The 56,644-nt window shown below is 74.4% G+C and carries 53 protein-coding genes and 1 pseudogene (1 of these 54 cut by a window edge); 35 read left to right on the top strand and 19 right to left on the bottom strand.

The features are described 5' to 3' along the window. From ACW0Q9_RS01485 to ACW0Q9_RS01475, 3 genes are all read left to right on the top strand, one after another. A protein-coding gene (locus tag ACW0Q9_RS01485; protein WP_456177871.1) for an asparaginase domain-containing protein crosses the window boundary here: on the top strand, window positions 1-314 show its 3' portion. 664 nt of this gene lie to the left of the window's left edge; only the last 314 of its 978 coding nucleotides appear in the window; its start codon lies beyond the left edge, outside the window; it ends in the stop codon at window positions 312-314. Window positions 315-344: 30 nt separating this feature from the next. After that, the gene (locus ACW0Q9_RS01480; protein WP_088970449.1) at window positions 345-587 is read left to right on the top strand and encodes a DUF5522 domain-containing protein; all 243 of its coding nucleotides are present in this window, start codon (window positions 345-347) and stop codon (window positions 585-587) included. An 86-nt stretch (window positions 588-673) separates the two neighbouring features. Beyond that, window positions 674-1,222 carry a hypothetical protein gene (locus ACW0Q9_RS01475; RefSeq protein ID WP_456177868.1) on the top strand — a complete coding sequence of 183 codons (549 nt, stop codon included), beginning with the start codon at window positions 674-676 and terminating at the stop codon, window positions 1,220-1,222. A 28-nt stretch (window positions 1,223-1,250) separates the two neighbouring features. Here the strand turns inward: ACW0Q9_RS01475 and ACW0Q9_RS01470 are convergent, their stop codons facing one another. Then, complete coding sequence (locus ACW0Q9_RS01470; protein WP_456177866.1) at window positions 1,251-1,937, bottom strand: metal-dependent transcriptional regulator; 687 nt, start codon at window positions 1,935-1,937, stop codon at window positions 1,251-1,253. A 98-nt stretch (window positions 1,938-2,035) separates the two neighbouring features. On the opposite strand from ACW0Q9_RS01470, the gene ACW0Q9_RS01465 reads away from it, so the two are divergent. From ACW0Q9_RS01465 to ACW0Q9_RS01455, 3 genes are read left to right on the top strand one after another with little or no spacing between them, the layout of a single operon-like run. Then, complete coding sequence (locus ACW0Q9_RS01465; RefSeq protein ID WP_456177864.1) at window positions 2,036-2,893, top strand: sulfurtransferase; 858 nt, start codon at window positions 2,036-2,038, stop codon at window positions 2,891-2,893. Window positions 2,894-2,941: 48 nt separating this feature from the next. Further along, on the top strand, window positions 2,942-4,123 hold the full coding sequence (locus tag ACW0Q9_RS01460) for an acetoin utilization protein AcuC (protein WP_456177863.1): 1,182 nt from the start codon (window positions 2,942-2,944) through the stop codon (window positions 4,121-4,123). A 25-nt stretch (window positions 4,124-4,148) separates the two neighbouring features. Next, on the top strand, window positions 4,149-6,704 hold the full coding sequence (locus tag ACW0Q9_RS01455) for a bifunctional acetate--CoA ligase family protein/GNAT family N-acetyltransferase (protein WP_456177861.1): 2,556 nt from the start codon (window positions 4,149-4,151) through the stop codon (window positions 6,702-6,704). Between the two features lie 3 nt (window positions 6,705-6,707). Here ACW0Q9_RS01455 and ACW0Q9_RS01450 read toward each other — a convergent pair whose 3' ends face one another. Both ACW0Q9_RS01450 and sigB read right to left on the bottom strand, forming a co-directional pair. Continuing rightward, complete coding sequence (locus tag ACW0Q9_RS01450; RefSeq protein WP_456177860.1) at window positions 6,708-7,115, bottom strand: VOC family protein; 408 nt, start codon at window positions 7,113-7,115, stop codon at window positions 6,708-6,710. An 82-nt stretch (window positions 7,116-7,197) separates the two neighbouring features. Next, window positions 7,198-8,184 (bottom strand): RNA polymerase sigma factor SigB, encoded by a 987-nt coding sequence (gene sigB, locus ACW0Q9_RS01445; protein WP_456177858.1) that lies wholly within the window; start codon window positions 8,182-8,184, stop codon window positions 7,198-7,200. Window positions 8,185-8,409: 225 nt separating this feature from the next. Between sigB and ACW0Q9_RS01440 the strand changes: the two genes are divergently transcribed. Continuing rightward, entirely contained in the window at window positions 8,410-9,198 is a 789-nt protein-coding gene (locus tag ACW0Q9_RS01440) for a sporulation protein (protein WP_456177897.1), read from the top strand. 80 nt (window positions 9,199-9,278) lie between these two features. On the opposite strand, the gene dtd is transcribed toward ACW0Q9_RS01440, so the two are convergent. Both dtd and ACW0Q9_RS01430 read right to left on the bottom strand, forming a co-directional pair. Then, complete coding sequence (gene dtd, locus ACW0Q9_RS01435; RefSeq protein ID WP_456177857.1) at window positions 9,279-9,701, bottom strand: D-aminoacyl-tRNA deacylase; 423 nt, start codon at window positions 9,699-9,701, stop codon at window positions 9,279-9,281. Next, window positions 9,701-11,185, bottom strand: a complete 1,485-nt coding sequence (locus ACW0Q9_RS01430) for a DUF7782 domain-containing protein (RefSeq protein WP_456177856.1) — start codon at window positions 11,183-11,185, stop codon at window positions 9,701-9,703. Before ACW0Q9_RS01430 ends, dtd begins: the two co-directional genes overlap by 1 nt. 184 nt (window positions 11,186-11,369) lie before the next feature. Here ACW0Q9_RS01430 and ACW0Q9_RS01425 point away from each other — a divergent pair. The 4 genes and pseudogenes from ACW0Q9_RS01425 to ACW0Q9_RS01410 form a co-directional block, all read left to right on the top strand. Beyond that, window positions 11,370-12,584, top strand: a pseudogene (locus tag ACW0Q9_RS01425) (S8 family peptidase); the annotation flags it as partial. Window positions 12,585-12,676: 92 nt separating this feature from the next. Next, a complete protein-coding gene (locus ACW0Q9_RS01420) occupies window positions 12,677-13,261 on the top strand; it encodes an HhH-GPD-type base excision DNA repair protein (RefSeq protein WP_456177855.1) in 585 nt (194 codons plus the stop codon). Window positions 13,262-13,323: 62 nt separating this feature from the next. After that, the gene (locus ACW0Q9_RS01415; protein WP_456177853.1) at window positions 13,324-14,523 is read left to right on the top strand and encodes a low temperature requirement protein A; all 1,200 of its coding nucleotides are present in this window, start codon (window positions 13,324-13,326) and stop codon (window positions 14,521-14,523) included. Between the two features lie 72 nt (window positions 14,524-14,595). Beyond that, entirely contained in the window at window positions 14,596-15,828 is a 1,233-nt protein-coding gene (locus tag ACW0Q9_RS01410; protein ID WP_456177852.1) for a low temperature requirement protein A, read from the top strand. A gap of 3 nt (window positions 15,829-15,831) precedes the next feature. Here ACW0Q9_RS01410 and ACW0Q9_RS01405 read toward each other — a convergent pair whose 3' ends face one another. Both ACW0Q9_RS01405 and ACW0Q9_RS01400 read right to left on the bottom strand, forming a co-directional pair. Continuing rightward, on the bottom strand, window positions 15,832-16,143 hold the full coding sequence (locus tag ACW0Q9_RS01405) for a hypothetical protein (RefSeq protein ID WP_355344194.1): 312 nt from the start codon (window positions 16,141-16,143) through the stop codon (window positions 15,832-15,834). After that, entirely contained in the window at window positions 16,133-16,444 is a 312-nt protein-coding gene (locus ACW0Q9_RS01400; protein ID WP_456177851.1) for a hypothetical protein, read from the bottom strand. The genes ACW0Q9_RS01405 and ACW0Q9_RS01400 overlap by 11 nt, the downstream gene beginning before the upstream one ends. A 106-nt stretch (window positions 16,445-16,550) precedes the next feature. On the opposite strand from ACW0Q9_RS01400, the gene ACW0Q9_RS01395 reads away from it, so the two are divergent. After that, window positions 16,551-16,907 (top strand): DUF3099 domain-containing protein, encoded by a 357-nt coding sequence (locus ACW0Q9_RS01395; RefSeq protein ID WP_456177895.1) that lies wholly within the window; start codon window positions 16,551-16,553, stop codon window positions 16,905-16,907. Between the two features lie 36 nt (window positions 16,908-16,943). Here the strand turns inward: ACW0Q9_RS01395 and ACW0Q9_RS01390 are convergent, their stop codons facing one another. Both ACW0Q9_RS01390 and ACW0Q9_RS01385 read right to left on the bottom strand, forming a co-directional pair. Further along, complete coding sequence (locus ACW0Q9_RS01390) at window positions 16,944-17,840, bottom strand: carbohydrate kinase family protein (protein WP_456177849.1); 897 nt, start codon at window positions 17,838-17,840, stop codon at window positions 16,944-16,946. Then, window positions 17,837-18,772, bottom strand: coding sequence for a pseudouridine-5'-phosphate glycosidase (locus tag ACW0Q9_RS01385; protein ID WP_456177847.1), 936 nt, complete (start codon window positions 18,770-18,772; stop codon window positions 17,837-17,839). The genes ACW0Q9_RS01390 and ACW0Q9_RS01385 overlap by 4 nt, the downstream gene beginning before the upstream one ends. An 88-nt stretch (window positions 18,773-18,860) precedes the next feature. Here ACW0Q9_RS01385 and ACW0Q9_RS01380 point away from each other — a divergent pair, with 88 nt between their 5' ends. From ACW0Q9_RS01380 to ACW0Q9_RS01370, 3 genes are all read left to right on the top strand, one after another. Next, window positions 18,861-19,079 (top strand): DUF3039 domain-containing protein, encoded by a 219-nt coding sequence (locus ACW0Q9_RS01380; protein WP_030502976.1) that lies wholly within the window; start codon window positions 18,861-18,863, stop codon window positions 19,077-19,079. 40 nt (window positions 19,080-19,119) lie between these two features. Next, the gene (locus ACW0Q9_RS01375; protein WP_456177845.1) at window positions 19,120-19,761 is read left to right on the top strand and encodes a trimeric intracellular cation channel family protein; all 642 of its coding nucleotides are present in this window, start codon (window positions 19,120-19,122) and stop codon (window positions 19,759-19,761) included. Window positions 19,762-19,941: 180 nt separating this feature from the next. Next, a complete protein-coding gene (locus ACW0Q9_RS01370) occupies window positions 19,942-21,675 on the top strand; it encodes a DEAD/DEAH box helicase (protein ID WP_456177843.1) in 1,734 nt (577 codons plus the stop codon). Between the two features lie 163 nt (window positions 21,676-21,838). On the opposite strand, the gene ACW0Q9_RS01365 is transcribed toward ACW0Q9_RS01370, so the two are convergent. Together ACW0Q9_RS01365 and ACW0Q9_RS01360 are read right to left on the bottom strand one after the other, a co-directional pair. Next, on the bottom strand, window positions 21,839-22,072 hold the full coding sequence (locus tag ACW0Q9_RS01365) for a DUF7455 domain-containing protein (RefSeq protein ID WP_013284786.1): 234 nt from the start codon (window positions 22,070-22,072) through the stop codon (window positions 21,839-21,841). 245 nt (window positions 22,073-22,317) lie between these two features. Next, complete coding sequence (locus ACW0Q9_RS01360; RefSeq protein WP_357339564.1) at window positions 22,318-23,928, bottom strand: RNA polymerase sigma factor; 1,611 nt, start codon at window positions 23,926-23,928, stop codon at window positions 22,318-22,320. 286 nt (window positions 23,929-24,214) lie between these two features. Here ACW0Q9_RS01360 and ACW0Q9_RS01355 point away from each other — a divergent pair, with 286 nt between their 5' ends. Beyond that, complete coding sequence (locus ACW0Q9_RS01355; RefSeq protein WP_456177841.1) at window positions 24,215-25,036, top strand: inositol monophosphatase family protein; 822 nt, start codon at window positions 24,215-24,217, stop codon at window positions 25,034-25,036. A 79-nt stretch (window positions 25,037-25,115) separates the two neighbouring features. On the opposite strand, the gene ACW0Q9_RS01350 is transcribed toward ACW0Q9_RS01355, so the two are convergent. Then, window positions 25,116-25,628, bottom strand: coding sequence for a LytR C-terminal domain-containing protein (locus tag ACW0Q9_RS01350; RefSeq protein WP_456177893.1), 513 nt, complete (start codon window positions 25,626-25,628; stop codon window positions 25,116-25,118). Window positions 25,629-26,065: 437 nt separating this feature from the next. Here ACW0Q9_RS01350 and ACW0Q9_RS01345 point away from each other — a divergent pair, with 437 nt between their 5' ends. Further along, on the top strand, window positions 26,066-26,362 hold the full coding sequence (locus ACW0Q9_RS01345; RefSeq protein WP_091269374.1) for a DUF4193 domain-containing protein: 297 nt from the start codon (window positions 26,066-26,068) through the stop codon (window positions 26,360-26,362). A 211-nt stretch (window positions 26,363-26,573) separates the two neighbouring features. Next, window positions 26,574-27,365, top strand: a complete 792-nt coding sequence (locus tag ACW0Q9_RS01340) for a hypothetical protein (protein ID WP_456177891.1) — start codon at window positions 26,574-26,576, stop codon at window positions 27,363-27,365. A gap of 22 nt (window positions 27,366-27,387) precedes the next feature. On the opposite strand, the gene ACW0Q9_RS01335 is transcribed toward ACW0Q9_RS01340, so the two are convergent. Next, the gene (locus ACW0Q9_RS01335; RefSeq protein ID WP_456177839.1) at window positions 27,388-27,879 is read right to left on the bottom strand and encodes a DUF3093 domain-containing protein; all 492 of its coding nucleotides are present in this window, start codon (window positions 27,877-27,879) and stop codon (window positions 27,388-27,390) included. Window positions 27,880-27,965: 86 nt separating this feature from the next. Between ACW0Q9_RS01335 and dut the strand changes: the two genes are divergently transcribed. From dut to ACW0Q9_RS01315, 4 genes are all read left to right on the top strand, one after another. Continuing rightward, window positions 27,966-28,463 (top strand): dUTP diphosphatase, encoded by a 498-nt coding sequence (gene dut / locus ACW0Q9_RS01330; protein ID WP_355055779.1) that lies wholly within the window; start codon window positions 27,966-27,968, stop codon window positions 28,461-28,463. Window positions 28,464-28,488: 25 nt separating this feature from the next. Further along, window positions 28,489-29,151, top strand: a complete 663-nt coding sequence (locus ACW0Q9_RS01325; RefSeq protein ID WP_456177837.1) for a DUF3710 domain-containing protein — start codon at window positions 28,489-28,491, stop codon at window positions 29,149-29,151. 209 nt (window positions 29,152-29,360) lie between these two features. Further along, the gene (locus tag ACW0Q9_RS01320) at window positions 29,361-29,741 is read left to right on the top strand and encodes an OB-fold nucleic acid binding domain-containing protein (protein ID WP_456177835.1); all 381 of its coding nucleotides are present in this window, start codon (window positions 29,361-29,363) and stop codon (window positions 29,739-29,741) included. After that, a complete protein-coding gene (locus ACW0Q9_RS01315; RefSeq protein ID WP_456177833.1) occupies window positions 29,738-30,412 on the top strand; it encodes a DUF3159 domain-containing protein in 675 nt (224 codons plus the stop codon). Before ACW0Q9_RS01320 ends, ACW0Q9_RS01315 begins: the two co-directional genes overlap by 4 nt. Window positions 30,413-30,432: 20 nt before the next feature. On the opposite strand, the gene ACW0Q9_RS01310 is transcribed toward ACW0Q9_RS01315, so the two are convergent. Together ACW0Q9_RS01310 and ACW0Q9_RS01305 are read right to left on the bottom strand one after the other, a co-directional pair. Further along, entirely contained in the window at window positions 30,433-31,122 is a 690-nt protein-coding gene (locus ACW0Q9_RS01310) for a potassium channel family protein (protein ID WP_456177831.1), read from the bottom strand. A 1-nt stretch (window position 31,123) separates the two neighbouring features. Further along, the gene (locus ACW0Q9_RS01305) at window positions 31,124-31,789 is read right to left on the bottom strand and encodes a potassium channel family protein (RefSeq protein WP_456177829.1); all 666 of its coding nucleotides are present in this window, start codon (window positions 31,787-31,789) and stop codon (window positions 31,124-31,126) included. A gap of 158 nt (window positions 31,790-31,947) precedes the next feature. Here ACW0Q9_RS01305 and ACW0Q9_RS01300 point away from each other — a divergent pair, with 158 nt between their 5' ends. From ACW0Q9_RS01300 to ACW0Q9_RS01280, 5 genes are all read left to right on the top strand, one after another. Continuing rightward, a complete protein-coding gene (locus ACW0Q9_RS01300) occupies window positions 31,948-34,011 on the top strand; it encodes an APC family permease (protein WP_456177827.1) in 2,064 nt (687 codons plus the stop codon). Beyond that, on the top strand, window positions 34,008-35,246 hold the full coding sequence (locus ACW0Q9_RS01295; RefSeq protein ID WP_456177826.1) for a class I SAM-dependent RNA methyltransferase: 1,239 nt from the start codon (window positions 34,008-34,010) through the stop codon (window positions 35,244-35,246). The genes ACW0Q9_RS01300 and ACW0Q9_RS01295 overlap by 4 nt, the downstream gene beginning before the upstream one ends. Before the next feature lie 13 nt (window positions 35,247-35,259). Further along, window positions 35,260-36,420 (top strand): anhydro-N-acetylmuramic acid kinase, encoded by a 1,161-nt coding sequence (locus ACW0Q9_RS01290; protein WP_456177824.1) that lies wholly within the window; start codon window positions 35,260-35,262, stop codon window positions 36,418-36,420. A 70-nt stretch (window positions 36,421-36,490) separates the two neighbouring features. Then, window positions 36,491-38,437, top strand: coding sequence for a 1-deoxy-D-xylulose-5-phosphate synthase (gene dxs / locus ACW0Q9_RS01285; RefSeq protein WP_456177822.1), 1,947 nt, complete (start codon window positions 36,491-36,493; stop codon window positions 38,435-38,437). Between the two features lie 118 nt (window positions 38,438-38,555). Beyond that, window positions 38,556-39,182 (top strand): N-acetyltransferase family protein, encoded by a 627-nt coding sequence (locus ACW0Q9_RS01280; protein WP_456177820.1) that lies wholly within the window; start codon window positions 38,556-38,558, stop codon window positions 39,180-39,182. Between the two features lie 309 nt (window positions 39,183-39,491). On the opposite strand, the gene ACW0Q9_RS01275 is transcribed toward ACW0Q9_RS01280, so the two are convergent. Beyond that, a complete protein-coding gene (locus tag ACW0Q9_RS01275; protein ID WP_456177819.1) occupies window positions 39,492-40,676 on the bottom strand; it encodes a hypothetical protein in 1,185 nt (394 codons plus the stop codon). A 240-nt stretch (window positions 40,677-40,916) separates the two neighbouring features. Between ACW0Q9_RS01275 and ACW0Q9_RS01270 the strand changes: the two genes are divergently transcribed. After that, complete coding sequence (locus tag ACW0Q9_RS01270; RefSeq protein WP_456177817.1) at window positions 40,917-42,725, top strand: hypothetical protein; 1,809 nt, start codon at window positions 40,917-40,919, stop codon at window positions 42,723-42,725. Beyond that, window positions 42,683-44,470, top strand: a complete 1,788-nt coding sequence (locus ACW0Q9_RS01265; RefSeq protein WP_456177816.1) for a hypothetical protein — start codon at window positions 42,683-42,685, stop codon at window positions 44,468-44,470. Before ACW0Q9_RS01270 ends, ACW0Q9_RS01265 begins: the two co-directional genes overlap by 43 nt. Window positions 44,471-44,486: 16 nt before the next feature. Here the strand turns inward: ACW0Q9_RS01265 and ACW0Q9_RS01260 are convergent, their stop codons facing one another. Continuing rightward, complete coding sequence (locus ACW0Q9_RS01260; protein ID WP_456177889.1) at window positions 44,487-46,325, bottom strand: hypothetical protein; 1,839 nt, start codon at window positions 46,323-46,325, stop codon at window positions 44,487-44,489. A 95-nt stretch (window positions 46,326-46,420) separates the two neighbouring features. On the opposite strand from ACW0Q9_RS01260, the gene ACW0Q9_RS01255 reads away from it, so the two are divergent. Together ACW0Q9_RS01255 and ACW0Q9_RS01250 are read left to right on the top strand one after the other, a co-directional pair. After that, entirely contained in the window at window positions 46,421-47,692 is a 1,272-nt protein-coding gene (locus ACW0Q9_RS01255; protein WP_456177814.1) for an outer membrane protein assembly factor BamB family protein, read from the top strand. After that, window positions 47,689-48,978, top strand: a complete 1,290-nt coding sequence (locus tag ACW0Q9_RS01250) for an outer membrane protein assembly factor BamB family protein (RefSeq protein WP_456177813.1) — start codon at window positions 47,689-47,691, stop codon at window positions 48,976-48,978. The genes ACW0Q9_RS01255 and ACW0Q9_RS01250 overlap by 4 nt, the downstream gene beginning before the upstream one ends. 1 nt (window position 48,979) lies before the next feature. Here the strand turns inward: ACW0Q9_RS01250 and ACW0Q9_RS01245 are convergent, their stop codons facing one another. Next, complete coding sequence (locus ACW0Q9_RS01245) at window positions 48,980-50,224, bottom strand: peptidase C39 family protein (protein ID WP_456177812.1); 1,245 nt, start codon at window positions 50,222-50,224, stop codon at window positions 48,980-48,982. Window positions 50,225-50,383: 159 nt separating this feature from the next. Between ACW0Q9_RS01245 and ACW0Q9_RS01240 the strand changes: the two genes are divergently transcribed. The 4 genes from ACW0Q9_RS01240 to ACW0Q9_RS01225 all read left to right on the top strand — a co-directional run bounded on the left by ACW0Q9_RS01240 (window position 50,384) and on the right by ACW0Q9_RS01225 (window position 55,506). After that, window positions 50,384-51,052 carry a response regulator transcription factor gene (locus tag ACW0Q9_RS01240; RefSeq protein ID WP_456177810.1) on the top strand — a complete coding sequence of 223 codons (669 nt, stop codon included), beginning with the start codon at window positions 50,384-50,386 and terminating at the stop codon, window positions 51,050-51,052. 55 nt (window positions 51,053-51,107) lie between these two features. Continuing rightward, on the top strand, window positions 51,108-52,181 hold the full coding sequence (locus tag ACW0Q9_RS01235; RefSeq protein ID WP_456177808.1) for a sensor histidine kinase: 1,074 nt from the start codon (window positions 51,108-51,110) through the stop codon (window positions 52,179-52,181). A gap of 185 nt (window positions 52,182-52,366) precedes the next feature. Next, a complete protein-coding gene (locus ACW0Q9_RS01230) occupies window positions 52,367-54,907 on the top strand; it encodes a malectin domain-containing carbohydrate-binding protein (RefSeq protein ID WP_456177806.1) in 2,541 nt (846 codons plus the stop codon). 212 nt (window positions 54,908-55,119) lie between these two features. Then, window positions 55,120-55,506, top strand: a complete 387-nt coding sequence (locus ACW0Q9_RS01225; protein ID WP_355637158.1) for a VOC family protein — start codon at window positions 55,120-55,122, stop codon at window positions 55,504-55,506. Window positions 55,507-55,570: 64 nt separating this feature from the next. On the opposite strand, the gene ACW0Q9_RS01220 is transcribed toward ACW0Q9_RS01225, so the two are convergent. Next, window positions 55,571-56,467 (bottom strand): hypothetical protein, encoded by an 897-nt coding sequence (locus tag ACW0Q9_RS01220; RefSeq protein WP_456177804.1) that lies wholly within the window; start codon window positions 56,465-56,467, stop codon window positions 55,571-55,573. Window positions 56,468-56,644 lie beyond the last annotated feature (177 nt).

Below are 56,644 nucleotides of genomic sequence, written 5' to 3'. Positions count from 1 at the left end.
TCGACGCGCTCGCCCCCGGCCTGGACGGGCTGGTGGTGGCCGGCTTCGGGGTGGGGCACGTCCCGCCGGATCTCGCCCCGGCGCTGGGCGCGCTGGCCGCCCGGATGCCGGTGGTGCTCGCCTCGCGGACCGGGGCGGGTTCGGTGCTGCGGAACACCTACGGCGCGGTCGGTTCGGAGACCGACCTGCGGCGGCGCGGGCTGGTCTGCGGCGGGCTGCTCGACCCGTACAAGGCCAAGGTGCTGCTCCGCATGCTGCTGGCCGGGGGCGCGGACCGGGCGGCGGTCGCCGAGGCCTTCGCCCGCCACGGCTGAACCGGCGCGGTTGCTCCGTAGACTCGCCCGGTGACCGGAGAGCGACGACCCCTGGCGGACCGGCCGTTGACCGAGCCGCACCCGTCGCGGCTGTCGCCCGACCACCCGGACCGGGAGCGGATCCTGGCCGCGCACGCCGCCGCCCTGGCCGCCGGGGAGGCCGGCTACCTGGACCCGGCCACCGGGCTCTTCGTGCTCAGCGCCGGTTTCCTGGCCCGACGGGGCACGTGCTGCGGGCGAGGATGCCGGCACTGTCCGTATGTGGACGATTGAGGACTTCCGTCCCCGGCGAGCAGCCCGTACGGTGTCCGACGGACATCCGGCGGGCGGCCCCCGCCGACGACTGCGGAGGTCTCCACGTGCGCGCCCGGACCTGGCTGGCCGCTTCGGCCGTACTGCTGACCGCCGGCTGCGCCAAGGAGGCCCCGCCGGTGGCGGTGCCGGCGGCGGAACCGCGGGCGGTCGAGGTCGCCGCGGCCTCGTCGGGCGGGGCGTGCCGGCTGCTCGACTTCGCGGTGATCGCCAAGCACACCGGCGGAAGGTTCGACGTGGCCGCCGCCACGGACAAGGGCGACACCCACACGTGTGTGGTCCGCGCCGAGGGAGCCGTCCTGCCGGAGCTGACCCTCACGGTGACCGACACGTCGATCGACACGTCGAGCTTCACCCTGGACGTGCTGCCCCGGGGCGCGAAGAAGGTCACCAAGCTGGGGAAGATCGGCTACCGGCACACGCTGCCGAAGACCGCGAAGAACGGCCCGGCGGCGGAGGTGGGCTGGCTCGCCGGCGAGGGGCGGCTGGCCACGCTGCGGTGGACCAGCCCGCGCGGCACCGCCACGGCCGAGGCCGAGAAGGTGGCCGGCAAGCTGGTCAACCTCGCCAAGGTGATCGACACCCGGCAGCTCTGACCGGCCCGCGCGGGCGGGACCGGGCGGGTCAGCGGGCCGCGACGAACACCCGGGAGGCCACCTCACGGGGCAGCCGGACCCGGTCGCCGGAGCGGTCGATGGACACGCCGTCGCGCTCCTGGGCCACGGTCACCGTGGCGCCCGGGTCGACGCCCGCGGCGTGCAGCTGCCGGAGCACGTCGGCGTCGGTCTGCACGCTCTCGCAGATCCGCCGCACCACGACCGGCCCGGAGAGGCCGGGGAAGGCCAGGTTGCGCTCGCCCTCGGCGGTCTCGGCCGCCAGCGGGCCCGGGTCGCCCAGCTCCTCAAGGCCCGGGATCGGGTTGCCGTAGGGCGAGCGGGTCGGGCGGTTGAGCAGGTCGTAGACCCGCTTCTCGACCGCGTCGCTCATCACGTGCTCCCACCGGCAGGCCTCCTCGTGGGCCTCCTCGTAGGGCATCCCGATCACGTTGACCAGCAGCAGCTCGGCCAGCCGGTGCTTGCGCATGACCGAAACCGCCGAGTTGCGGCCCAGCTCGGTGAGCGTCAGGTGACGGTCGCCCTCGACGGTGAGCAGGCCGTCCCGCTCCATCCGGGCGACGGTCTGGCTGACCGTGGGGCCGCTCTGCTTCAGCCGCTCGGCGATCCGGGCACGGAGCGGCGGCACCCCCTCCTCCTCCAGCTCGAGGATGGTGCGCAGGTACATCTCGGTCGTGTCGACCAGGTCATGCTTCACGTCAGCGGCCTCCCGGCGTTCGATGCTACCCCGGACCCCCGACGATCTAGGGACGCCGAACCGGGAGGTCGCTGCCCGGATGGTGTTGACTGGACCGCATGTCCGGAACCGAAGACCTGCTGGTCGAGCCCGACCGGCTCGCCGCCGAGCTCGACCACGCCGACCCGCCGACCCTGCTCGACGTCCGCTGGCGGCTCGCCGGGCCGCCCGGCCGGGACGACTACCTGGCCGGTCACCTGCCCGGCGCCGTCTTCGTCGACCTGGACACCGAGCTCTGCGGCCGGCCCGGCGCCGCCGGCCGGCACCCGCTGCCCGACCCCGCCGCGCTCCAGGCCGCGCTGCGGGCCGCCGGCGTCCGCGCCGGTCACCCCGTGGTGGTGTACGACGGCGGCGACGGCATGTCGGCCGCCCGCGCCTGGTGGACCCTGCGCTGGGCCGGCCACCGGGCGGTCCGGGTGCTGCACGGCGGCTACCCGGCCTGGGTCGCGGCCGGCGGACCCGTCTCCACCGAGGCGCCCGCGCCCGCGCCCGGGGACGTGACGGTCACCCCGGGTGAGCTGCCGGTCCTGGACGCGGGGGAGGCCGCCCGGCTGGCCGCCGCCGACGCCGGAGTGCTGCTCGACGTGCGGGCCGCCCCGCGCTACCGGGGCGAGACCGAGCCGATCGACCCGGTCGCCGGGCACGTCCCGGGCGCGGTCAACCTGCCCGCTCCCGAGTACGTCGCCGAGGGACGTTTCCCCGCCGCCGAGGCGCTGCGCGAGCGGTTCGCCGCCGCCGGGGTGGCCGGGGGTGCGCCGGTCGGCGCGTACTGCGGCTCGGGGGTGACCGCCGCCCAGGCGGTGCTGGCGCTGCACCTGGCCGGCCGCCCGGACGCCGCCCTGTACGTCGGCTCGTGGAGCAACTGGGTGGCCGACCCGGACCGTCCGGTCGCCACCGGGGAGACGTCCGGCCGCTGAGCCGCGCGTGCGGTGGGGCCGCCCCGGCCCACGTGCGACGATGGCCCCATGGCCGACGACACGGTGGTGGTGTGGGACGAGGCCCTGCTCGGGTACGACATGGGCGACCACCCCCTCGACCCGGTCCGGGTCGAGTTGACCATGGCGCTGGCCCGGGAACTGGGGGTGCTGGACCGGCCCGGGGCCCGGCTGGTGAAGCCGGAGCCGGCCGACGACGCGCTGCTGACCCGGGTGCACGACCCGCGCTACCTGGACGCCGTGCGGGCCGCGCCCCGGGACCCGCTCTTCGCCGGCTTCGGCCTCGGCACCTCGGACAACCCGGTCTTCGACGGCATGCACGAGTCGAGCGCGCTGGTCGCCGGGGCGAGCGTGGCCGCGGCCGAGGCGGTCTGGCGCGGCGAGGCCCGCCGGGCCGTCAACGTGGCGGGTGGCCTGCACCACGCCATGCCGGCCCGGGCGGCCGGGTTCTGCGTCTACAACGACCCGGCGGTGGCCATCGCCCGCCTGCTCGACCTGGGCGCGGAGCGCATCGCGTACGTGGACGTGGACGTGCACCACGGCGACGGGGTGCAGGAGATCTTCTACCGGGACCCGCGGGTGCTCACGGTCAGCCTGCACGAGACCCCGCTGGCGCTCTTCCCCGGCACCGGGTTCCCCGACGAGACCGGCGGCCCGGGCGCGGAGGGGTCCGCGGTCAACGTGCCGCTGCCGCCGGGGGTCGGCGACCCGGGCTGGCAGCGCGCGTTCCACGCGATCGTGCCGTCGGTGCTGCGGGCGTTCCGGCCGCAGGTGCTGGTCACCCAGTGCGGGGCGGACGGGCACCGGCTCGACCCCCTGGCCGACCTGCGCCTCTCCGTCGACGGGCAGCGGGCCACCTACCAGGCGCTGCGCGCGCTCGCCGACGAGCTCTGCGACGGCCGCTGGGTCGCCTTCGGCGGCGGCGGGTACGCGCTGGTCGAGGTGGTGCCCCGGGCCTGGACGCACCTGCTCGCGGTGGCCACCGGGGAGCCTCTCGACCCGGCCACGCTCACCCCGCCGGGTTGGCGGGAACTGGCGGCGCGACGGCGGCCGGGGCACGAGATCCCGCTGCGGATGACCGACGACGTCGACCCGTCGTACCAGCCGTGGCAGCCGAGCGGCGAGCCGACCGCGGTGGACCGCGCCGTCGCGGCGACCCGCAAGGCGGTCTTCCCGCTGCTCGGGCTCGACCCGCACGACCCGCGCGACTGATCCGGTGGTGGGGGAGGACCGGCCGGTGACCACTGTCGAGCAACCGGTGGACGTGCTGCTCAGCGACGGCACGACCGTCCAGTTGCGGCGGATCCGTCCGGAGGACGCCGCGGCGATCGTGGCGATGCACTCGCGCTTCTCCGAGCGCACCCGCTACCTGCGCTACTTCTCGCCGTACCCGCGCATCCCGGAGCGCGACCTGCAGCGGTTCGTGAACGTCGACCACCGCGACCGGGAGGCGTTCGTGGTGCTGGCCGGCGACCGGATCGTCGCCGTCGGCCGGTACGAGCGGCTCGGCCCCGGCTCGCCCGAGGCCGAGGTGGCGTTCGTGGTGGAGGACGCGTACCAGGGCCGGGGCATCGGCTCGGTGCTGCTGGAGCACCTGGCCGACGCCGCCCGGCGCTACGGCATCGTGCACTTCGTCGCCGAGGTGCTCCCGGCCAACGGGGCGATGCTGCGGGTCTTCTCCGACTTCGGCTACCAGGTCCAGCGCCAGTACGCCGACGGCGTGGTGCACCTGAACTTCCCGATCGCCCCCACCGAGGCGACCCTGGAAGTGCAGCGCGGCCGCGAGCACCGCACCGAGGCCCGCTCGATCGCCCGGCTGCTCGCCCCGCGCGGCATCGCCGTCTACGGCGCCAGCACCACCGGTCAGGGCGTCGGCGCGGCCCTGCTCGGGCACCTGCGCGACGGCGGGTTCACCGGCGCGATCGTCCCCGTGCACCCGTCCGCGGCGACCGTGGCCGGGCTGCCCGCGTACCCGTCGGCGGCCGACGCCGGCCTCGACATCGACCTGGCCGTGGTGGCCGTCGCCCCCGCGGCGGTGACCGAGGTGGTCGCCGACGCCGCGAAGGCCGGCGCGCACGGGCTGGTGGTGGTCTCCGCCGGGTTCGCCGAGTCCGGCCCGGCCGGGGCGGCCGCCCAGCGCGCCCTGGTCCGCGCCGCCCACCTGGCCGGCATGCGGGTGGTCGGCCCGAACTGCCTCGGCGTGGCCAACACCGACAGCGCGGTACGCCTCAACGCCACCCTCGCCCCTTCGCTGCCCGCCCCCGGCCGGGTCGGCGTCTTCAGCCAGTCCGGCGCGTTCGGGGTGGCGCTGCTCGCCGAGGCGTCCCGGCGCGGGCTCGGCGTGTCCAGCTTCGTCTCCGCCGGCAACCGGGCCGACGTCTCCGGCAACGACCTGCTCCAGTACTGGCAGGACGATCCCGGCACCGACGTCATCACGCTCTACCTGGAGACCTTCGGCAACCCGCGGAAGTTCGCCCGGCTGGCCCGGCGGATCGGCCGGAGCAAGCCGGTGGTGGCGCTCGCCTCGCTGGCCCGCCCGCCGGGGGTCGGCGACGCGCCGGCCCTGGACGCCGCGGCGGTCAGCGCGCTCTTCGCCCAGTCCGGGGTGATCCGGGTGGACACCGTCGCCGAACTGCTCGACGTCGGCGTGCTCCTGGCCCACCAGCCGCTGCCGGCCGGCCGCCGGATCGCCGTGGTCGGCAACTCCTCGGCGCTGACCGGGCTGGCCGCCACCGCGTGCGCCGCCCAGGGCCTCACCGTGGCCGACGGCTACCCGCACGACGTCGGCCCCCGGGCCACCGCCGCCGAGTACGCCGCCGCACTCGCCGCCTCCGCCGCCGACGAGCGGGTGCACGCCGTGGTGGCGGTCTTCGCCCCGCCGCTGCCCGGCCAGCTCACCGACCCGGAGGCCGACTTCACCGCCGCCCTGCCCGACGCGCGGAGCACCGGCAAGCCGGTGGTGGCCACCTTCCTCGCCGGCCGGGTGCCCGCCGGGGTGCCGGCCTACCCGAGCGTGGAGGAGGCGGTCCGGGCCCTGGCCCGGGTCACCGCGTACGCCGACTGGCTGCGCCGCCCGCCCGGCGTGCTGCCCGAGCTGGACCGGGTCGACCGGGCGGCCGGGCAGGCCGCGCTGCGACCCGAGGGCACGGAAACGGCGGCCCTGCTGCGGGCGTACGGGATCGACGTGGTCGAGTCGGCGCCGGCAGGGTCGGCCGAGGAGGCGGTCGCGGCGGCCGGGCGGCTCGGCTGGCCGGTCGCGCTCAAGGCCGCCGCCCCGGGTCTGCGGCACCGCCTCGACCTGGGCGCGGTCCGGCTCGACCTGGCCGACGCCGCCGCGCTGCGCCGCGCGTACGCCGAGATGGCCCCGGTGTTCGGCGCGGACGTGCTGGTCCAGCCCATGGTCCCGCCCGGGGTGGCCTGCGTGGTGGAGCTGGTGGAGGACCCGGCGTTCGGGCCGGTCGTCGGCTTCGGCCTGGGCGGCGTGGCCACGGAACTGCTCGGCGACCGCGCCTGGCGGGCGGTGCCGCTGACCGACCGGGACGCCGCCGAGCTGGTCGACGAGCCCCGCGCCGCGCCGCTGCTGCGCGGTCACCGGGGCGCCGCGCCGGTGGACCGGGCCGCCCTGGTCGACCTGTTGCTGCGGGTCGGTCGGCTCGCCGACGAGCAGCCCCGGGTCCGGTCGCTCACCCTCAACCCGGTGCTGGCCCGGCCGGACGGCATCTCCGTGCTGCACGCCACCGTCCGCACCGGCGCCGAGACGCCCCGCCCGGACACCGGCCCGCGCCGGCTGTGAGGCTCAGGCCCGGCTGGAGATCTGCTGCACCGCCCAGGCGTTGCCGTCCGGATCGGTGAGGAAGACGAAGCCGACGTTGTCCAGCGGGTGTGGCACCGGGCGCGGGTTCTGCCCGATCACCTGGATCTCGCTGACCTCCACGCCCCGCTCGACCAGCTCGGCGCGGGCCTTCTCCAGGTCGGGCACGACCAGTTGCAGCCCCTTGAGCGAGCCCGCCGGCATCTCGGGCACGACGCCCCGGCCGAGGACGATCGAGCACCCGGAGCCCGGGGGTGTGAGTTGGACGATCCGACCGACGCCCCCCAGGTCGGTGTCGTGGTCGACGACGAAACCGAGCCGCTCGGCGTAGAACTCCTTGGCCCGGTCCACATCGGAGACCGGCACCACCACCACTTCCAGTGTCCAGTTCATCACCCCAGGGTGATGGTCGCGGGCCGCCGCTGCAAGCGCGACAGGCCCCGGCGAACCGCCGGGGCCTGTCGGATCGGGTGCGTCAGCAGGCGTACGCCTCGAGCCGGTTGGCCCGCTCCGGGTCGCGCAGCTTGAGCAGGGTCACCTTCTCGATCTGGCGGATCCGCTCCCGGGACAGCCCGAACTCGCGACCCACCTCGTCGAGGGTGCGCTGCCGGCCGTCGTCCAGCCCGAACCGCAGCCGGATCACCGCCTGCTCCCGCTGGGAGAGGGTGGCCAGCACGATGCGTACCTCGTTGCGCAGTTCCCCGTCGCCGGCGGCGTCGCCCGGGTCCGCGTTGGGGTCCACCGCGGCCACGAAGTCGCCCAGCGCGCTCTCGCCGTCCTCGCCGACCGTCTGGTCCAGGCTCACCGGCTCCCGGTCGTAGGAGATCAGCTCGATCACCTGGAACTCCGGGATGTCCAGCGCGGTGGCCACCTCGGCCACGGTGGGCTCCCGGCCCAGCGTGACCGACAGCTCGCGGCGGACCCGCACCATCCGGTTGACCTGCTCGACCATGTGCACCGGGATGCGGATGGTGCGGGCCTGGTCGGCCATGGCGCGGGTGATGGCCTGGCGGATCCACCAGGTGGCGTAGGTGGAGAACTTGTAGCCCTTGGTGTAGTCGAACTTCTCGACCGCGCGGATCAGGCCGAGATTGCCCTCCTGAATGAGGTCGAGGAAGGCCATGCCGCGACCCGTGTAGCGCTTGGCGATGCTGACCACCAGCCGCAGGTTCGCCTCCAGCAGGTGGTCCTTGGCGGCGCGGCCCTCGGCCGCGATCAGCGCCAGGTCCGCGTGCAGCTCGGCGGAGACCGGGGTGCAGGTGGCGAGCTTCTCCTCGGCGAAGAGGCCGGCCTCGATGCGCTTGCTCAGCTCGACCTCCTGCGCCGCCGTGAGCAGCTTCGTGCGGCCGATGCCGTTGAGGTACGCCCGGACCAGGTCCGTGGAGACGCCGCGCTCGTCGGTGGCGTCCAGGTCGGTCAGGGTGACGTCCATGTCCTGGTGCTCGATCATCTGCTGGGCCATCTCGATCTCTCCCCGTGTCCGTCGTGCCGTACCGGTTCCGTGCCGTCCGCCGGCGCGGTGGCCCCGGTGATGAACAGCTTGGCGGGCGGGGCGTGAAACCGGAGTGAGGCGATCGGGGACCCGACAGCAAACCCGGCGGAATGTCGGCTGTCGCTTGCCCGACCCGGTTACCGTGCCAGCGGCCGGCCACCCGGGCTCGGCGCGCACAGGCGATCGGAGGACGTGGTGGTCTTCAAGCGGCTCATGCAGGCGATGGGTGTGGGTGGACCGTCGGTGGAGACGGTGCTGGCCAACCCGAACTGCCGTCCCGGCGGCCAGTTGGAGGGCCGGGTCCACGTGGTCGGCGGGGAGCACCCGGTGGACGTGAGCTACGTCGCGCTCGGCCTGGTGACCCGTGTCGAGGTGGAGAGCGGCGATTCGGAGTACAACACCACGCAGGAGTTCGGCCGGGCCCAGGTGACCGGCGCGTTCCGGCTGGAGCCGGGGCAGCGCTACGACGTGCCGTTCCGCTTCCAGGTGCCCTGGGAGACGCCGCTCACCGACCTGTACGGCCAGCACCTGCACGGGATGACCATGGGGCTGCGGACCGAGCTGGAGGTGGCCCGGGCGGTCGACAAGGGTGACCTGGACGCGGTGGCGGTGCACCCGCTGCCCGCCCAGGAGCGGCTGCTGGAGGCGTTGCTGCGGCTGGGCTTCCGGTTCGCCCGGGCCGACGTCGAGCGGGGCCACATCTACGGCGTGCGGCAGAGCCTGCCGTTCTACCAGGAGATCGAGTTCCACCCGGCGCCCCAGTACGCGCGCGCCATGAACCAGCTCGAACTCACCTTCGTCACCGACCCGCAGCAGGTGCACGTGGTGCTGGAGCTGGACAAGCGCGGCGGCCTGTTCACCGAGGGCCGGGACGCCTTCGGCCGCTTCACGGTCGACCACGCCACGGCGGACCGCACCGACTGGACCGCCCAGCTCGACGGCTGGCTGCGCCAGTCCCTCTCCCGCCGCGGCCTCTTCTTCTGACGACCCCTCTCGTTGATCAAGAGGTTTGCGTCTCGGCAGGGCCGGTTCCCGACGCAAACCTCTTGATCAACAGGGCGGGGTCAGAGGTCCAGGAGGAGGGTGCGGGGGCCTACGTTGACGCTCTCGACAAGCATGTGGGTGCGGAAACGGCCGGTCTCGACCTTGGCGCCGCGGGCGCGGAGTGCCTCGACCACCGCCTCGACGAGGGGTTCGGCCTGTTCTGCCGGGGCCGCTGCGGTCCAGCTCGGTCTTCTGCCCTTGCGGGCGTCGCCGTAGAGGGTGAACTGGCTGACCACGAGGACGGGCGCGCCGGTGTCGGCGGCACTCTTCTCGTCGTCCAGGATGCGCAGTTCATGGATCTTGCGGGCCATCGTGGCGGCCACCTGCGGGGTGTCGGTGTGGGTCACGCCGACCAGCACCAGCAGCCCGTCGGCGATCTCGCCGACCACCTCGCCGTCGACCGTCACGGCGGCCCGGCCGACCGTCTGCACCACGGCCCGCATCAGTCCGCCACCGGCTCGACGAGGCCCCGCTCGACCAGGTGCGCCACGATGGGCCCGGCCGCCTCGGCCAGCTCGTCCGGGGCCACGTCGTGCGCGGCGGCGAGCAGGGCGAGCTGGTCGCGCAGCGGCAGCCGGCCGTCCGCGCCGCCGACCAGGGCGAGCACCAGCGGGTCGATCTCCTCCGACCAGCGCAGCCCGTGCGGCATGGCGAGGACCTGCCGGTCCACCGCCCAGCCCTCGTCGCCCATGGTGGCCTCCTGGCGCAGCTGGAGGCCGTCGGCAGCCCGGTAGCGGGCGGCGAGCAGCCCGTCGGTGTCCCGGGCGCGCAGCCAGTCCTGCCGGTCGAACCACTCGCCGATCCGGTCGCCCAGCGGCGGCTCGACCCGCTGGCGCAGGTCCTCGACCCGGATGATCGGCTCGTCGTGGCCGGCCCGCCGGAGCGAGACGATGCCGAAGCCGATCGCCTCCACCTTGTGCGCGTCGAACCAGTCCAGCCAGGCCGCCATCCGCTGCGGGTCGGCCGTCTCGCCGACGTCGGTGAGCCAGAGGTTGACGTACGCCATCGGGTCGGCCACCTCGCGCTGGATCACCCAGGCGTCCAGCCCGGTGCCGGCGAACCAGCCGGTCACCCGCTCGGCCCAGTCCTCGCCGGTGACGTGCACCCAGTTGGCCAGGTACTGCATGGTCCCGCCCTCGGTGAGCAGGTGGGGGGCCGCGGCGGCGAGTTCGGCGCCGATCGCGTCGCCGACCCGGCCGGAGTCGCGGTAGACGTGCGTGGTGGTGCCGGGCCCGACCACGAACGGCGGGTTGCTGACCACCAGGTCGAACCGCCGGCCGGCCACCGGGGCGACCAGGTCGCCGCGGAGCAGTTCCCAGTCCTGCCCGTTGAGGGCGGCGGTGGTGGCGGCGAAGCGGAGGGCCCGCTCGGAGACGTCGGTGGCGGTCACCCGGCGGGCGTGCGTGGACAGGTGCAGGGCCTGGACGCCCGAGCCGGTGCCCAGGTCCAGTGCGGTCTCCACCGGCCGGCGCACGGTCGCGCCGATCAGCGTCTGGGTGGCCCCGCCGATGCCGAGCACGTGCTCGGCGTGCAGCGGGCGGCCGGGCCGGGCGCTGGCCGGCACGTCGGCGAGCACCCACCAGTCGTCCCCGTACGGCTCCAGGTCGACGCCGGCGCGCAGCCCGTCGCCGTGCCGCTCGACGAGGCCCCCGGCCAGCGCCTCCGCCACGGTCAGCGGGGCGAGCGCGGCGGCCACCGCCGGCTCCGGCTCGGTCTGCTCACAGATGAAGACCCGGATCAGTGTGCCGAGCGGGTCGCGGTCCTCGGTGGCGCGCAGGGCGGCCCGGTAGTCGTTGCGGGCCACCCCGCCGGTGGCCTGCGGGCCGAGCCGGTCGGCGATGCCGTTGGCGGTGAAGCGCGCCCGGGTCAGCGCGGTGCGCAGCGCGTCGACCCCGGCGGGGGAGAGCAGCATGTCGTGACGGTCCACGTCGTCATCCTGCCTCCCGGGGGCGCGGGCCCGGCGGGCACCCGCGACATCCATACCACCAGCTCACTGTATCGGCCGTTATCTCTTTTATGTTCATCGATGCATGGCTAGCATCTGGCCCAACATCCGTCGATGGGCGTCCCGGTGGCCACGAGCCCGGGCACGCCCGGTAGGGAGCCAGACGATGTCCGACGTGTCCGTTCCCCGGCGGCGCGCGCTGCGCGCGCTCGCCGTCACGGCCGCCGCCGCGGCCCTCGCCGCCGCCGCGTCCACCCCCGCCCTCGCCGCGCCGACCGGTGACGTCCGCTACGCCTCCGCCCCCGACGCCATCAGCGGCAGCTACCTGGTGGTGCTGAAGAGCGACGCGGTCGGCGCCGCGAACACCCTCGCCGCCCGCACCGCCGTTCCGGACCGGGCCGCCGCCCTGGCCAGGCGCTACGGCGGCAGCGTCGGCACGGTGTGGAGCGCCGCGCTGACCGGCTACAGCGCGAAGCTGAGCCCCGCCCAGGCCCGCCGGCTGGCCGCCGACCCGGCCGTCGCCTACGTCGAGCAGGACCGGATCGTCACCGGTCAGGCCACCCAGACCAACCCGCCGTCCTGGGGCCTGGACCGGATCGACCAGCGCAACCTGCCGCTGAACGCCAGCTACACCTACCCGAACACGGCCTCGAACGTCCGGGCGTACATCATCGACACCGGCATCCGGACCACCCACACCGACTTCGGCGGCCGGGCCAGCTGGGGCACCAACACCGTCGACACCAACAACACCGACTGCAACGGCCACGGCACCCACGTGGCCGGCACCGTCGGTGGCACCCGGTACGGCGTGGCCAAGGGCGTCCGGCTGATCGCGGTGAAGGTGCTCAACTGCTCCGGCAGCGGCAGCACCACCGGCGTGGTGAGCGGCATCAACTGGGTCACCTCGAACGCGGTGAAGCCGGCGGTGGCGAACATGAGCCTCGGCGGCGGCGCCAGCAGCTCGATCGACAACGCGGTGACCAACTCGGTCAACTCCGGCGTCACGTACGCGGTCGCGGCCGGGAACTCCAGCGCCAACGCCTGCAACTACTCGCCGGCCCGCGCCGCGGCCGCGATCACCGTGGGCTCCACCACCAGCAGCGACGCGCGCTCGTCCTTCTCCAACTACGGCTCCTGCGTGGACATCTTCGCCCCCGGGTCGAGCATCGTCTCCGCGTACCGGACCAGCGACACCGCCAGCAGCACGCTGAGCGGCACCTCGATGGCCTCGCCGCACGTGGCCGGCGCGGCGGCGCTGGTGCTCGGCGCCAACCCCTCGTACAGCCCGGCGCAGGTGGCCAGCTACCTGACCACCAACGCCACCACGGGCAAGGTGACCAACCCCGGCTCCGGCTCGCCGAACCGGCTGCTCTTCGTCGTCAACTGACGATCGCGGCCGCGCGGCCCGGTGGACCCCACCCCTGTCCACCGGGCCGTGTCGCGCACACGGGCGGCGGCGGGCGCGGCAGGATGGAGGGCATGACGCTCTCGCTGCCCATCGACCCGCAGGCCAACGAGCTGCTGGCGCGCAGCCCGCTGGCGCTGCTCCTCGGCATGGTGCTGGACCAGCAGGTGCCGATGGAGAAGGCGTTCTCCTCCCCGTACGTGCTCGCCCAGCGGCTCGGCCACGAGCCGGACGCCCGGGAACTGGCCGAATACTCGCCGGAGGCCCTGGTCGAGATCTTCGCCCGGCCGCCGGCCCTGCACCGCTTCCCCAAGGCCATGGCGGCCCGGGTGCAGGAGGTGTGCCGGGCCCTGGTCGAGCGCTACGACGGCGATCCGGCCCGGCTCTGGTCGGAGGCGACCGACGGCCGGGACCTGCTGCGCCGGGTCGGCGACCTGCCCGGCTTCGGCCGGCAGAAGGCGCAGATCTTCGTCGCCCTGCTCGGCAAGCGGTTCGGGATCAGCCCGGACGGCTGGCGCGAGGCGGCCGGTGGCTACGGCGACGCGGACGCGTACCGCTCGGTGGCCGACGTGACCGATCCCGAGTCGCTGCGCCGGGTCCGCGAGTACAAGCAGCGGATGAAGGCGGAGGCGAAGGCCGCCAAGGGCTGACGCAACCGGCGTCCACCCTGGCTCGTTGTCATGATCGTCAAGGCGGCGACGACGGGCGGGTGATGACGGACGAGCGGGGGGCGGAACTCCTGCGCCGGGGCGCGGGGCCCTATCGCGCGACCTTCCTGGAGCTCTTCCTCGATGTCGTCTTCGTCTTCGCCTTCACCCGGGTCTCGCAACGCCTGATCAACGACGTGTCGACGGGCGGCGGGCGGCTCCCGCTGGAACTGGCGCAGACGCTGTTCCTGCTGCTCGCGCTCTGGATGGTCTGGTCGCTGACCGCCTGGGCCACCAGCCACTACGACCCGGAGCAGCCGCCCATCCAGGCGGTGATGGTCGGGTCGATGTTCGGCAGCCTGGTGATGGCCGTGTCGGTGCCGGACGCGTACGGGGCGCACGGGCTGAGCTTCGCCGCCGGCTACGTCTCCATCCAGCTCGGTCGCGCGGTCTACCTGACGGTGGCGCTGCGCCGGCACGTCCAGCGGCACCTGTCCAGCCGGATCATGGTCTGGTCGGCCGTCTCGGCGGTGCCCTGGCTCGTCGGTGGCCTGGTCGGGGAGGACGCGCGGCTGCTCTGCTGGGGGGTGGCCCTGGCGATCGACTACCTGGGCCTGGTCACCGGGTGGCCGGTGCCCCGGCTGGGCCGGGCGGCGGCCACGGCGTGGACGGTGACCGGGGAGCACCTGGCCGAGCGCTACCAGCAGTTCACGATCATCGCGCTCGGCGAGATGATCTTCGTGGCCGGCGTCGGGTTCAGCGGCACGGACTTCTCGCTGCTCCGCTGGATCGCCTTCATCGACGCCTTCGCCACCACCGTGCTGCTCTGGCGGATCTACTTCCACCGGGCCGGTTCGGTGCTGGCCGAGGCGGTGGCCGAGGCCCGCCAGCCGGCCCGGTTGGGGCGCTCGGCCACCTGGACCCACCTGACCATGATCGCCGGCATCGTCATCACGGCGGTCGGCTACGAGGTGGCCATCACCGAGCCCGGGGGGCACGCCGACGCGGTCGGGGTGGCGGCCATCGTCGGGGGCCCGGCCCTCTTCGTGGTCGGCCGGGCCCGCTTCGAGTACGAGGTGTTCGGCCGGGTCTCCCGGTCCCGCGTGGTGGGCCTGCTGCTCCTGATCCTCGGCGTGCCGCTGCTGGGCCGGCTGCCGCTGCTCGCCATCGCCGGCGGCGTCACGGTGGTGCTGACCGGGATGGCGGTGGCCGACGCGCTGCGGGCCCGGGGTCGCCCGCCGGAACGCCCCGCCTCGCCGATGTGACCCGGCGGGAACTCGCAACCGGGGCGGCGGCCCCGTCGTTGGGAGCCAGGACGGCGGACGGGGGGTGAGGCGGTGTACGAACGGGGCGCGGGGCTGCTGCGCCCGGCGGAGAGCGCCGCGCGGGCCACCTTCCTGGAACTCTTCTTCGACCTGGTCTTCGTCTTCGCGCTGACCCGGGTCTCCCTGCGGCTGATCGGCAGCCTGCCCGCCACCGGGTGGGCGCTGGGCGCCGCGGTGGGCCGCACGGTGCTGCTCTTCCTGGCGTTGTGGATGATCTGGACGATCACCGTCTGGGTGACCAGCCGGTACGAGCCCGAGCGGGCCGTCATCCAGGCCGTCGTGGTCGGCACCATGTTCGCCAGCCTGGTGATGGGGGTGGCGCTGCCGCGGGCCCTGGAGGAGCGGGCGCTGCCGTTCGCCCTCGCGTACGTGGCGGTGATGCTCGGCCGGCCCCTGGTCGTGGCCGCCGCGCTGCACGGCCATCCGCGGCGGCTGGTTCCGCTCCGCCTGGCCGCCTGGGCGGCGGCGACCGCGCCGCTCTGGCTGGGTGGCGCGCTGGGTCCGGACGAGCTGCGCCTCCCGCTCTGGGCCCTCGCGCTGATCGTGGACTACGGCGCCCTGTTCACCGGTTGGCCGCTGCCCCGGATCGGGTCCGCGCCGACGGTCGGCTGGCGGATCGCCGGCGAGCACCTGGCCGAGCGCTACCAGCAGATCTTCCTCATCGCGCTCGGCGAGTCGATCCTGGTCATCGGGGTGACCTACAGCGGCGAGAAGTTCTCCGGCGAGGGCGCGGGCGCCTTCGTGCTCGCCTTCGTCACCACCGCGCTGCTCTGGCGGATCTACTTCCACCGGGCCGGGCACCTGCTGGCCGAGGCGCTGCGGCTGGCGCGCGTGCCGGGCCGGCTGGGCACGTCGGCCACGATCACCCACCTGTTCATCGTGCTCGGCGTGCTCACCGCGGCGGTCGGCTACGAGGTGGTCATCGCCGAGCCGTTCCACCGCACCGACGAGGCCCTGCTGCTCTTCGTGGTGGGCGGCCCGTTGCTCTTCCTGGCCGCGCGGGCCCGCTTCGAGTACGAGATCTTCGGCCGGGTCTCGCGGTCCCGGATACTCGGCGCGGGCCTGCTGGTCCTGCTCGTGCCGCTGCTGGCGCACGGGCCCGCCGCGCGTGCCCTGGCCCTGGTGGCCGTCGCGCTGGCCGTGGTGGCGCTGGCCGACGCGCGGCGCAGCCGGGGTCGCCCGCCGGAGATGTCGGCCTCCCCGATCGGGCGGAAGGGGCCGGAGAGCGCCGGCCCGGAGGCGTGACGCTCAGGCGGCGGTGGGACGGGACAGCGCGGCCAGGGCCCGGCGCACGTCGGCCAGGGAGACGGTGGCCGAGTCGTCGAGGTCGGCCAGGCCGGCCTCGATCCACTGCCGCATGAGCGTGGTCACCCCGATGCCGCGCGTCTCGGCGGCCGCCCGGACCCGCTCGTACGTCTCCAGCGGGAGGCGCACCGAGCGGCTGACCATCGGCACGTCGGTGTCGGGGGTGGGCAGTTCCGCGGGCTGGGTCTCGTCGATCAGGTCGGCGAGCGCGTCTCCGCCGTCGTGGAACCGCTTGGTCGCCTCGTTACGGTGCATCGTGACCGCCTCCTCGTCGGCGTGACCTCCGCACCGCGTCGTCGTAGCGCTTGGCCTCGACGTCGCTCAGTTCGCGGGCGGAGAGGATGTCCCAGTCGTTGTCGGTGCCGTCGGCCTCGGCCAGCAGCACCGCGAGGCGTCGCCCCCGGTGGTCGGTCGCGTAGACCACCATGACGTCGTCCCCGAGGTGCCGGATGACCCGCCGCGTGCTGTGCAGGGCCTCCCAGACTTCCCCGGGCGTGACGTCGTAGACCCGCAGGTTGGCCAACGCCTCGTCGGTGAAGCTGAACCGGTCGCCCACGGGGCGAGCGTACCACGGGCGTAACACGGGCCGCCTTGTCACGATTTTCGCCGATCAACCGTCCGGGGTGACAGGATGGGGCGTAATCCCTTCGAGGAGGTCCGTGGTGAAGCGTCAGGCGTACCAGCCGATCCTGATCACCGACGCCTCGCGCAGCCAGGACGACCAGCTCACCAGCCGGCAGAAGCGCTATGTGCTGATGATGGGAATCCGGGTCGCGTGCCTGGTGATCGGTGCGGTCCTGGTCGGCGTCAAGGCACCGCTGCTCTGGCTCTGGCTGCCGCTCTGCGGTATCGGGATGGCGCTCATCCCCTGGCTGGCCGTGCTGCTGGCCAACGACCGCCCGCCGAAGGAGGAGCACCGCCTGGCCGGGAAGTTCCAGCCCCGCCACCGCGACGAGACCCCGCCCATGGCGCTCACCGCCGAGGAGCGCCCCCACAAGGTCATCGACGCCGAACCCTGACCGGCCCGGGCGGCGGCCGCCCGGACCGGTCCGCCGTCAGGGCTGGGGGCGGGCGCCCACCGTTGTCACCGCCAGGGCGCCCAGGTCGCCGGCGCGGGACAGGGCCGTGCGGGGGTCCGCGCCGGCCAGCCAGGCCGTGAGCAGGCCGGCCGCGAAGGCGTCCCCCGCCCCGGTCACGTCCACCACGGCCACCCCGGGCGCCGGTGCCGTCTCGACCAGCCCGGTCCGGTCCACCCAGACCGCGCCGGCCGCGCCCCGCTTCACCACCACCCGCCGGGCCACCGAGGTCAGCGCGCGGGCCTGCGCCGCCGGGTCCAGCCCACCGGCCAGCACCGTCGCCTCGTCCGTGTTGACCAGCAGCAGGTCGACGTCGCGTACCCAGGTCAGGAAGGCCGCGCCGACGCGCCGCAGCGGCGCCGCGGAGGCCGCGTCGACGCTGGTGGTCAGCCCGCGCTCGCGGGCGGCGGCCAGCGCGCGCAGGCCCGCGCCGCGCGACCCCACGTCCAGCAGGGTGTACGCGGACAGGTGCAGGTGCCCGGCGTCGGGCGCCGCCGCGACGGTCCGGTCGACGTGCCCGGCGGTCAGCCGCAGGTTCGCCCCCCGTTGGCTGACCATGGTGCGCTCCCCGTCGTGGGTGAGCACGATGACCGTGCCGGTGGGATAGCCCTCGTGGCGCTCCACCGCGCAGGTCACCCCGACCCGCTCCAGCTCGGCGACCCGCTCGCGGCCCGTCTCGTCGTCGCCGACCGCGGCGACCAGCGTGACGTCCGCCCCCTGGCCGGCGAGCCAGGCCGCGGTGTTGGCCGCCTGGCCGCCGCCGCTGAACCGGATCCCGGCCGCGGTGTCCGACCCGGTGGCGAGGGGCCCGGAGAGCACCGCGAGCACGTCGGTGATCACGTCGCCGACGACGACGATGGGGGGCACGGTGCTCATGCCGAGGGGGCGGTGCGGCGGGCCGCCGCGGCGACCGCGATCCGCGCCGCCAGGTCGGCGTTGCGCAGGATGATCCGGACGTTCACCGCGAGGCTGGCGCCCTCGGTGGCGGAGTGGAAGTGGGCCAGCAGGAACGGGGTCACCGCCTTGCCGGTCACCCCGTCGCGGGCCAGCATGGCCAGGCCCGTGTCGAGGGTGCGGTCGTGCAGCGCCGGGTCGAGCTGCTCGTCCACCGGCAGCGGGTTGGCCACGATCAGGCCGCCGTGGTGCACGCCCTGCTCCCGGCGGGCGGCAAGCACGTCGGCCGCCTGCTCCGGGGACTCCACCGACCAGTCCAGGTCGAAGCCGGCGTCGGTGAGGTAGAAGCCGGGGAAGCGGCGGGTGCGGTAGCCGACCACGCTCACCCCGAGGGTCTCCAGCCGCTCCAGGGTGGCGCCCACGTCGAGGATCGACTTGACCCCGGCGCAGACCACCGCGATCGGGGTGCGGGCCAGGGTGACCAGGTCGGCGGACTCGTCGAAGGTCTGTGCCGCCTCCCGGTGCACCCCGCCCAGGCCACCGGTGGCGAAGACGCCGATACCGGCCGCCGCGGCCACCGCGCTGGTCGCCGCCACCGTGGTGGCCCCGTCCGCGCCGGTGGCCGCCGCCACGGCGAGATCGCGCACCGAGAGCTTGCTCACCCCGTCGACCGTGGCGAGCCGGGTGAGCTGGGCGTCGTCCAGCCCCACGATCAGCTCACCGGCGACCATGCCGATGGTGGCCGGGACGGCCCCGGCGTCCCGGACCGCCTGCTCGATCTGGCGCGCGACGCGAAGATTGTCCGGTCGGGGCAGGCCGTGCGAGACGATGGTGCTCTCCAGGGCGACGACCGGACGCCCGTCGCGCAGGGCGTCGGCCACCTCGGTGCCGAGACTGATGTGAAAGTTGGTCACTTCGGCTACGGTACGGGCCGCTCCCGGCGCGGGCCCAGGTGGACCGGGCCGGATCGACCTGCAAAACTGGACCGTTGGAGGTGTAGTCGTGAGTACAGAGGTTCTCGAGCGTCCCGAGCTGAAGGACGCCGACACCGGCCCGGAGATGTTCCACTACGTCCGCAAGGAGAAGATCGCGGAGAGTGCCGTGATGGGCACGTTCGTGGTGGCGCTCTGTGGCGAGACCTTTCCGGTGACCAAGGCGGCCAAGCCCGGTTCCCCGGTCTGCCCCAAGTGCAAGGAGATCTACGACTCGTACGCCGAGTGATCCCGGGCGGCCGCCCCGGCCGCCCGCGTAACCTGCGGCGGTGACCACCTCCACCGCCCTGCTCCTCGCCGACCTCACCGGCGTGGCGGTCTTCGCCGCCTCCGGCGCCTCCGCGGCGGTGGCGAAACGGCTCGATCTCTTCGGGGTGGTCTTCGTCGGCGTCGTCGCCGCCCTCGGCGGCGGGATCTTCCGCGACCTGGTCATCGACGAGGTGCCGCCGCTGGCCTTCGCCGACTGGCGGTACGCGGTCACCGCGGCCGCCACCGCCGCCGCCATCTTCTGGCTGCACCCCCAGTTCGCCCGGCTGCGAACCACCGTCCTGGTGCTCGACGCGGCCGGCCTCGGCCTGTTCACCGTCACCGGCACGCTCAAGGCCCTCGACGCCCACGTGCCGGCCGTCGGCGCCTGCATGATCGGCATGCTCACGGCGATCGGCGGCGGGCTGGGCCGCGACCTGCTCACCGGCGAGATCCCGGTGGTGCTGCGCCGGGAGATCTACGCCGTGGCCGCGCTCGCCGGGTCGATCGCGGTGGCGCTGCTGTCGGCGTACGGGGCGGCGACCGCGGTGCCGCTGACCGCCGCGGCCGTCTTCGTCTTCGGGCTGCGCCTGGTGTCGCTGCGGCGGCGCTGGTCCGCCCCGGTGCCGACGCCGCGCGCCGGCGTCCGGGGACCGCAGGTCTGAGCCCTCCCGAGGCGGGGTGGGCGGATGTGACCAGCGTGGCGTCGAGTGGGGCGGAACGGGCCCGCTGGTTATGCTGAGTCGGCCTTCGCGGCACCGGATGCGCGAGGGCGTTTTCATGGGCGGCGGCACCCGTGGCCCTCGGCCGGGGTCCGCCGTCGTGCGGTCGGAGAGGAGCTACGCGTGGCACCGCGGTTGCCGGGGCTCGACACGTTCCCACCCCTGCGTGCCTGGCAACGCAAGGCGATGGTGGAGTACCTGCGCCGCCGCACCGAGGACTTCACGGCGGTCGCCACGCCCGGCGCCGGCAAGACCACCTTCGCGCTGCGGATCGCCGCCGAACTGCTGAACGACGGCACCGTCGAGGCGGTCACCGTGGTCGCCCCGACCGAGCACCTGAAGATCCAGTGGGCGGAGTCCGCCGCCCGGGTCGGCATCCAGCTCGACGCCGCGTTCCGCAACGCGGACCTGCACTCCGCCGCCGACTTCCACGGCGCCGTCGTCACGTACGCGCAGGTCGGCATGGCGCCGCAGGTGCACCGGCGGCGCACCATGACCCGACGCACCCTGGTCATCCTCGACGAGATCCACCACGCCGGCGACTCCCGCACCTGGGGCGACGGCGTCAAGGCGGCCTTCGAGCCCGCGGTACGCCGGCTGATGCTCACCGGCACCCCGTTCCGCTCCGACGACAACCCGATCCCGTTCGTCAGCTACGAGCGGGGCGGCGACGGGCTGCTCCGCTCCCGCGCCGACTCGGTCTACGGCTACTCCGACGCGCTGCGCGAGGGCGTGGTCCGGCCGGTGCTCTTCCTGGCGTACTCGGGGGAGACCCGCTGGCGCACCAACGCCGGCGAGGAGCTGGCCGCCCGGCTGGGCGAGCCGATGACCCAGGACCTCATCGCGCAGGCCTGGCGGACCGCGCTGGACCCGGCCGGCGACTGGATGCCGCAGGTGCTGCGGGCCGCCGACGCCCGGCTGACCGTGCTGCGCGACAACGGCATGCCCGACGCCGGTGGCCTGGTGATCGCCAGCGACCAGCAGGTGGCCCGCTCGTACGCCAAGCTGCTGGAGCAGGTGACCGGGGAGAAGGCCGCCGTGGTGCTCTCCGACGACCAGGGCGCCTCCGCGCGGATCGCGACGTTCGCGGCCTCCGAGCAGCGTTGGCTGGTCGCGGTCCGCATGGTGTCCGAGGGCGTCGACATCCCCCGGCTGGCCGTCGGCGTCTACGCGACCAGCGCCAGCACCCCGCTCTACTTCGCGCAGGCGATCGGCCGGTTCGTCCGGGCCCGCCGGCCCGGGGAGACCGCCTCGGTCTTCCTGCCCAGCGTGCCGCACCTGCTCGGGCTGGCCAGCGAGATGGAGGCCGAGCGGGACCACGTGCTCGGCAAGCCGAAGGACTCCGACGGCTTCGACGACGACCTGCTGGAGCGTGCCCAGCGGGACGACCAGGCCAGCGGCGAGCTGGAGAAGCGGTTCGCCGCACTCTCCGCCACCGCCGAGCTGGACCAGGTGATCTTCGACGGCGCCTCGTTCGGCACCGCCGCACAGGCCGGCACCCCGGAGGAGGAGGAATACCTCGGCCTGCCCGGGCTGCTCACCGCCGACCAGGTCTCGATGCTCCTCACCAAGCGGCAGGCCGAGCAGCTCGCCGCCCAGCGGCGCCGGGCCGCCCAGCGGACCGCTGAGCCGGCCGCTGCGGCCCCGGCGGCGGCCCCGCCCCCCATGAGCGCCGCCCAGCGCCGGGTGGCCCTCCGGCGGCAGCTGAACGCCCTGGTGGCCGCCCGGCACCACCGCACCGGCCAGCCGCACGGCAAGATCCACGCCGAGCTGCGCCGCCTCTGCGGCGGCCCCCCCAGCGCCCAGGCAACCATCGAACAGCTGGAAGAACGCATCGCCACGGTCCAGACCCTCTGACCGGTCTGGCCCTCGCCGGTTGATCAAGAGGTTTGCGTCAGGATCCGGCCGGATTCCGACGCAAACCTCTTGGTCAACTCTCGGGGGCGGGGTGCGCAAAAAGCCGGCCGGAGGTCCCTGGGGACCTCCGGCCGGCTTATGTCGAGTTGCGGATTCCTCGTACTCAGTTCGCCATCAGATCGGCGCCACGCCAGCTGAACTCCGGGTCCGACGCGTAGCGCACGGTGATCTTCACGAGATCCTCCGCGTACTTGTTCGCGTGGTGCCCACAGAACACCAGCTCGCTCCCACCCGCCAGAGTGATCCGGAGCTTGCCGGCAGCATTGCAGCGGTCGCACCGTTCATCGGCGGCCGGGGGGCTCACCGTCTCGGGCGGCGGCGTGAGGGTCGGGGTCATCGCCTTCCTCCTCTGGTCGTCACCGATGAACACTCTCTTCGGTTGCTCACCTATCGTGCAACACCCTTCTCGGGCCCTGCCTTCCCTGTGTGCCCGTCGGGGACGGAGGTCACACCTGGCGTGGAAGACAGTGTGCCGTGCACCAAGGGTGCCACGTCAACGATCACAAACGGGCAACCGTCAGGTCACCGGAGAGTGTTCTACGGCTGGTGATCAAACCGACACGGCTGGTTGACGCGTGACGGTCAGTCCAGGTAGTCGCGGAGCACCTGGGAACGCGAGGGGTGCCGCAACTTGGACATGGTCTTGGATTCGATCTGCCGGATGCGCTCCCGGGTCACGCCGTACACCTGGCCGATCTCGTCCAGGGTGCGCGGCTGGCCGTCGGTGAGGCCGAAGCGCAGGCGTACCACGCCCGCCTCGCGCTCGGACAGCGTCTGCAGGACCTGCTGGAGCTGGTCCTGGAGCAGCGAGAACGACACCGCGTCGACCGCGACGACCGCCTCGGAGTCCTCGATGAAGTCGCCGAGCTGGCTGTCGCCCTCGTCGCCGATGGTCTGGTCGAGCGAGATGGGCTCCCGGGCGTACTGCTGGATCTCCAGCACCTTCTCCGGTGTGATGTCCATCTCCTTCGCCAGCTCCTCCGGGGTGGGCTCGCGGCCCAGGTCCTGGAGCAGCTCGCGCTGGATCCGGCCGAGCTTGTTGATCACTTCGACCATGTGCACCGGGATGCGGATGGTGCGGGCCTGGTCGGCCATGGCGCGGGTGATGGCCTGGCGGATCCACCAGGTGGCGTAGGTGGAGAACTTGTAGCCCTTGGTGTAGTCGAACTTCTCGACCGCGCGGATCAGGCCGAGGTTGCCCTCCTGGATGAGGTCGAGGAAGGCCATGCCGCGACCGGTGTAGCGCTTGGCCAGCGAGACGACCAGCCGGAGGTTCGCCTCCAGCAGGTGGTTCTTGGCCCGCTCGCCGTCCCGGGAGATCCACATGAGGTCGCGCTGCATGTCGCGGGTGAGCTTCTCCTCGCCCTCGTCGGCGGCGCGCAGCCGCTCGGCGGCGTAGAGGCCGGCCTCGATCCGCTTGGCGAGCTCGACCTCCTGCTCGGCGTTGAGCAGCGGCACCTTGCCGATCTGCTTGAGGTAGGCCCGGACGGAGTCGGCGGAGGCGGTCAGCTCGGCGTCCCGGCGCGCCTGCTTGAGCGCCTCGGACTCCTCGTCGTCCCACTCGAAGTCGTTGTCGGTGGCGGAGCTGGCCGCGTCGGCCTCGGCGGCCTGGGTCAGCTCGGCCGGCTCCTCGACCACCACGTCCTCGATCTCGGCGGCGAGTTCCTCCGGATCGATCTCGCCCTCGGCGCCCTCGCCCTTCGGGGCGTCCTTGGCCGGCTTCGCGGCGGCGTTCTTGGCCGCCACGGTGGCCTTGGTGGCCCGCGTGGTCTTGGTGGCCTTCGCCGGGGCGGCGGCCTTGGCGGCCACCTCGGCGGTCGTCCCGGCGGCCTTGCGTGCCGTCGCCTTCCGCGGGGCGGGGGCCGGGGCCTCCTCGGCGGCCGGCGCCTGCTTCGGGGCGGGCGCGGCGGCCTTCTTGGTGGTCTTGGCGGTGGTGGCCCGGGAGGCCGGTGTGGCGGACCGGGCGGCGGCGACCCGGCGGCGGGTGCTCGCGGAGCCGTCGACGACCACCGTCACGCCCGCCTCGGAGAGCGCACGGAGGATCTTCTTGGCCTGGGCCGGGGTCACCTCAGCGGACTCGACGGTGCGCGCGAGCTGGGCCGACGTGAGCTGGCCGCCGGCGCTCTGCGCGTGGGCGATCAGGGTGTCGGTGAGCGAGCGAACGTCGGCGCCGGTCTGGCGGGGTTCTGTCACGAATGACCTTCCGGAGGCGAAGAGCGAGCACGGCCGGGTCGTCCGGCACAGCAGGGAACGCGGCGCCGGGCGATGTCGTTGAGGGACCCCCGTGTCCCGGGCCGACCGGTCGCTGGCGGTCCGTGGCGCGTGGGCAGGGTGAATTGTAACGCCGTCTGCGGCGATCATCCTGCGCCGCACGGCGGACCGGCCGTACGGACCACCGATTAGGCGCAGTTATGCACTTTGTAAGGATGATAACCGCGCGCGAACCGGCCGGTCCGGCTCGTGCCGGAAGGGGACGAACATGATCGCCTCGGCGCCCACGCCGCAGGAGCTGTTGAAGATCGCCGTCGAGGTGGCCCGCGACGCCGCCGCGACCGCGCACCGGATGCGCGCCGAGGGAGTCTCGGTGGCCGCGACCAAGAGCACGGTCACCGACGTGGTCACCGCCGCCGACCGGGCGGTGGAGCGGCAGGTCCTGGACGCCCTGCGGACGCTGCGGCCGGGCGACGCGGTGCTGGGCGAGGAGTACGGCGCGGGGGAGACCGGCCCGGCCGCCGAGAACGGGGTGCGCTGGATCGTCGACCCGATCGACGGCACCGTCAACTATCTCTACGGGTTGCCCTACTGCGCGGTCTCCCTGGCCGCGGAGGTGGCCGGCGAGGTGGTCGCCGGGGTGGTGCGCAACGTGGCCACCGGCGAGGAGTGGACCGCCACCGCGGGCGGCGGCGCCTGGCGGGACGGGCAGCGGCTGCGCTGCTCCGCCGAGACCGACCTGGGGCAGGCGCTGGTCGCCACCGGGTTCGGCTACGACGCCGGGCGCCGGGCGCACCAGGCCCGGGTGGTCGCCGAACTCATCCCACAGGTGCGGGACATCCGCCGGATGGGCGCCGCCGCGCTCGACCTCTGCCTGGCCGCCGAGGGCCGGGTGGACGCCTACTACGAGAAGGGCCTGGCCGCCTGGGACCTCGCGGCGGGCGGGCTGGTCGCCCGGGAGGCCGGGCTGCTGGTGACCGGGCTGTCGGGCCGGGAGCCCGGCCCGGACCTGGTGCTCGCCGCGCCGCCGGCGCTGCACGAGCCGCTGGACACGCGGCTCGCCGCCCTGGACGCCTCCGGCGGCCCGTGACCGGTCCCGCCGGCCGGATACGGAAAGAGTGGCCGCCCCCGGTCGGGGGCGGCCACTCTTCTCTTCGCGGAACCGACGGCTACTTGACCGGGCCCGGACAGGTGCCGGCCGGGGCCTCGGGCGAGCCGAGGTCGCCCAGGGACTGGTTGACCTCGGTCGTCGTGGCCAACTGCTGGAAGCCGTTGCCGAGGATCACGTCGACCGTGTCGTCCTTGCGCTTCAGATCCGGTTCGAGCTTCGCGGCGTTGAGGAAGTAGGCCCGCAGCAGGTGCGCGGAGCCGACGCCCTTGGGGCCGTAGCGCAGCACCGCCACGTTGTCCACGGTCTTGGGGGCGTTGCCCTCCTTCTTGACCTGGAACTTGCGGTTGCGGAAGTCGTCCGCGACGCCACCGGCCAGCCCGACCTCGTCGGTGCCGTTGTAGACGTTGATCTTGACGTCCTTCTGCTCCCGCAGGCGCACGTCGGCGATCGGCCAGCCCTCGGGGCAGTCCTCGGCGGTCCCCGCCGTGCCCTGGGTGTCGCGGACCAGCGCGACGACGACGAAGACCAGGGCGGTGACCGCCAGCAGTCCGACGACAACGAGTGCCCGCACTCGCGCAAAACTCATTCTGGGCGCTCCCCGGACGGTGATTGGGTGGCGGCGGCCGCCGGCGGTCGGTGCGCCCCGCCGGCCGTCGAGTACGCCGCTGAGGTTAACGCTTGTCCGGCCGTCGCGTGGAAACAGTCCGACATGCCGGCGCGCCACCGGGGGAACGGGTACTACTACCCCTATCTTCGTGTCGCCTGAGTCACATTGGGAACAACTTCGGGCGCAGGGGCGTACATCTCTGCCACGAGGGCGGTATACATGCCTCGCCCAAAGGGGGGGTAAGGTTCCGCGCTCGCTGGGGGAGTTCCTTCCTGGCGGACCCGGTCCCTGGCGGTCGGGTCGGGTGACCGACACATTTGGTGGCCGGCCAGCGGAACCGAAACAGCGTCGTCCGGCGTTACAACCGGAAGCGACCATATCGATATGGGAGAGTGAAACCGATGGCCACCGACTACGACGCCCCGCGTCGCGACGAGGTCGACCTCGGCGAGGACAGCCTGGAAGAGCTCAAGGCCCGGCGCGTCGACACACAGTCGGGCGCCGTGGACGTCGACGAGGCCGAGGTGGCCGAGAGCTTCGAGCTGCCCGGCGCCGACCTGGCCGACGAGGAGCTCACGGTCAAGGTGCTACCGATGCAGCAGGACGAGTTCCGGTGCGCCCGCTGCTTCCTGGTCCACCACCGCAGCCAGCTGGCGGTCGAGCGCAACGGCGAGCTGATCTGCCGCGAGTGCGTCTGACCCCGACGCGAGACACCGGCGGCGGCCTCCTCGACGGGGCCGCCGCTTATCGAGCTGCCGTGCGCGGGCGGCGGGAAGCTGCTTGACTCGTACCGGCGGCTGTCACGCCGCGGAGCAGGAGGGCGGACGGGTGAGCGAGCGCAGCGAGCGGGCCGGGGGGCCGGGCGCCGAGGGGACCGGCGCGGAGCGACCGACCCAGAAGAACGCGAACCTGCCCGGCGCGGGCGCCAACGGCGGGCGGCCGGAGCAGCCCGGCGCCGACGCCGAGCAGCTGGGGGCGACCGTCGCGGCGCTGACCGCGGACGACCTGCCGGTGGCCCGCCGCCGGCAGCTGCTCACCCGGCTGGTTGCCCTGACCCGCGCCCGCGGCATCGCCGACCTGTACAAGCCGAAGGCGGCGATCCGCTGGATGACGGACACGGTCGCCGAGGTCGCCCCGCGCGTGCCGATCCGCGACCTGGCCACGCTCCGGAAGCACTTTCCCGGCCTGGACGACGAGGCCCTCGCCGACCGGCTGATCCGCAACGCGGCCCGGACCACCGCCGGCGTCGGCGCGGCCGGCGGCGGGGTCGCCGCGGTCGAGTGGGCGGTCACGCCGACCCTGCTCTCCGCGCCGGTGCTGCTGGCCGCCGAGACGGTCGCCGTGGTGGCCGTCGAACTGAAGCTGATCGGCGAGCTGCACCAGGTCTACCGGGTGCAGCTGCCCCCCGGTGGCGCCCAGCGGGCCGTGGCCCTGGTGCACTCCTGGGCCACCCAGCGGGGGATCAACCCGATGATCCCGGGGGCCGGGGTGAGCGCGGTGCTCGGCACCGCCGCCCGCCGGGAGCTGCGGGACAGCCTGCTGCGCCGCTTCGGGCGCAACCTCACCACGCTCGGCCCGTTCCTGACCGGCGCCGCCGTGGCCGGCTACCTCAACCGCCGGTCCACCCACGCGCTGGCCGACCAGCTCCGCAAGGACCTTCGCCACCAGGCGCACGTGCTGTCCGGCGGCAAGCGGTCCTGACCCGACCGGGCGGTGGCGCGGATCAGGCGGCGTCGCGGGCGGCGATCAGGGCCGCGGCCAGCTCGACCGGGCGGCGGGAGCTGACCACCCAGAACGGGGTGGGGTCGTCGGGATCGTCCAGCACCACCTGCACCGCGCCGCCGACCCAGGGACGCTGCACCACGAAGGCGAGCGGGTCGGCGCCGACGCCGAGCACCTCGCGCCGGCCCGCGGCGTCCAGCGGCACGGCGTCCGCGACGTGGCGCACCGGCAGGTGGGCGTCGTCGACCCGCAGCTCGCCCGCGCCGACCGTGATCCGGATCCGGCCCAGCCACCAGAGCGTGGCCACCGTCGCCGGCAGCAGCAGCACGAACGGCAGCCAGGCCCGGACGCCGCTCGCGCCCATCCACAGCTCGGCGGCGAGCAGCCCGGCGACGGCCAGGCCGACCGGCCAGGCCCACCAGGGCAGCCCGAGGCGCTCCGAGTAGCCGGGCGGGGCGGTCACCGGGGCGGCCGGGGATGACGACTGACGCACACTGACGAGGGTACGGCGCGCGAGGGGCGGGTGAACCGGCAGGATGGCAGGGTCACCCCCGCAGGACCGGACGGAAGAGGATGACCGTGACAGACGTCGTACCCGTGCCCGTGCGGCAGCTCGACCCGGAGCTGCCGTTGCCGGCGTACGCCCATCCCGGCGACGCCGGCGCGGACCTGGTGGCCGCCGCGGACGTGGAGCTGCCGCCCGGCGGGCGCGCCCTGGTGCCGACCGGCGTGGCGATCGCGCTGCCCGAGGGGTACGTCGGGCTGGTGCACCCCCGATCGGGGCTGGCGGCCAGGCTCGGCGTGACGGTGCTCAACGCGCCCGGTACGGTCGACGCCGGCTACCGGGGTGAGATCCTGGTCAACCTGATCAATCATGATCGGGACACGCCGGCGAAGATCAGCCGGGGCGACCGGATCGCGCAGCTCGTGGTCCAGCGGGTCGCCCGGGCCGAGTTCCAGCCGGTCGTCGAGCTGCCCGCGTCCCGGCGCGGGACCGGCGGGCACGGCTCCACCGGCGGGCATGCCGGGCTGGTCCCGGCTCCGGCCGGCGGGCGGACGGAAGAGGTGGCAGGGTGAGTGCGAACAGCGGAGGGTGGGCGCAGTGATCTTCTCCCGTAAGCGGGCCGAGGGCGCGCGGCACGCGCGTGACGAGCGGGACACCGGGGTCCTCGACGCCGAGGAGACTCCGCCGCCGGCCCGCGGCCCCTACGACGTGAGCGAGGCGCCCGACGCGCCCCGGCTCGACCTGGGCAGCCTGCAGATCCCGGCGGTGCCGGAGGTCGAGGTGCGGGTGCAGGCCGACCCGCAGGGCGTGATCCAGCAGGTGGTGCTGGTGCACGGCCAGAACGCCCTCCAGCTCGGCGTCTTCGCCGCGCCCCGCTCCGAGGGCATCTGGGACGAGGTGCGCGAGGAGATCCGGCAGTCGCTGTTCAACGACGGCGCCGCCGCCCAGGAGGTCGAGGGGGAGTACGGCACCGAGCTGCGCGCCCGGGTCCGCACCCCGGACGGCATCACCGACCTGCGCTTCGTCGGCATCGACGGGCCGCGCTGGATGGTGCGCGGCGTCTACCAGGGCGACGCCGCCACCGATCCGGTCGCCGCGGGCCCCCTCGCGGCCTGCCTGGACGGCCTGGTCGTCGACCGCGGCCAGGAGGCCAAGCCGGTCCGCGAGCCGCTGCCGCTGCGGCTGCCCCGCGAGGTGGCCGAGCAGCAGGCCCAGCAGGAGGCCCAGCAGGAGGGCGCGCCGCAGCAGCGCGAGGCCTGAGCATCCGCGAACCGGGCCCGGTCGCCGTCGGCTCCACGCCGGCGGCGCCGGGCCCGCCGCGTGTCCGGTCCACGGCGGCGGTACGCCCGCCGACGCCGGTCCCGCCGCCGGGCCGGATCGGCGTACGCTGGCGGAGCGGTTCCGGCAATCCGGAGCCTGCCCAGGAGCCGGCGCGAGCCGGCCGGCGCGGAGAGGGTGACGCGGAGGTCATGACGACCGACGAGAGCCGGGTGTCGCTGCGGCGGCTCCTGCAGCGGCTCACCGCGAGCGAGGCCGAGATCGAGGCGGAGGAGCTGCTCCGGGAGAGCGCCGAGTGCGGCGGCGTGCCGGCCCGCCAGTGCATGCGCGGCCAGGTGGTCTCGGTGGCCGGGCGGCTGCGCACGGTGGTCTACACGCCCCGGACGAACCTGCCCACGCTGGAGGCCGACCTCTACGACGGCAGCGACGTGGTCACCCTGGTCTGGCTGGGCCGCCGGCACATCGCCGGCATCGAGCCGGGCCGGCACCTGACCGCCCGCGGCCGGGTGGCCGTACGGGACGACCGCAAGGTGATCTACAACCCGTACTACGAGCTGGAGTCGCCGAAGTGACGACCGGACAGCACACCGAGCCGGAACTCGGGCCGGAGGACGAGCGGCTGCCCAGCATCGCCGAGCAGATGGCCGACCAGCTCGGCGGCTGGCGGGGCCTGGTCGAGTCGAGCATCCCCGTGGTGGTCTTCGTGATCGCCAACGTGGTGGGCGACCTGCGTCCCGCGGTGATCGCCTCGGTGGCGGTGGCGCTGCTGATCGCCGGGCTGCGGCTGGCCCAGCGCCGGCCGGTGCGGCACGCGGTCAACGGCCTGTTCGGCATCGCCATCGGTGCGGCCATCGCCTGGCGCACGGGCGACGAACGCGACTTCTACCTTCCCGGCATCCTCTACGGCATCGGCTACGGCCTGGCCCTGCTGCTCTCGGCGGCGATCCGGCAGCCGCTGGTCGGCTGGATCTGGTCGGTGCTGGTGGCCAAGGGCCGCTCCGAGTGGCGGGACGACCCGAAGCTGGTGCGCACCTTCACCCAGCTCACCGTGCTCTGGGGCGTGGTGTGGCTGGCCAAGGTCGGCGTGCAGGCCGGGCTCTACCTGGCCCACCAGGACACCGCGCTGGGCGTGGCCCGGCTCGTCCTGGGCTACCCGCCGTACGCGCTGCTGCTGCTGATCACCGTCTGGGTGGTGCGCCGGGTGACCCGGGAGCCCGCGCCGACGCCGCTGCCGGGGGCCTGAGCCCCCGGGGCAGCCGTCGGTCAGGGCCGCTCGCGGTTGCGCCCGACGCTGTCCGGGCCGAGGATCACCGCCCGGACCTCGTCCTCCACCGCGGCCGTGCACACGAAGACCAGCTCGTCGCCGGCCTCGATCGGGTCGTCCGGGCTGGGCACCAGCACCCGCTTGCCGCGCAGGATCGCCACCAGCGCGGCGTCCCGGGGGATCGGCACCGCGTGGATCGGCTGCCCCACGTAGGGCGCGGTGGGCGGCAGGGTGATCTCGACCAGGTTCGCCTCGCCCTGGCGGAAGGTCATCAGCCGCACCAGGTCGCCGACCGTGACCGCCTCCTCGACCAGCGCGGCCATGACCCGCGGCTTGCTCACCGCGACGTCCACGCCCCACTGCTCGGTGAAGAGCCACTCGTTCTCCGCCCGGTTGACCCGGGCCACCACCCGGGGCACCGCGAACTCGGTCTTGGCCAGCAGCGACACCACCAGGTTGACCTTGTCGTCGCCGGTGGCGGCCACGACCACCTCGCAGCCGGCCAGGTTGGCCTCCTCCAGGCTGGCCAGCTCGCAGGCGTCGGCGAGCACCCAGTCGGCCGCCGGCACCCGGTCGGGGCGCAGCATCTTGGGCTGCCGCTCGATCAGCATCACCTGGTGGCCGTTGTCGATCAGCTCCTGGGCGATCGACCGGCCCACGTTGCCCGCGCCGGCGATGGCGATGCGCATCTCACTGCCCCCCTTCCGGCGGCGCCGCCGCCACCGAGGTGACCGAGGCGGTGATGTCGTCGGTCACCAGCATGAAGACCTGGTCGCCCTCCTGCACCACCGTGGAGGCGGTGGGCAGCGTGCCGATCCCGAACCGGATCAGGTAGGCCACCCGGGCGCCGGTGGACTCCTCGAGCTGCCGCAGCGACCGGCCGATCCAGTCCTTGTGCACCGGCACCTCGATGATCGAGACGGTGCTGGTCGGGTCGCGGAAGATCTCGACGTTGCCCTCGGGGACCAGGTGGCGCAGCATCCGGTCGGCGGTCCACCGCACGGTGGCCACGGTGGGGATGCCGAGGCGCTCGTAGACCTGCGCGCGGCGCTGGTCGTAGATCCGGGCGGCCACCCGGGACACACCGAAGGTCTCCCGGGCCAGCCGGGCCGAGATGATGTTGGAGTTGTCGCCGCTGGAGACCGCGGCGAAGGCGTCGGCGCGCTCGATGCCGGCCTCCCGCAGCACCTCGCCGTCGAAGCCGGCCCCGGTGACCGTGATGCCGGCGAAGTCGGGCCCGAGACGGCGGAACGCGTCCGCGTCCTGGTCGATCACCGCCACCGAGTGCCCCCGGGACTCCAGGCTGTGGGCCAGGGTCGACCCGACCCGGCCGCAGCCCATGATCACGACATGCACGGTGTCCGCTCCTCCCACGATGCCGCCCGCTGGCCCGTCGTCTGCGAGCCTGCCACGTCCCCGCTGCCGGCGGGGGACCGAACGGTACCGCGCGGGCGCGCGCCGGACGATCAGGCACCCCCACCGCCCGGCGCGGGGTGGTCGTACTCTTGGCGGTTGTGGCCAGACCCACCTCGCTTCTGAAGCGACTCCTCGTCGGTCGACCGTTCCGGTCCGACCGCCTCCAGCACACCCTCCTGCCGAAGCGCATCGCGCTGCCGGTCTTCGCCTCCGACGCGCTCTCCAGCGTCGCCTACGCCCCGGACGAGATCCTGCTGACGCTCTCCATCGCGGGCGCGTCGGCCTTCCTGTTCTCCCCGTGGATCGCGCTCGCGGTCGTCGTGGTGATGCTGACCGTGGTGGCCAGCTACCGGCAGAACGTGCACGCCTACCCCTCCGGCGGCGGCGACTACGAGGTGGCCACGGTCAACCTCGGGCCCCGGGCCGGGCTCGCGGTGGCCAGCGCGCTGCTTGTCGACTACGTGCTCACCGTGGCGGTGTCGGTCTCCTCGGGCGTGGCGAACCTCGGCTCGGTGGTGCCGTTCGTGGCCACCCACAAGGTGCTCATCGCGGTCAGCGCGGTCGTGCTGCTCACCGCCATGAACCTGCGCGGTCTGCGCGAGTCGGGCACCGCCTTCGCCATCCCCACCTACGGCTTCGTGATCGTCATCGGCGGCATGCTGCTGACCGGGCTGGTCCGGATCTTCGTGCTCGGCGACGACCTGCGGGCGCCCAGCGCCGGGCTGGAGATCCACGCCGAGCACAGCGTGACCGGCTTCGCGTTGATCTTCCTGCTGCTGCGCACCTTCTCCTCCGGCTGCGCCGCGCTCACCGGCGTCGAGGCGATCTCCAACGGCGTGCCCGCGTTCAAGACCCCGAAGTCGAAGAACGCGGCGACCACGCTGCTGCTGCTCGGCACCATCGCGGTCACCATGCTGGTCGGCATCATCTGGCTGGCCAAGCTGACCGGCCTCCAGTTCGTCGAGGACCCGTCGCAGATCGTCTCCGGGCCCGACGGGTACGTGCAGAAGACCGTCACCACCCAGCTCGGCCAGACCGTCTTCGGCGACGGTTCGGTGCTGCTCTACGTGGTCGCCGGGATGACCGCGCTGATCCTGTTCCTGGCCGCGAACACCGCCTTCAACGGCTTCCCCGTGCTCGGCTCGATCCTGGCCCAGGACCGCTACCTGCCCCGCCAGCTGCACACCCGGGGCGACCGGCTGGCCTTCTCCAACGGCATCGTCTTCCTGGCCGTCTTCGCGGTGGTGCTGATCATCGGCTTCCAGGCCGAGGTGACCCGGCTCATCCAGCTGTACATCGTCGGGGTGTTCGTCTCGTTCACCCTGTCGCAGGCCGGCATGATCCGGCACTGGAACCGGCACCTGCGCACCGAGCGCGACCCGGAGGCGCGCGCCCGGATGGTCCGCTCCCGGGCGATCAACGCGTTCGGCATGGCGATGACCGGCGTGGTGCTGGTCATCGTGCTGATCACCAAGTTCCTGCTGGGCGCCTGGATCGCGATCGCCGCCATGGCGGTGATCTACCTGCTCATGCTGGCCATCCGCCGGCACTACGACCGGATCGCCGCCGAGCTGGAGCCGACCGAGCAGCGGGCCGTGCTGCCGGCCCGCAACCACGCCATCGTGCTGGTCAGCAAGCTGCACCAGCCGACGCTGCGGGCCATCGCGTACGCCCGGGCGACCCGGCCCGACACGCTCACCGCGGTGACGGTCAACGTGGACGACAAGGACACCCGGGACCTCCAGGCCGAGTGGGAGCGGCGCGAGCTGCCGGTGCCGCTGACCGTCATCGACTCCCCGTACCGGGAGATCACCCGGCCGATCCTCAACTTCGTGGCCTCGACCCGCCGGGAGTCGCCCCGCGACGTGGTCACCGTCTTCATCCCCGAGTACGTGGTGGGCCGCTGGTGGGAGAACCTGTTGCACAACCAGAGCGCGCTGCGGCTCAAGGGGCGGCTGCTCTTCGAGCCGGGCGTGATGGTGACCAGCGTTCCCTGGCAGCTCGCCTCCACCGCCAGCAAGAACCTGGACCGGCTGGACGCCAACCTCACCCGCGGCCCGGCCCGCGGCCCCCGGGTGGCCCCGCGCAGCACCCTGCCGCCCAGCGTCCCGCCGGTGGTCTCCGCGCCGCCCGGCGAGAGCGGCTCGGGGGAGCGCCCGTGACCGCCCCGGCCCGCAGCGGGCTGGAGGAGGCCCAGCGGGTCGAGCTGACCGTGGACGCGGTCGCCCCGGGCGGGCACTGCGTGGCCCGGGTCGACGGCCAGGTGGTCTTCGTCCGGCACGCGCTACCCGGCGAGCGCGTGCTGGCCGAGGTGACCGAACTGCACCGGGGCTTCGCCCGGGCCGACGCCGTGGAGATCCTCACCGCGTCGCCGGACCGGGTCGAGCAGCCCTGCCCGTACGCGAAGCCGGGCCGGTGCGGCGGCTGCGACCTCCAGCACGTCACCCCGGCCGCCCAGCTCGACTGGAAGGCCGCCGTGGTGCGCGAGCAGCTCACCCGGCTGGGCGGGCTCACCGACGACCAGGTCGACGCCCTCGGCGTGCGGGTCGAGGCGCTGCCCGGCGGGTCGCTGGGCTGGCGCTCCCGGGTCCGCTACGCCGTCGACGCGGCCGGCCGGGCCGGCCTGCTCAAGCACCGCTCGCACGAGGTGGTGCCGATCGACCGCTGCCTGATCGCCCACCCGGCCATCCAGGACCTGCCGGTGCTGACCCCCAGCGGGGCCCGCTGGCCGGACGCCGACACGGTCGAGACGGTCGCCTCCACCGGCGGCGACGTCAGCGTGGTGGCCCTCGCCGAGGGGACGCCCACCCCGGTGAGCGGCCCGGCCGAGGTCCGCGAGGTGGCCGCCGGCCGCGACTGGACGCTCCCCGCGGCCGGCTTCTGGCAGGTGCACCCGGCCGCGGCGGACACCCTGGTCGGGGCGGTCCTCGACCTGCTCGACCCGCGGCCCGGCGAGACCGCCTGGGACCTCTACGGCGGCGCCGGGCTGTTCGCCGCGGCACTGGCCGGCCGGGTCGGTGACGCCCGGGTCACCCTGGTCGAGTCGAGCCAGGACGGGGTGGATGCGGCCCGGGCCAACCTGGCCGACCTGCCCCGCGTCGAGGTGGTCGCCGCCCGGGTGGAGACCGCCCTGGCCCGCCGCCGGGTCACCGGCCCGGTCGACCTCGTGGTGCTCGACCCGCCGCGCTCCGGCGCGGGCGCGCCGGTGGTGCGGGACATCGTCGCCGCCGGCCCGCGCGCGGTCGCGTACGTGGCGTGCGACCCGGCCGCCTTCGCCCGGGACGTGCGCACCTTCACCGGGGCGGGCTGGCGGCTCGCCGCGCTGCGCGGCTTCGACCTGTTCCCGATGACCCAGCACGTCGAGCTGGTCGGCCTGTTCCTGCCGCCGGGCCAGTGACTAGCCTGGCCCGATGAAGATCGTCGGGCTGATGTCGGGGACCTCCTACGACGGGGTGGACGTGGTGGCGGCCGAGTTCACCCGGGGCGGGGACACGCTGCGGCTGCGCCCGCTCGGGCACCGCAGCCTGGACTACCCCGACGACCTGCGGGCCGAGATCGGCGCGCTGCTGCCCCCGGCGGCCACCACCATCGAGGCGGTCTGCCGGCTGGACAACCGCCTCGGCGAGGTCTTCGCCGAGGCGGCGGCGCTCGGCGTCGAGCTGGCCGGCGGCGCGGCCGACGCGGTGGTCTCGCCCGGGCAGACCGTCTTCCACTGGGTCGAGGCGGGCCGGGTGCGGGGCACCCTCCAGCTCGGCGCGCCGGCCCGGGTGGCCGCCCGGGTCGGCGTACCCGTGTTGCACGACCTGCGGTCGGCGGACGTGGCGGCCGGCGGCCAGGGCGCGCCGCTGGTCCCGGCCTTCGACGCGCTGCTGCTCGACGCGGCCGCCGGCCCGCGCGCGGCGCTCAACCTGGGCGGGATCGCGAACCTCACCGTGGTCGCGCCCGGGGCGCCGGTCCTCGGGTACGACGTGGGCCCGGCGAACGCCCTCCTGGACGCGGCGGCCCGGCGCTTCCTGGACCGCCCCTGCGACCTGGACGGGGCGCGGGCGGCGGCCGGCCGGGTGCACGAGGGGCTGCTGGCGCTGCTGCTCGCCGAGCCCTACTACGCCGCGCCCCCGCCCAAGTCGACCGGCAAGGAGCTGTTCCACGGCGGCTACCTCGACGAGCGGCTGGCCGCCCTGGGCGAGCCGGTGGCCGCCGACGACGTGCTCGCGACCCTCACCGAGCTGACCGCCCGCACGGTCGCCGACGCCTGCGACCGGCACGGGGTGACCGAGGTCATCGCCGCTGGCGGGGGAGTCCGCAACCCCACCCTCCGGGCCCGGCTCGCCGCGCTCGGGGAGGGACGCTGGCGGCTGCGCACCACCGACGAGCTGGGAGTGCCGGCCCAGGCCAAGGAGGCGTACGCCTTCGCCCTGCTGGGCTGGCTCTCCTGGCACGGGATGCCCGGGGCCATCCCCTCGGTCACCGGGGCCTCCCGGGCCGCCGTGCTGGGCTCCTGGACCCCCTCCGGGCCCCCGTTCGCCGCGGCACCGGCGGATCCGCCCCGCCGGCTGGTCGTCACCCCCTGATCGGGGGTCTGACCTGGGAAGATCCACGGCCGGGCTGCGGGCTGTCGGGTGGCCGATAGACTCTTCGGTCATGAGTGTTGAAGAGGGCACGGCCAACCACGGTCGGCTGCTGGGCACCGTCCGCGGCCCGCAGGACGTGAAGCGGATGACGGCCGAGCAGCTGGACATCCTCGCCGCCGAGATCCGGGACTTCCTGATCGCCAAGGTCTCCCGCACCGGCGGGCACGTCGGCCCCAACCTGGGTGTGGTCGAGCTCACCCTGGCCATGCACCGGGTCTTCGACTCGCCCCGCGACCGGCTCCTGTTCGACACCGGCCACCAGGCCTACGTACACAAGATCGTCACCGGCCGGCAGGAGGGCTTCGACAAGCTCCGCCAGCGCGGTGGCCTCTCCGGCTACCCGAGCCAGGCGGAGAGCGAGCACGACCTCATCGAGAACTCGCACGCCTCCACCGCCCTCTCCTACGCCGACGGCCTCGCCAAGGCGTACGCCCTGCGCGGCGAGAAGCGCAGCGTCGTCGCCGTGGTCGGCGACGGCGCCCTGACCGGCGGCATGTGCTGGGAGGCGCTGAACAACATCGCCACCGCCGGCAACCCGCTCGTGATCGTGGTCAACGACAACGGCCGGTCCTACTCGCCGACCATCGGCGGCCTCGCCGACCACCTGTCGTCGCTGCGGCTCAACCCGAGCTACGAGAAGGTGCTCGACACCGTCAAGGACGCCCTCGGCTCGACCCCGCTGGTCGGCAGGCCGATGTACGAGGTGCTGCACGCGGTCAAGAAGGGCATCAAGGACGCGGTCGCCCCGCAGGCCATGTTCGAGGACCTCGGCATCAAGTACGTCGGCCCGGTCGACGGCCACGACATCACCGCCGTCGAGTCGGCGCTGCGCGCCGCCAAGAACTTCGGCGGCCCGGTGATCGTGCACGCCGTCACCCGCAAGGGCTACGGCTACCGCGCCGCCGAGGAGGACGAGGCGGACCGCCTGCACGGCCCGGGCGGTGCGTTCGACATCGAGACCGGCAAGCTGCTCGCCGCCCCGTCGGTGAAGTGGACCCACGTCTTCGCCGACGAGCTGACCACCATCGCCGACGAGCGCCCCGACGTGGTCGGCATCACCGCCGCCATGGCCGAGCCCACCGGCATCGCCACCCTGGCCCGCAAGTACCCGAACCGGGTCTACGACGTGGGCATCGCCGAGCAGCACGCCGCCACCTCGGCGGCCGGCCTGGCCATGGGTGGCCTGCACCCGGTCGTCGCCGTCTACGCCACCTTCCTCAACCGGGCCTTCGACCAGGTCCTGCTCGACGTGGCCATGCACAAGCTGCCGGTCACCTTCGTGCTCGACCGGGCCGGCATCACCGGCCCCGACGGGCCCAGCCACTACGGCATCTGGGACATGTCGGTGTTCGGCGTGGTGCCCGGCCTGCGGATCGCCGCGCCGCGCGACTCGGCCACCCTCCGCGAAGAGCTGCGCGAGGCGGTCGCCGTGGACGACGGCCCGACCATCCTGCGCTTCCCGACCGGCACCGTGGCCGCCGACCTGCCGGCCGTGCGCCGGGTCGGCCCGGTCGACGTGCTGGCCGAGTCGGCGCGCACCGACGTGCTGCTCGTCGCGGTCGGCTCCTTCGCCGGCCTGGGCATGGAGGTCGCCACCCGGGTCGCCGAGCAGGGGTACGGGGTGACCGTGGTCGACCCTCGGTGGGTGCGTCCGGTGCCGGCCGAGCTGGTCGAGCTGGCCGCCGGGCACCGGCTCGTGGTGACCGTCGAGGACGGGGTCCGGGTTGGTGGCGTGGGTTCCGCCCTCGCTCAGGCGATGCGGGACGCTGACGTTCGGGTGCCGGTGAAGGACCTGGGCGTGCCGGCGGACTGGCACCCGCACGGGACCCGGGCGCAGATCCTTGCCGACCTTGGGCTGACCGCGCAGGATGTGGCGCGGGACGTCACCGGGTGGATCTCGGGGCTGGACGCGGAGTCCGTCGACCCGGCCGCCGACGAGGCGACCGCGAAGAACTGACCTCAGCTACTTGGAACGGGCGGTCCTGTCAGGCGGGGCCGCCCGTTCGTCGTCGAGTGCTTCCACCCGTCCGGCAACGAGTAGGTGCAGGCATCTTCAACGCCGCTAATGTCGATGCATGAAGCGGTGGGAAGTGCGAGAAGCGACCCTTGCCGATTTGGACGGAATCGTCGACGTGCACACGCAGGCGCGCCTGGCCTATTACGGAGCCGGCGGACTGGCCTCCCGATCCGTGGTGAATCCGGCGTCGGCGCGGGAGCAGCGAGCCGGATGGACGGCGGCGATCGAGTCACCCCGGAAAAGGGTGGTCTGCGCTGCCGTCGAAGGCCGCATCGTGGGTATCGCCGCCATGGGTCCCCCGCTGTCGCCCACGGTGGACGCCGGCGCCGTAGGTCAGCTGTACCAGATTCACGTCGTCCCGGGCAGTTGGGGAGAGGGCATCGGCAGCAGCTTGCATGCGCACTTCGTGCGATACCTGGACGACGTCTGCGTGGCGACCGGTCTGCTGGAAGTGTGGGAGCGAAACGAACGTGCGCGCGCGTTCTACGCCCGGCACGGCTGGAAGCCGGACGGGGCATTCCGGGCAGGGCCCGACGACTCCAGATACCTCGGCATGCGGCTCCAATTGGACGGCAATCGAGCCAATGAGGTGTCGGCCACTCAGGACCACGTCAGCCAGCGCGCCACCCACGAGGGGCGCGACGGAGGAACCCTCTCATCTCCAGCAGCACCGTTCTGGCGGTGAGGGTGGTGGAGGAGGCACCTGCCAGGTGACGAGAAGTACCACTACAGCGACGGCTCCCACAGATGGATCCCGCCGGACCCGGACTACGACCAGGAGATCTGGAACGAGCAGGTCCGCCAACACAAGCAGTCCCACCTGAGAAACGAGCGCCCCAAAGTCCGCCTGCACCGCCTCGTCTAATGGCGGGGAAGATCTTGGAAGGAAACGGCCCCTATAGGGGCCATTTGGTACCAAGATCGCCAGCGGCGGCGAACCGAAGCCGCCACCCATCGGCGGACCAGAACCCCACCACCGCGACCACAGGCGGCCTCAGCGCCCGCCCACGGACCGGTACCAGGTCTTCTCCGTACCGGCCAGGCTGAACGTCTGCTTCCGGTCCGGCTGCGCCACCACCACCAGACCAGGCCGATCCACCAGCCGAGTAGTGCCCGGCGGCGCGGCGAACGACGCATCCCGCGTCCGCCAGCTCAGCACCGCCATAGGCTGCCCCGGCACCGGCAGGTAGTACGCCTGCAACGTCGTGGACCGGTCGGCAGGAGACACCACCGGCGCCCCACCGCCGGCCGGCCGGTAGACCACCGCAGTCATCGTCCCGGTAGCGCTCTCCCAGGTCAGCTGCTCCAACTCACCCGGCTCGCCGCCACCAAGAGCCACCGACCCCAGCGACCGCACCGCGATCTTCGCCATCGGCCACGACTCCGGCGCCGACCGGGGAGCCGCCCGGTCCCCGATCCGCCGCGGCACGCTCCCGAACGGCCCCCGCTCCCCGGCCAGCACGCACGTGTCCAGCCCGGTCAGCGCCCGCTTCCCGGACCCCGTCTCGTCCCGCACCAGCGGATACCGGGGCGCGGAGGTCGCCGTACCCAGGTCGAGGACGCGGTCCGCGGCCCGGCCGCGCGGCAGCGAGCGGGTGGGCCGCAGCGTCGCGGTCACCGCCACGGCCTGGCAGGCGGGCACGGCGACCGGCTCGGTGATGCCGTCGGCCGCCGGGAGCGCCTTGCCGTCGGGGCCGAGCAGCCGTTCCACCCGGGCGGAGGTGAGGTAGCGGCGGCCGGCGGGCTGCTGGACCGGCAGCACGTCGCTGTAGACCAGGTAGCCGGGGTCGGTGTACTCGGTGGCGTGGGACACCCGCCAGCGCTCCCCGTCGCGGTCGAGTTGCAGCAGCCAGGAGGCGGCCTCGCCGGGCACGTCGGCGGCGACCAGGGCGAGCGGCGACCCGGCGACCTCGCCGGAGTAGAGGATGCCGGAGGAGGACAGGTGTGCCCGGTCGTCGATCGGCGAGCGCCAGTCGCGGACGGCGGCGGTGATCCCGGCGGTCGCGGCGGCGTCGCGGGCCAGGTTGCCCCGCGCCGGCCAGACCTTCAGGGCGCCGTCCAGGCTGTCGTAGCCGACCGGCAGCGCCGCCGGCTGCTTCCCGGCGACCGGGCCGCAGCCGGTGAGCAGCAGCGCCAGCAGCGCGGTGGCCGTCGTGCCGCGTCGGCGGACTGAAACCACCCTGTACGCCCCCTGAATCCCGTCTTCACCGGTCGTGTCCGGAAGCCCACATGGTACGAGACGACCGGTCACCCGGCCGCGCCCGGCTCACCCTTTCGGACGATGACCACTGAGGACGGTGGGACGTGCGATTCGTACGCCAATTTCCGGCTCCGGTAGACTCCGCCGACTGTGACGCCTGACGAGCCCCGTGGCGCCTCGACGCCGGACGCCGAAGCCTCGGGCGGACCGCTCTCCGTCATGGTGGACGAACCCTCGGTCACCGCGCCCGACCCGGAGCCCGCCGCGCCGGCCGCCCGGCGGCGGTGGCGGTGGACGCCGCGCCGGCAGGATCTGGCCGTGTACGGGGTCTTCCTGCTCGCCGCGCTCTGGGTGACCAGCGGGATCTGGGCCGACCCGGCCGGCCGGGTGGCCGCGCTCTACAGCAGCGACCCGGCGCAGGTGCAGTTCTTCCTTGCCCACTCGGTGCGGATCGTGCTGCACGGCGAGTACCCGTTCTACACCGACCAGTTCAACTATCCGGACGGGGTCAACCTGATGGCGAACACCGCCATCCTGGCCCTCGGCATCCCGATGGTGCCGGTGACCCTCCTGTTCGGACCGGCGGTCTCCTTCGTCACGCTGGTCACGCTCGGCCTCGCCGGCACGGCCGCCGCCTGGTACCGGGTGCTGTCGCGGCACCTGGTCCGCAACCGGCTGGCCGCCGCGGTGGGCGCCTGGTTCTGCGGGTTCTCGCCGGCCATGCTGTCGCACGCCAACTGGCATCCGAACATCATCAGCCAGTTCCTGCTGCCGTTCATCGTCTGGCGGGTGCTGGTGCTGACCCGCTCCACCCGGCCGGTGCGCGACGGCGCGCTGCTCGCCCTGCTGGTCACCGCGCAGGCGTTCGTCAACGAGGAGATCCTGCTCTTCACGGCGCTGGCCTGCGGGGTGTTCCTGTTCGCCGTGGTGGTGCAGCAGCGCGAGCGGTGGGCTGCCGCGTGGCGGCCGCTCGGCACCGGGCTGGCGGTCTGCGCGGTGCTCGCGGGGGCGCTGCTGGCGTATCCGCTGTGGGTGCAGTTCGCGGGGCCGATGGCGTACCACGGGCTCAGCGACACGGTGCGCGACTACGGCAACGACATCGCCGCTTTCTTCGCCCCCGGTTCGACCACGCTCGGCGGCAACGAGCGGGCCAACGTCAACCTCGCCCCGAACTACTCGGAGGAGAACGCCTTCTTCGGCTGGAGCCTCTCACTGCTGGCCGTCGGCATCGTGGTCTGGCTGCGCCGGGAGGTGGTGGTCCGGGCGCTCGCGGCGACCGGGCTGTTCTTCGCCGTGCTCTCCCTCGGTGAGCGGGTGTCCTGGTGGGACCGGGACCTGATCACCGGCCCGTGGGAGCTGCTGGTCAAGCTGCCGCTGCTGGACGCCGTGGTGCCGACCCGGTTCGGTCTGATCACCACCGTGGTCATCGGGGTGCTGCTGGCCCTGGCGGTCGAGCGGGCGGCGGCGCTGCGTGTCGTGGAGCGGCGGACGGTGCGTACCCTGACCGCCGCCGGCCTGGTGTTCGCGCTGCTGCCCATCGCGCCGATGCCGTTGCGGGTCACCACCCGCCCGGCGGTGCCGGCGTTCATCACGGCCGACCGCTGGCGGCAGTACGTCGGGCCGGACCAGACCCTGGTCTCCGTGCCCGTGCCGGCCATGGGCAACACCGACCCGATGCGCTGGGCGGCCAGCACCGACCTGGATTTCAAGATTCCCGGGGGCTACTTCCTCGCCCCGCGCAACGGGGTCACCGGCGACCCGGGCCGCTTCGGTGGCCGGCCCAGCGGCATCGGCGAGCTGCTCGCCGAGGTCGAGGCCACCGGGCGTACGCCGAAGCTCGACGACCGGCAGCGCCGCCGCTTCCTCGACGAGCTGCGGCACTGGCGGGCCGCGATCGTGGTGCTGCCGCTGAACGAGCAGAACGCCGAGCCGCTGCGCCGCACCGTGGAGCAGCTGGTCGGGCCCGCCCGGCAGGAGCTGGACGTGTGGTTGTGGGACGTCCGGACACTGACCAGCCAGTCCGCCTGACCGGCCCGGACCGCCCCGATCCCGCGCCCCGGCGCCGGTGGCGGCCGCGCCCGGTCGACGCGCTCGTGGTCGCCGGCTACCTGGGCCTGGCCGTGCTGCTCACCGCCGGCCAGTGGCGCCGGCCCGAGCGGCTGTTCCACCAGGCCGGCGACCAGATGCTCTTCGAGTGGATGCTGGCCCGGGCCGCCCGCGCGGTGACCGGCGGGGAGAACCCGCTGCACAGCACCGCCCTGAACGTGCCGGACGGGGTCAACCTGATGGCCAACACCTCGGTGCTCGGGCTGGGCGTGCCGCTCACCCCGGTCACCGCGCTGTTCGGCTCCCAGGTGGCCTTCCTCGTGGCCGTGGTGCTCTGCCTCGCCGGCACCGCCACCGCCTGGTACGCGCTGCTCGCCCGCCGGCTGGTCCGGTCCCGGGCCGCCGCGGCGGTGGGCGGGCTGTTCTGCGGCTTCGCCCCCGGGCTGGTGTCCCAGGCCGGTGCGCACCTGCACATGGCCGCCCAGTTCCTGATCCCGGTGATCCTCGGGCTGGTGTTCCGGCCGGGCACCGACCGGGTCCGCCGGGACGGGGTGGTGCTCGGGCTGGCCGTCGCCTACCAGGTCTTCCTCGGCGAGGAGGTGCTGGTCTTCCTGGCCCTCGCGGCCGGGGTTTTCGCCGGGGCGTACGCGCTGGCCGACCGGGCCGGGGCGCGCCGGCTGGCGCCCGTGGTGGCGCGCCGGCTGGGGATCGGCGCGCTGGTCGCCGGGGTGCTGCTGGCGTACCCGCTCTGGGTGCAGTTCCGCGGCCCGGGCCACTACAGCGGGATGCCGTTCTACGCCCGGGGCTACCGGCTGGACCTGGCCTCGTACGCCGGCGCCGCCCGGCAGACCGTCGCCGGGGACGGCTACCACGCCGGGCTGCTCTCCCCGAACCCCACCGAGGAGAACTCGTTCTTCGGGCCGTTCCTGCCGCTGCTGGCCGTGCTGATCGTGGTCCGGCTGTGGCGGCGGCCCCTGGTGCGTGCCCTGGCCGCCTGCGGGCTGCTCTTCGCGCTGCTCTCGCTCGGCACCACCGTCGTGGTGAACCGGCGCGACACCGGGGTGCCCGGGCCGTACGCGCTGCTCGCCGGGGTGCCGCTGCTCGACCTGGTGGTGCCGGCCCGGTTCGCGCTGGTCTGCGTACCGGTGCTCGGGGTGCTGCTGGCCCTCGCCCTGGACCGGGTCCGGCACCGCGCGGCCCGCACCTGGGCGCCGTTGGCGGGGGCGGTCGCCGCCGCGCTGCTGCCGCTCACCCCGACCCCGATCCGCACCGTGCCGGCGATGCCGGTGCCGGCCTTCGTGGCTGACGGCGGCTGGCGCGAGTACGTGCCGCCGGGGCGGACGCTGGTGCCGGTGCCGCCGGTCACCGGGTCCGGGGTCAGCCCGGCCACCTTCTGGTCGGCGCGCACCGGGCTGGCCTTCGACGCGCCGGGCGGCTACTTCATCGGTCCCCGCGCCGCCGACGACCCGACCGCCCACTGGGGCGCGCCCGACCTGCCCACCTCGCTGCTGCTGCGCCGGGCCGCCGAGACCGGCCAGGTGCCGCCGATCGGCGACGCGGAACGCCGTCAGGCCGTCGCGGACCTGCGGCACTGGCGGGCGGCGGTGCTGGTGCAGGCCGACTCGTCGCCGGGCGACCCGGTCCGTGCCACGGTGGACGCCCTGGTCGGCCCCGGCCGCGACGTCCCCGGCGCCCACCTCTGGGACGTCCGCCCCCTGACCGGCTGACCCGCTCGGCCTGGCGTCAGACGCGGTCGCGGACGTCCCAGAGCCAGACGTCGTCGACGCGCTGCGGCGGGCCCAGCAGCTGGGTCATCAGCTCACGGAGCACGCCCTCGCGGGGGTTCGCGCCGAGCACCACCACCGACGCCTTCCAGAAGCGCAGGTCGTCGAGGACCTGGCGGCGGTTCTCGTCGGTGAGCGGCGGCACCTTCCCCGCGTCCATGGTGGAGTAGATCAGCGTGCTCGTGGGCCGGTTCGGCGCGCCGAAGACCCCCTCGCCCACCTCGTTCGGGCCGATGAAGTAGCCGCCGGGGATGGGGAACTCCTGCCCGGTCAGCGCGCTCCAGCGCAGCGTGGGCAGGCCGTGCACGTTGCTGGGGATCGGCACCGGCACGAGGGTCCGGCCGTCCGGCACGTACGGCCGCCAGCCGCCGGCGGTGATGAAGTGCGGCGGCGGGTCGATCTGCTGGGCCGGCAGCGGGCGGGGGAGCAGCGGCAGCAGGGCGGCCACGATCGCGGCGTACCCGACGAGGCGCACCCAGCGGCGGCGCGGCGGGGCCGGATCGGACGAGCCGGTGCGCTGGGCGGGCACCGGCGGGCGGCCGCGCCCGGACAGCGCGTCCCAGGCCAGCGCGAGCAGCACGCCGACCGCGGCGGCCACCACCAGGCTCAGCCGGGTCGGCATCATCATCTCGACCAGCGGCAGGTCGTCCGGCACGTACGCCCAGGGGCCGTCGACAGTGGTCTCCACCCCGTCGAAGCGCACCTTCGGGCCGATCGCGGCGACCGAGAAGACCACCACCAGCACGGCCGCGATCCGGGCCGGCAGCGAGCGGCGCACCAGCAGCACCAGGGCCACCAGCGCGACCAGCACCAGCGGCCAGCCGAACCAGGTGTTCTGCTCGGTCAGCCCGATGGTCTTCTCCACCGCCTCGTCCCCGGCCACGGTGTCCCGGGCGAAGGTGACGAAGGCCATCAGGTCCTCGCCCCAGTTGTGGAAGACCCCGCCCTGCAGGCCGCGGTAGGACTGCGGCCCGTTGAACTGGAACCAGATCGGGTAGGCGGCCAGCAGCAGGGCCAGCGCGCCGCCCACGCCGATGGCGGCGAGGAAGGCGGCGGCCCGCTCGCGCGCCGCGCGCGGTCGCTGCACCACCCACGCCACCACGACGACCAGGCAGGCCAGCGCGGTGAGCAGCAGCATCTCCTCGTTGATGAAGATCTGGTACGCCACCAGCAGGCCCAGCGCGACGCCGTTGCGCCGCCACCGGCCCGGTTCGCCGAGCCGCAGCACCCGGGCCACGATCAGCGGGAGCAGGAAGTTGGAGACGAAGTTCGGCTGCCCGTTGGCGTGGTGCACGATGCCGGGGGCGAAGCCGAGGAAGGCGCCGCCGACGAAGGCCGCGCCGCGGGAGCGGACCAGGTGCCGGGACAGCACCCAGTAGGAGGTGGAGGCGGTCGCCGACAGGGCCGCGCCGAGATAGAGCGCGTACATCACCTGCGGGCCGAGCAGCAGGGTGAGCGGCGCCAGCGGCAGGGTGACCCCGAGCAGCGAGGTGTTCGCCATCATGTTCACCCCGTCCGGCGCGTTCTGCCGGGCGGTGAAGAGCGGGTTCTCCAGGTGACGCACCGAGTACGCGCCGTGCGCGAAGAGCCACTCGAACCAGCTGTGGTCGGTCGGCAGGTGCGAGGAGACCCGGTGTTGCACGTCGCCCCAATAGTTGAGGCAGACGAGAACGCCGAGCACCGCATAGGCTCCGATGGCCAGCACGTCGGCGCGGGCCGGCCGGCGTCGGGGCCGCCGCGGCGGGTCCGCCACGACGGGCTCGACCTCGACGGGCGAGGAGTTCAGCGAGGGGTCCACCACCGGCACAGCCACGACGGGCCATCGTACAGGCGGCACGTCTCGTACCGGTTTCGGCCGAGAACGCCGGAGCGCGGCGTGGGAAGGGGGTGGTCGTGACCGTCATCGATCTGGGTGAGCTGCGCGACGACGCCCCGCCGGAGCCGTCGACCCGGCGTCCGCGGTCGGTCGGCCGTCCGTTCCGGACCGTCGCGGTGCTGCTGGTGGCACTGGTCACGCTGGCCGCCGCGACACCGCTGCCGCGGGCCGCCGCGCGCACCCTGGCGGGCGGCCTCGCGGCCACCGCGTTCGTCTCCGGTGACCGGGTGTACGTGGTGCAGCCGCTCGACCCGCAGCGCGGCGGGGCCGACCGCCAGCTCGTCGCGTACCGGGTGGCCGGGCCACCCCGGACACTGTGGCGGACCCGGCTGCCGGCGGGCGTCGCCACCTCGGTGTGGGAGCAGGACGGCGCCGTGCTGCTGGTCGGGCGGACCGCCGGCGACTCCGGCTGGGAGACGGTGGGCTTCGACGCCCGCACCGGCCGGGTGAGCTGGCGCCAGCCCGGGGTGGCCTTCCCGGCCGGCGAGGCGCTGCTGATGCAGGTCCCCGAGGTGTCGGGCCGGCAGCCGATCCGCCGGGTGGCGGTGCGCGACGGCCGGACCCTGTGGTCGGCCCCGGGCACGCCGGACGACCTCGAACTCAGCTTCGGCCCGTCCGGCGTGGACCGGCTGGTCCACCTGCCGGCCGCCGGTGAGACCGCCGTCTACGACGCGGCCAGCGGCGCCAAGCTGGTCGCCCGCGACCTGCGCCCGGGCGACCTGCCCACCCGGGAGCGGACCCTGCTCGCCGCCGGGATGCTGCTGGCGATCCGGGACGCCGGCGGCACCGTCACCGCGTACGACCTGGACACCCTCCAGCGACGGTGGACGGCGGAGCTTCCGCTGGTCGGCTACGCGGAGCGGTGCGGCGGCCTGCTCTGCGCCACCAGGCAGACCGGCGGGATGTGGGCGCTCGACCCCGGCACCGGGGCGGTGCGGTGGACCGACGACCGGTGGACGGGGACGCTGGTGGCCGCCGGCGGCCGGCTCCTGGTCGTCGCGAGCACGGCCACCGGGAACACCCTGGCGGTGGTCGAGGAGGCCACCGGCCGCCTGGTCGCCGACCTGGGCAGGTGGGAGGTGATCCCACAGGACGAGTTCGACGGCCGGCTGTACGGTGTCCGGCGGACCGAGGACGGCCGCCTGCTCCTCGCCGAACTGGACCCGGTCACCGGCCGGGCCGAGGTCCGCGAGGTGGTGTCCGGCGTCATCAACGACTGCCGGTTGGGCGCGAAGCTGCTCGTCTGCCGCCGTCTGGACGGCGGGTTCGGGCTGTGGCGGCTGCCGTGAGTCCGGTCATCGAGCTGGGGGAGATGCGGCACGACGAGGACGCCGACGGCCCGGCTCCCGGGCCGCTGCGGCCCCCGGGCCGGGTGGCCCGGGTGGTGGCGGTCTGCTGCGTCGCGCTGCTGACCCTGGCCGGCGCCGCCCCGTGGGTGCGGCCGGCGCCGGGGATCCGGGTGCCCGCCCCGCAGGGCGCCGCCTTCCTGGTCGTGGGGGACCGGCTGGTGGTGGCCGACGGGCCGGGCCTGGTCGGCCGGGGCGGCCGGGTGGTGACCGGGCACCGGCTGCCCGGCGGGGAGCGGCTGTGGCGGTTCACCCTGCCGGCCGGCGACCATGTGCTCCGCGTGAGCGCCCTGGCCGGCGGGCTGTTGGTGACGAGCAGCCCGGCCGGGGCCGGCGACACCGTCTCGACCCTGCTCGACCCGGACACGGGCGCGGTGCGCTGGCGGCAGTCGGGCTATCCGGTGTCGACCGGCTCCGGCGGGGTGCTGTTCGAGACACCGCGCGCCGCCGGTACGGGCACGGTGCTGGCCGTGGACCCGGTCTCGGGTGCGGTGCGCTGGTCGCTGCCGCTGCCCGCGAACGGGGTCGCGTACCGGACGGGGGAACGGGGCGTCACCCAGATCGTGCTGATCACCGCCGACGGCCGCGTGGCGGTGCACGACGCGGATTCCGGCGCGCTGGTGCACGCCGGCCGGGTGCCGCCGGCCGTGGACGGAGTGTCCTACCGGTTCGCCCAGGTGGTGGGCGGCCTGCTGCTGGTCGACGGCGCGCCGGGCACGGTCACCGCGTACGGGCTGGACCGGCTGGACCGGCGCTGGACCACGCCGGTGGAGTCGCGGGCCGGGGTCTGGTTCGTCGAGTGCGCCGGGATGGTCTGCATCCGCGACCAGAACGGCGGGGTGCGCGCCCTCGACCCGGCGAACGGGGGTCCGAGCTGGGTGGACGACCACTGGGTCGGCATGGCGCCGGTCGGCGGCCGGCTGCTCGGCGCCGAGCCCGGCCTCGGGCTGGAGCTGGAGCTGTCGGTGCTCGACCCGGCCACCGGGCGCGCGCTCGCCCGGCTCGGCCGCTGGCGCACCACGGGCATCGTGAACGACCCGGCCCGGCTGCTCGGGCTGCGCCGCATGCCCGGCGACCGGACGCTGGTCGGCGCGCTGGACGTCGCGGCCGGGGAGGTCCGGGTCCGGGCCGTGCTGCCCGGCTCCTGGGACGAGTGCGCCGACTCGGGCAGCGCGCTGGTCTGCCTGCGCCCGGCGGGCGGGCTGATGATCTGGCCGGTGGGCCGGTGAGTCACCAGTTGGCCTGCGCGGGCGCCGGCGGCAGCGGCACCGACTCCGGCCGCACCACGTAGACGACCCCGCCGCTGCCGGCCTGCCAGGCCGCCTCGAACGCCGCCCGGGGCACGGTCCGGCGCACCCCGTCGTCGTCCGGGGCGTACGGGTCGTTGAGCACCGGGTCGCCGTCGGCCGTGAAGCCGACCAGCACGATGAGGTGCCCCCGGGTGTCGTAGTCCAGCCCGGGGACCTGCCCCCGGGTGAAGGCCGCCGAGACGATCAGCGGGATGCCGGCGGCCACGAACCTTTCCGCCTCGGCGAGCGAGCGCAACCGGGTGACGAAGGCGTCCACCCCGTGCAGCCCCGCGTACGCGGTGTTGAACGCCCAGTTCCCGGCCCCCGCGTACGCGTGGTCGTAGCAGTGCCGCGCGGCGTGCACGACCACCGGCCGGGGGCCGGGCGGGGCGACCCAGGCGTAGCGGTCGGGGGTGGGGCCGGCGCCCCAGAAGTCGAGCACCATCGACACGCAGGTGGGGCTGCACCAGGAGTCCCCGCCGCCGCCCCAGCGGGTCTCCCCGCCGGCGTGCAGCCGCTGCGCGTAGCGGGGCACGTCCAGCACCCGGCCCCGGGCGTGGCCGGCGGTCCGGTCGGCCGGGGCGAGGGCGGTCGGTCCGCCGTCCGCGGCCCCGGGTGCGCCCGCGCGGGTGGCCGGCGAGCCGGGGGTGTCGCCGGCCGAGGCGACCACGCCGACCGTGCGCAGCACCGGGCCGGCCGGCGCGTCGGAGCGCCGGAGCAGGGTGACCCGGACCTGCCAGCCGGTGACCGTCGCGCCGGTCACGCGCAGGGTGTCGGCCGCGACCCGGGCCACGCCGTCGGCCTGGCCGGGCACCGAGGAGCGGTGGATGGTGGTCTCGTCGGCGGCCCACCGGCCGAGGTCGTACCAGCCGGTGGTGGCGTCCCCGTCGGCCCAGCCGCGCAACTCCACCCGCAGCCAGCAGCCGGGCGGGGCGTCGGCGGTCCAGGAGGGGACCAGCTCGGCGGCGGCGAAGCCGACCGGCACCACGGGGGAGGTCCAGGTCGCCGCGTCGTAGGCGGCGGTGCCGCCGGAGTGCGGGTCGGTGTGGTCCACCCGGTCGGCCGGCGTGGCGAGCACCAGCCCGTCCGGGCCGCCGGTCACCCCGCCGGCGGTGCCGAGGTCCAGGTCCGCCGGGAAGCGGAAGCGGCGGTACGTCACGTCCCGGCCGGGGTCGACTGCGGTCATGCGGGCTCCCGTCGGCTCGGGCCCGGGCCGGTGGCCGGGCGGCTTGTCGCTCCCTGCCGGCGAGCATCGCGTACCTGAAGGTTTTTTGCAACGACGGCGCGCGCGGGACGCTTGGTGGGCCGCACTAGGTTGTGGGAGGTCACGAGGCGGGAGGCCGGGATGCGGGTACTGGTGGTCGAGGACGAACGTAACCTCGCCGACGCGATCGCGCGCGGGCTGCGCAAGCGCGGGATGGCCGTGGACGTCGCCTACGACGGCGACGCCGGGCACGAGGCCGCCTTCGTCACCCGCTACGACGTGGTGATCCTGGACCGGGACCTGCCCGGCGTGCACGGTGACCGGATCTGCGCCGACCTGGCCGCCTCCGGCGCGCTGACCCGGGTGCTCATGCTGACGGCGAGCGGCACGGTGGCCGACCGGGTGGAGGGGTTGCAGCTCGGCGCCGACGACTACCTGCCCAAGCCGTTCGCCTTCGACGAGCTGGTCGCCCGGGTGCAGGCGCTGGGGCGGCGGGCCACGCCGGCCGCCCCGCCGGTGCTGGAGGTGGCCGACCTGGTGCTCGACCCGGCCCGCCGGGTGGTCACCCGCGCCGGCGAGCCGGTCGACCTCACCAACAAGGAGTTCGGCGTGCTGGCCGAGCTGCTCAAGGCGCGCGGCGCGGTGGTCTCCAGCGAGGAGCTGCTGGAGCGGGTCTGGGACGCGAACACCGACCCGTTCACCACGATCGTCCGGGTCACCGTGATGACGCTGCGCAAGAAGCTCGGCGACCCCGCGCTGATCGAGACGGTGGTCGGCGCGGGCTACCGGATCGGCGAGGTCCCATTGTGAGCGCGAGGAGTGAGCCGGTTCTGCGAGCCCCGCAGTCGCGAACGAAGGTGGCACAGTGACCGGCCGGTCCCGGCTGCGGCCCACCCTGCGGCTGCGGCTCACCCTGCTCAACGGGGTGCTGCTGGTCGGGGCCGGGGCGGTCCCGGTGCTGCTGGCCTGGCTGCTGGTCCGGGACGCGCTGCGCCCCGCCGACGAGCGGGAGCTGCTGGTCAAGGGCCTGGTGGCGCTGGTGGCGATCAGCCTGGCCGGGGTCGCCGGGGCGTACGCGGTGGCGGGCCGGGCGCTGCGCCCGCTGCACCAGGTCACCGCCACCGCCCGCCGGCTCGGCGAGACCACGCTGGACGAGCGGATCGGCTGGTCCGGCGCGGACGACGAGGTCGCCGAGCTGGCCGAGACCTTCGACGCCATGCTGGACCGGATCTCCGCCGCGTTCGAGGCGCAGCGGCGGTTCGTGGCCAACGCCTCGCACGAGCTGCGGACGCCGCTCGCCGTGATGCGTACCGAGATCGACGTGACGCTCAGCGACGACGAGGCGGACCTGGCCGAGTACCGCCGGATGGCCAGCGTGGTCCGGGACGCCTCGGAACGCGCCAACGGCCTGGTCGACGCGCTGCTGGTGCTGGCCCGGAGCGAGGCGCAGACCGGCGGCCGGCTGGCCCGGCGCACCGAGTTCGACCTCGCCGTGGGCACCGCCAACGCGCTCTCCGCGATGGCCCGCGAGGTGGAGCGGATCGGCCTGAAGGTGCACACCTCGCTGCGCTCCGCCCCGGTCGTCGGCGACCCGGGCCTGCTCGACCGGCTCGCCGGGAACCTGGTGGAGAACGCGGTCCGCTACAACCACCTGCACGGCCGGCTCTGGGTGCGGACCGGCACCGACGGGCAGCGGTCCTGGCTGGTGGTCGGCAACACCGGGTTCGAGGTCGCCCCCGCCGACGTGCCGGGCCTGTTCGAACCGTTCCGGCGCGGCGGGCAGGAACGCACCGGCGCCCGCGGCTCCGGCCTCGGACTGTCCATCGTGCGCGCCGTCTGCGACGCGCACGGCGGCACCGTGAAGGCGGTCGCCCAGCCGGGCGGCGGCCTGGAGGTGACCGTCACCCTGCCGTCGGCGGACGCCCCCGCGGCCACCTGAGGGGCCCATCGGCGCTCACCTGTTCGTGCGGCCGGCCCGGCTCTCCCGTCCGGCCGCACCGGGTGGTCGGGCGGGAGCGGCGCGGTGGTCGGGCAGAAAGCGTGGCGGGTGCTGGACGGCGCGTGACCGGTGGCCCAGGGTGAGTGCTGCCACACGCCTGTCCACATCAGCCTCCGGAGCTGCCCGTGACCCACCCCTCGGCCCGCACCCGCCGTGTCCTCGCGGCGCTCGCCGCCGTCGCGCTCACCGCCGCCGGACTGGCCCCGGCCGGCCCCGCCGCCGCCGCGCCCGACCACACCACGCTGGTCAGAGCCACGCCCTCCACCGCCTCACCGGACATCATGGACGGCACGGTCACCGCGATCCACGACGCCGGCACGAAGATCATCGTGGCCGGCTCGTTCACCCGCGTGCAGAACCGCGGGTCCGACGTCGACATCACCCGCAACTACCTGCTCGCCTTCGACAAGGCCACCGGGACGGTGGACACCGCCTTCGCGCCGACCGTCGACAACGAGGTGTACGCGGTGGTGGCCGGCCCCACCGCCGGGACCGTCTTCGTCGCCGGCAGGTTCAACACCGTCAACGGGGTCACCCGGCGCAAGGTGGCCCTGCTCAACGTCGCCACCGGGGCGGTGGTGACCAGCTTCGCCGGCCCGGCGTTCAACGGGCTGGTCAACGACGTCGCCCTGGTCGGCGGGCGGCTGCTCGTCGGCGGCATCTTCACCACGGCCGGCAACCCCAACCCGCGCGGCGGCCTCGCCTCGCTGAACGCGAGCACCGGCGCGGTGGACGGCTACCTCACCACCACGCTCACCGAGCACCACAACTACGACGGGGTCAGCGGCGCGAACGCCGGCGTCGGGGCCGAGAAGCTGGCCGTCTCCCCGGACGGCACGAAGCTCGTCGTGATCGGCAACTTCAAGAAGGCCGACGGGGTGCTGCACGACCAGATCGTCAAGCTCGACCTGGGCGCGACCACGGCCACCGTGGCCGACTGGAACACCAGCCGGTACACCCCGCGCTGCGCGTGGTGGGCGTTCGACTCGTACATGCGGGACCTCGCGTTCGCCCCGGACGGCAGCTACTTCGTGGTGGTGACCACCGGCGCGCCGAACGGCGGCACGCTCTGCGACGCGGCCGCCCGCTGGGAGGCCGACGCCACCGGCGCGGACCTCCAGCCCACCTGGGTCGACTACACCGGCGGCGACACCTACCTCTCGGTCGGCATCAGCGAGCAGGCGGTCTACGTCGGCGGCCACTTCCGCTGGCTGAACAACAGCTTCGGCGGCGACTCGGCCCAGGCCGGCGCGGTCGGCCGGGCCAGCATCGCGGCCCTCGACCCGCGCACCGGGCTGCCGCTGTCCTGGAACCCGGGCCGGCACCCGCGCGGCATCGGCGCCTCGGAGCTGCTGGTGACCCCGGCCGGCCTCTGGGTCGGCTCGGACACCTCGTGGATCGGCAACTTCCAGTACCGGCGGGAGCGGATCGCGTTCTTCCCGCTCACCGGCGGCGCGGCGCCCCACCCGACCACCACGGCCACCCTCCCGGGTCACGTCTACCAGGCCGGCGTCCCGGCGCCGACGAACGTCCTGTACCGGGTCAACGCCGGCGGCCCGCTGGTCGCCTCGACGGACAGCGGGCCGGACTGGGCGGCCGACGACGGCGGCAACCCCAGCCCGTACCACAACGCCGGCAGCAGCACGGCCGGCTTCGCGCCGGTCGGCGGCGTGGACGCCACCGTGCCGGCCGGCACCCCGGCGGCGCTCTACGGCGACGAGCGCTGGGACCCCTCGGGCGACCCGGAGATGAGCTGGCAGTTCCCGGTGCCCGCGGGCACCGAGGTCCAGGTCCGGCTCTACCTGGCCAACCGGTACGACGGCACCGCCGCCGCCGGCTCCCGGGTCTTCGACGTGGCCCTGGAGGGGACGACCGTCCTGGACGACCTCGACCTCTCCGCCAGCGTCGGGCACAACGTGGGCACCATGCGGTCGTTCACCGTGGTCAGTGACGGCTCGATCGACCTCGACTTCCGGCACGTGGTGGAGAACCCGCTGGTCGACGGCATCGAGATCGTCAAGACCGGCGCCCCGCCCGCCGGCACGGGCAACGAGGTGCAGGTCCGGTCGTACGACGGGGGCACCACGGTCGGCGCGGCCAGCCCGGTGGCCGTCCCGGACGGCACCGCGTGGTCCACCGCGCGCGGCGCGTTCTGGGTCGGCGGCACGCTCTTCTACGGGATGAACGGGTCGCTGTGGCGGCGCACGTTCAACGGGTCCACCTTCGGCGCCGCGTCGGCGGTCGACCCCTACCACGACGCCTACTGGGACGCGGTGGAGACCGACTCGGGCCCGGCCGGCCAGACGTACGCCGGCGTGACCAGCAACTTCTATCCCGAGATCCCCAACGTCACCGGCATGTTCCACAGCGGCGGCCGGCTCTACTACACCCTCGCCGGGCAGGGCGGCCTGTTCTGGCGCTGGTTCACGCCGGACAGCGGCGTGGTGGGCGCGGAGAAGTTCACCGTCGCCGGGGCGGGCGGGTTCGCCGACGCCGGCTCGGTGTTCCTGGCCGGCGGCACCCTCTACAAGGTCAACCGGAGCACCGGCGAGATGTCGGCCACCGACTGGGCGGGCGGTGCGCCCGCCGCGGCGTTCACCGTGCGCAGCGGCCCGGCGGTGGACGGCGTCGACTGGCGGGCGAAGGCGGTCTTCGTCGGCCCGTGACCCGGTGAGCCCTCCCGTCCGGCCCGGTCCCGCCTCGCGGGGCCGGGCCGGCGGCCTTGTCCCCGCCGCCGGTTGGTGACATGATCGACTCCGTCAGCCCGACGTGTGGAAGGGGGTGTGGTCGATGTCCACCGTGAACCGTCCCGCGCCCCGCAGTCCCCGCTGACCCTCATCACTCCGGCGGGGCGCACTCCGATCCAGGAGGAAGCACCGTGAGTGCACAGATCCACTGCGTCACCGTCGAGACCGACGACCCCTACGCCCTGGCCAGCTGGTGGGCCCGGGTGCTCGACCGGAAGCTGCACGACGACGACCACCCGGGCGACCCCGAGGCGGTCCTCGTCGCGCCCGACGGCCACGGCCCCGACCTGCTCTTCGTCTCGGTGGGGGAGCGGCACGGCAAGGGCGCGTTCCACCTCGACGTGCACGCGGCCGAGGGGACCCGCGACGAGGAGGTGGCGCGGCTGCGCGACCTCGGCGCCACCCTGGTCGCCGACCGCCGCCGGCCGGACGGCACCGGCTGGGTGGTGCTCGCCGACCCCGAGGGCAACGAGTTCTGCGTCTGCCGGAGTCCGGCGGAGCGGGCCGCCTCGGCCTGACCGGTGAAAACGGGACGGGCCCCCGCCGCAGGGCGGGGGCCCGGTCCACCGGGTCAGCGGGAGGTCAGTCCTGCTTCTCGATCTCGCCGCGCATGGTGACGAACTCCGACTGGATCTCGGCCGCGGACTTGAAGTAGACCACCACCATGCCCAGGCTGCCCTTGTCGGCCCAGATGCAGACCGCCACCGGGACCTCCTCGGCCTTGCCGTCGCCGCACTTGGCGTCGCCGCCCAGCGCGCCGGCGTCGACCGTCTTGAACTCCTTGGCGCCCAGCTCGGGAGTGATCGCCGTGATGGCGTCCGCCATCTCCTTCTTCGGGTCGGCGATGACACCGGACGCGCCGGCGATCATGACCAGGTCCTTCTTCGCCGGATCGCCGTAGAACGCGCCGACCGTGCTGGTGGCGTTCGGGACGTCCTTGGCGATCTCCGACTTCATCTGCGTGGCGGCCGCCTGGAGCTGCGGCTCGGTGACCTTCGCCCGGCCGGCCAGCGTGGGGGGCTCGACCAGGCGGGTCTTGGTGGCGGTGACCACCTCGCCGACCTCGTCCTTGGCGGCGAACCAGATGGCGGCGCCACCCCCGACGCAGAGCACCAGCACGACGGCCAGGACGATCAGCAGGATCTTGCCGGCGCTCGACTTCTTCTTCGGCGGCAGCGGGGCCGGGGCGCCGTAGCCGGGCTGGCCGGTCTCCACGTAGCCGCCGTACTGCTGGCCGGGCTGACCCGCGTCGGGGTAGCCGCCGTACTGCTGGCCCGGCTGGCCGGTCTGGGGGTGGCCGCCGTACTGCTGGCCGTGCTGGCCGCTGTCCGGGTAGCCGCCGCCGTACTGGGGCTGCTGCTGGGGAGCCGGCGGGTAGCCACCGCCGTACTGGGGCTGCTGCGGCGGCTGGTAGCCACCCGGCTGCTGGTGGGGCGGGGGGTAGGAACCGGGGTAGGGACTGGACGGCGGCTGCGACATGAGGTCAGCTCCTGTAAGAAATCCGGACGTGTGATCGTAGCGAGCCGCACCGACACGGCACCGTCCGGCCGCCGCCCACGTGACGAAACCGGAACCGGGCCGTGACCGGTGGCGGCCGGCCGGAGTCCGGGCGGTGACCGCAGGGTGTCCGGCCGGTGACGGCCCGGTGGACGGCCG

It is taken from the genome of Micromonospora sp. I033, from assembly GCF_053890995.1.
This window is presented reverse-complemented; position numbering and strand designations above follow the sequence as displayed.

Coding starts and splice junctions, on each gene's coding strand:
- ACW0Q9_RS01365 (WP_013284786.1), bottom strand. CDS start 22,072: ATGACCCCGACCCTCACGCCGCCGCCCGAGACGGTGAGCCCCCCGGCC.
- ACW0Q9_RS01390 (WP_456177849.1), bottom strand. CDS start 17,840: ATGAGCACCGTGCCCCCCATCGTCGTCGTCGGCGACGTGATCACCGAC.
- sigB (WP_456177858.1), bottom strand. CDS start 8,184: ATGGCCCAGCAGATGATCGAGCACCAGGACATGGACGTCACCCTGACC.
- ACW0Q9_RS01290 (WP_456177824.1), top strand. CDS start 35,260: ATGAAGATCGTCGGGCTGATGTCGGGGACCTCCTACGACGGGGTGGAC.
- ACW0Q9_RS01465 (WP_456177864.1), top strand. CDS start 2,036: ATGTCCGGAACCGAAGACCTGCTGGTCGAGCCCGACCGGCTCGCCGCC.
- ACW0Q9_RS01420 (WP_456177855.1), top strand. CDS start 12,677: ATGGAGGGCATGACGCTCTCGCTGCCCATCGACCCGCAGGCCAACGAG.
- ACW0Q9_RS01280 (WP_456177820.1), top strand. CDS start 38,556: ATGAAGCGGTGGGAAGTGCGAGAAGCGACCCTTGCCGATTTGGACGGA.
- dxs (WP_456177822.1), top strand. CDS start 36,491: ATGAGTGTTGAAGAGGGCACGGCCAACCACGGTCGGCTGCTGGGCACC.
- ACW0Q9_RS01405 (WP_355344194.1), bottom strand. CDS start 16,143: ATGCACCGTAACGAGGCGACCAAGCGGTTCCACGACGGCGGAGACGCG.
- ACW0Q9_RS01270 (WP_456177817.1), top strand. CDS start 40,917: ATGGTGGACGAACCCTCGGTCACCGCGCCCGACCCGGAGCCCGCCGCG.
- ACW0Q9_RS01450 (WP_456177860.1), bottom strand. CDS start 7,115: ATGAACTGGACACTGGAAGTGGTGGTGGTGCCGGTCTCCGATGTGGAC.
- ACW0Q9_RS01460 (WP_456177863.1), top strand. CDS start 2,942: ATGGCCGACGACACGGTGGTGGTGTGGGACGAGGCCCTGCTCGGGTAC.
- ACW0Q9_RS01240 (WP_456177810.1), top strand. CDS start 50,384: ATGCGGGTACTGGTGGTCGAGGACGAACGTAACCTCGCCGACGCGATC.
- ACW0Q9_RS01355 (WP_456177841.1), top strand. CDS start 24,215: ATGATCGCCTCGGCGCCCACGCCGCAGGAGCTGTTGAAGATCGCCGTC.
- ACW0Q9_RS01345 (WP_091269374.1), top strand. CDS start 26,066: ATGGCCACCGACTACGACGCCCCGCGTCGCGACGAGGTCGACCTCGGC.
- ACW0Q9_RS01245 (WP_456177812.1), bottom strand. CDS start 50,224: ATGACCGCAGTCGACCCCGGCCGGGACGTGACGTACCGCCGCTTCCGC.
- dtd (WP_456177857.1), bottom strand. CDS start 9,701: ATGCGGGCCGTGGTGCAGACGGTCGGCCGGGCCGCCGTGACGGTCGAC.
- ACW0Q9_RS01310 (WP_456177831.1), bottom strand. CDS start 31,122: ATGCGCATCGCCATCGCCGGCGCGGGCAACGTGGGCCGGTCGATCGCC.
- ACW0Q9_RS01320 (WP_456177835.1), top strand. CDS start 29,361: ATGACGACCGACGAGAGCCGGGTGTCGCTGCGGCGGCTCCTGCAGCGG.
- ACW0Q9_RS01415 (WP_456177853.1), top strand. CDS start 13,324: ATGACGGACGAGCGGGGGGCGGAACTCCTGCGCCGGGGCGCGGGGCCC.
- ACW0Q9_RS01220 (WP_456177804.1), bottom strand. CDS start 56,467: ATGTCGCAGCCGCCGTCCAGTCCCTACCCCGGTTCCTACCCCCCGCCC.